The sequence below is a fragment of the Enterobacter cloacae complex sp. P13B genome (genome assembly GCF_014895915.1).
Classification (GTDB): Bacteria; Pseudomonadota; Gammaproteobacteria; order Enterobacterales; family Enterobacteriaceae; genus Enterobacter; species Enterobacter bugandensis.
Genome location: NZ_JADBQN010000058.1, coordinates 1 through 57,671, shown reverse-complemented (window position 1 = coordinate 57,671; position 57,671 = coordinate 1). Strand labels below are relative to the sequence as shown.

Annotated in this window: 46 protein-coding genes (1 of these 46 running past the window's edge); 32 read left to right on the top strand and 14 right to left on the bottom strand. The window is 58.2% G+C overall.

Annotated features, from left to right (window positions below; translation table 11 throughout):
- The 11 genes from nuoC to nuoN all read left to right on the top strand — a co-directional run.
- On the top strand, positions 1 to 1,231 hold the 3' portion of the coding sequence (gene nuoC, locus IM273_RS21105) for an NADH-quinone oxidoreductase subunit C/D (protein WP_193050964.1). Its footprint begins 572 nt before the window's first position; only the last 1,231 of its 1,803 coding nucleotides appear in the window; the start codon falls outside the window, past its left edge; it ends in the stop codon at positions 1,229 to 1,231.
- A gap of 2 nt (positions 1,232 to 1,233) precedes the next feature.
- Positions 1,234 to 1,734, top strand: coding sequence for an NADH-quinone oxidoreductase subunit NuoE (nuoE, locus tag IM273_RS21100; protein ID WP_006176513.1), 501 nt, complete (start codon positions 1,234 to 1,236; stop codon positions 1,732 to 1,734).
- Entirely contained in the window at positions 1,731 to 3,068 is a 1,338-nt protein-coding gene (gene nuoF, locus IM273_RS21095) for an NADH-quinone oxidoreductase subunit NuoF (protein ID WP_006811381.1), read from the top strand. Before nuoE ends, nuoF begins: the two co-directional genes overlap by 4 nt.
- Before the next feature lie 55 nt (positions 3,069 to 3,123).
- Positions 3,124 to 5,847 carry an NADH-quinone oxidoreductase subunit NuoG gene (gene nuoG, locus IM273_RS21090; RefSeq protein ID WP_193050962.1) on the top strand — a complete coding sequence of 908 codons (2,724 nt, stop codon included), beginning with the start codon at positions 3,124 to 3,126 and terminating at the stop codon, positions 5,845 to 5,847.
- Positions 5,844 to 6,821 (top strand): NADH-quinone oxidoreductase subunit NuoH, encoded by a 978-nt coding sequence (nuoH, locus tag IM273_RS21085; RefSeq protein ID WP_008500211.1) that lies wholly within the window; start codon positions 5,844 to 5,846, stop codon positions 6,819 to 6,821. The genes nuoG and nuoH overlap by 4 nt, the downstream gene beginning before the upstream one ends.
- A 13-nt stretch (positions 6,822 to 6,834) precedes the next feature.
- Positions 6,835 to 7,377: an NADH-quinone oxidoreductase subunit NuoI gene (nuoI, locus tag IM273_RS21080; protein WP_003861491.1), complete on the top strand. Its 543-nt coding sequence runs from the start codon at positions 6,835 to 6,837 to the stop codon at positions 7,375 to 7,377.
- Between the two features lie 10 nt (positions 7,378 to 7,387).
- Positions 7,388 to 7,942 (top strand): NADH-quinone oxidoreductase subunit J, encoded by a 555-nt coding sequence (nuoJ, locus tag IM273_RS21075; RefSeq protein WP_008500212.1) that lies wholly within the window; start codon positions 7,388 to 7,390, stop codon positions 7,940 to 7,942.
- The gene (nuoK, locus tag IM273_RS21070; RefSeq protein WP_003861496.1) at positions 7,939 to 8,241 is read left to right on the top strand and encodes an NADH-quinone oxidoreductase subunit NuoK; all 303 of its coding nucleotides are present in this window, start codon (positions 7,939 to 7,941) and stop codon (positions 8,239 to 8,241) included. The genes nuoJ and nuoK overlap by 4 nt, the downstream gene beginning before the upstream one ends.
- Positions 8,238 to 10,079, top strand: coding sequence for an NADH-quinone oxidoreductase subunit L (gene nuoL, locus IM273_RS21065; protein ID WP_193050960.1), 1,842 nt, complete (start codon positions 8,238 to 8,240; stop codon positions 10,077 to 10,079). Before nuoK ends, nuoL begins: the two co-directional genes overlap by 4 nt.
- Positions 10,080 to 10,155: 76 nt before the next feature.
- Complete coding sequence (nuoM, locus tag IM273_RS21060; RefSeq protein ID WP_008500214.1) at positions 10,156 to 11,685, top strand: NADH-quinone oxidoreductase subunit M; 1,530 nt, start codon at positions 10,156 to 10,158, stop codon at positions 11,683 to 11,685.
- A 6-nt stretch (positions 11,686 to 11,691) separates the two neighbouring features.
- Positions 11,692 to 13,149, top strand: coding sequence for an NADH-quinone oxidoreductase subunit NuoN (nuoN, locus tag IM273_RS21055; RefSeq protein ID WP_193050959.1), 1,458 nt, complete (start codon positions 11,692 to 11,694; stop codon positions 13,147 to 13,149).
- Between the two features lie 91 nt (positions 13,150 to 13,240).
- On the opposite strand, the gene IM273_RS21050 is transcribed toward nuoN, so the two are convergent.
- Entirely contained in the window at positions 13,241 to 14,245 is a 1,005-nt protein-coding gene (locus IM273_RS21050) for a chemotaxis protein (protein ID WP_028013927.1), read from the bottom strand.
- A 64-nt stretch (positions 14,246 to 14,309) separates the two neighbouring features.
- A complete protein-coding gene (gene rbn, locus IM273_RS21045) occupies positions 14,310 to 15,227 on the bottom strand; it encodes a ribonuclease BN (RefSeq protein ID WP_028013926.1) in 918 nt (305 codons plus the stop codon).
- Positions 15,228 to 15,298: 71 nt separating this feature from the next.
- Between rbn and IM273_RS21040 the strand changes: the two genes are divergently transcribed.
- From IM273_RS21040 to menE, 8 genes are all read left to right on the top strand, one after another.
- Positions 15,299 to 15,760, top strand: a complete 462-nt coding sequence (locus IM273_RS21040) for a GNAT family N-acetyltransferase (RefSeq protein ID WP_045629890.1) — start codon at positions 15,299 to 15,301, stop codon at positions 15,758 to 15,760.
- A 53-nt stretch (positions 15,761 to 15,813) separates the two neighbouring features.
- The gene (gene elaB / locus IM273_RS21035; protein WP_028013924.1) at positions 15,814 to 16,119 is read left to right on the top strand and encodes a stress response protein ElaB; all 306 of its coding nucleotides are present in this window, start codon (positions 15,814 to 15,816) and stop codon (positions 16,117 to 16,119) included.
- An 85-nt stretch (positions 16,120 to 16,204) separates the two neighbouring features.
- Complete coding sequence (gene menF, locus IM273_RS21030) at positions 16,205 to 17,500, top strand: isochorismate synthase MenF (protein ID WP_045259697.1); 1,296 nt, start codon at positions 16,205 to 16,207, stop codon at positions 17,498 to 17,500.
- Positions 17,501 to 17,588: 88 nt separating this feature from the next.
- A complete protein-coding gene (gene menD, locus IM273_RS21025) occupies positions 17,589 to 19,259 on the top strand; it encodes a 2-succinyl-5-enolpyruvyl-6-hydroxy-3-cyclohexene-1-carboxylic-acid synthase (RefSeq protein ID WP_136343571.1) in 1,671 nt (556 codons plus the stop codon).
- Positions 19,256 to 20,032: a 2-succinyl-6-hydroxy-2,4-cyclohexadiene-1-carboxylate synthase gene (menH, locus tag IM273_RS21020; protein ID WP_193050958.1), complete on the top strand. Its 777-nt coding sequence runs from the start codon at positions 19,256 to 19,258 to the stop codon at positions 20,030 to 20,032. Before menD ends, menH begins: the two co-directional genes overlap by 4 nt.
- Positions 20,029 to 20,886 (top strand): 1,4-dihydroxy-2-naphthoyl-CoA synthase, encoded by an 858-nt coding sequence (gene menB / locus IM273_RS21015; RefSeq protein ID WP_193050957.1) that lies wholly within the window; start codon positions 20,029 to 20,031, stop codon positions 20,884 to 20,886. Before menH ends, menB begins: the two co-directional genes overlap by 4 nt.
- Positions 20,886 to 21,851, top strand: coding sequence for an o-succinylbenzoate synthase (gene menC, locus IM273_RS21010; protein WP_193050956.1), 966 nt, complete (start codon positions 20,886 to 20,888; stop codon positions 21,849 to 21,851). The genes menB and menC overlap by 1 nt, the downstream gene beginning before the upstream one ends.
- Positions 21,848 to 23,209, top strand: a complete 1,362-nt coding sequence (gene menE, locus IM273_RS21005) for an o-succinylbenzoate--CoA ligase (RefSeq protein ID WP_193050955.1) — start codon at positions 21,848 to 21,850, stop codon at positions 23,207 to 23,209. The genes menC and menE overlap by 4 nt, the downstream gene beginning before the upstream one ends.
- Here the strand turns inward: menE and IM273_RS21000 are convergent, their stop codons facing one another.
- From IM273_RS21000 to IM273_RS20990, 3 genes are read right to left on the bottom strand one after another with little or no spacing between them, the layout of a single operon-like run.
- Positions 23,210 to 24,724, bottom strand: a complete 1,515-nt coding sequence (locus IM273_RS21000; RefSeq protein WP_041908947.1) for a tripartite tricarboxylate transporter permease — start codon at positions 24,722 to 24,724, stop codon at positions 23,210 to 23,212.
- Positions 24,725 to 24,735: 11 nt separating this feature from the next.
- Complete coding sequence (locus IM273_RS20995) at positions 24,736 to 25,167, bottom strand: tripartite tricarboxylate transporter TctB family protein (RefSeq protein WP_014884622.1); 432 nt, start codon at positions 25,165 to 25,167, stop codon at positions 24,736 to 24,738.
- Positions 25,168 to 25,178: 11 nt separating this feature from the next.
- A complete protein-coding gene (locus IM273_RS20990; protein WP_028013916.1) occupies positions 25,179 to 26,159 on the bottom strand; it encodes a tripartite tricarboxylate transporter substrate binding protein in 981 nt (326 codons plus the stop codon).
- Between the two features lie 137 nt (positions 26,160 to 26,296).
- On the opposite strand from IM273_RS20990, the gene tctD reads away from it, so the two are divergent.
- The 4 genes from tctD (at position 26,297) to IM273_RS20970 (ending at position 30,328) form a co-directional block, all read left to right on the top strand.
- Positions 26,297 to 26,971 carry a transcriptional regulator TctD gene (gene tctD, locus IM273_RS20985; RefSeq protein WP_028013915.1) on the top strand — a complete coding sequence of 225 codons (675 nt, stop codon included), beginning with the start codon at positions 26,297 to 26,299 and terminating at the stop codon, positions 26,969 to 26,971.
- Positions 26,958 to 28,367 carry a sensor histidine kinase gene (locus IM273_RS20980; protein WP_059355181.1) on the top strand — a complete coding sequence of 470 codons (1,410 nt, stop codon included), beginning with the start codon at positions 26,958 to 26,960 and terminating at the stop codon, positions 28,365 to 28,367. Before tctD ends, IM273_RS20980 begins: the two co-directional genes overlap by 14 nt.
- A gap of 128 nt (positions 28,368 to 28,495) precedes the next feature.
- A complete protein-coding gene (locus IM273_RS20975; protein WP_028013913.1) occupies positions 28,496 to 29,035 on the top strand; it encodes a YfaZ family outer membrane protein in 540 nt (179 codons plus the stop codon).
- Positions 29,036 to 29,128: 93 nt separating this feature from the next.
- A complete protein-coding gene (locus IM273_RS20970; RefSeq protein WP_045259706.1) occupies positions 29,129 to 30,328 on the top strand; it encodes a nicotinamide mononucleotide deamidase-related protein YfaY in 1,200 nt (399 codons plus the stop codon).
- A gap of 33 nt (positions 30,329 to 30,361) precedes the next feature.
- On the opposite strand, the gene glpC is transcribed toward IM273_RS20970, so the two are convergent.
- The 3 genes from glpC to glpA are packed head-to-tail and all read right to left on the bottom strand — an operon-like array spanning position 30,362 to position 34,384.
- Positions 30,362 to 31,552, bottom strand: a complete 1,191-nt coding sequence (gene glpC, locus IM273_RS20965) for an anaerobic glycerol-3-phosphate dehydrogenase subunit GlpC (protein WP_193050954.1) — start codon at positions 31,550 to 31,552, stop codon at positions 30,362 to 30,364.
- The gene (gene glpB / locus IM273_RS20960; RefSeq protein WP_193050952.1) at positions 31,549 to 32,766 is read right to left on the bottom strand and encodes a glycerol-3-phosphate dehydrogenase subunit GlpB; all 1,218 of its coding nucleotides are present in this window, start codon (positions 32,764 to 32,766) and stop codon (positions 31,549 to 31,551) included. Before glpB ends, glpC begins: the two co-directional genes overlap by 4 nt.
- Positions 32,756 to 34,384, bottom strand: coding sequence for an anaerobic glycerol-3-phosphate dehydrogenase subunit A (glpA, locus tag IM273_RS20955; protein ID WP_028013909.1), 1,629 nt, complete (start codon positions 34,382 to 34,384; stop codon positions 32,756 to 32,758). Before glpA ends, glpB begins: the two co-directional genes overlap by 11 nt.
- A gap of 250 nt (positions 34,385 to 34,634) precedes the next feature.
- Here glpA and glpT point away from each other — a divergent pair, with 250 nt between their 5' ends.
- On the top strand, positions 34,635 to 35,987 hold the full coding sequence (gene glpT, locus IM273_RS20950) for a glycerol-3-phosphate transporter (protein ID WP_028013908.1): 1,353 nt from the start codon (positions 34,635 to 34,637) through the stop codon (positions 35,985 to 35,987).
- Positions 35,988 to 35,998: 11 nt separating this feature from the next.
- Complete coding sequence (glpQ, locus tag IM273_RS20945) at positions 35,999 to 37,051, top strand: glycerophosphodiester phosphodiesterase (RefSeq protein WP_193050951.1); 1,053 nt, start codon at positions 35,999 to 36,001, stop codon at positions 37,049 to 37,051.
- 24 nt (positions 37,052 to 37,075) lie between these two features.
- Here the strand turns inward: glpQ and yfaE are convergent, their stop codons facing one another.
- From yfaE to ubiG, 4 genes are all read right to left on the bottom strand, one after another.
- A complete protein-coding gene (yfaE, locus tag IM273_RS20940; RefSeq protein WP_010433414.1) occupies positions 37,076 to 37,330 on the bottom strand; it encodes a class I ribonucleotide reductase maintenance protein YfaE in 255 nt (84 codons plus the stop codon).
- The gene (gene nrdB / locus IM273_RS20935) at positions 37,330 to 38,460 is read right to left on the bottom strand and encodes a class Ia ribonucleoside-diphosphate reductase subunit beta (RefSeq protein WP_041908962.1); all 1,131 of its coding nucleotides are present in this window, start codon (positions 38,458 to 38,460) and stop codon (positions 37,330 to 37,332) included. The genes yfaE and nrdB overlap by 1 nt, the downstream gene beginning before the upstream one ends.
- Positions 38,461 to 38,509: 49 nt before the next feature.
- A complete protein-coding gene (gene nrdA / locus IM273_RS20930) occupies positions 38,510 to 40,795 on the bottom strand; it encodes a class 1a ribonucleoside-diphosphate reductase subunit alpha (RefSeq protein ID WP_193050950.1) in 2,286 nt (761 codons plus the stop codon).
- Between the two features lie 347 nt (positions 40,796 to 41,142).
- Positions 41,143 to 41,871 (bottom strand): bifunctional 2-polyprenyl-6-hydroxyphenol methylase/3-demethylubiquinol 3-O-methyltransferase UbiG, encoded by a 729-nt coding sequence (gene ubiG / locus IM273_RS20925; RefSeq protein ID WP_020690665.1) that lies wholly within the window; start codon positions 41,869 to 41,871, stop codon positions 41,143 to 41,145.
- Between the two features lie 146 nt (positions 41,872 to 42,017).
- Between ubiG and gyrA the strand changes: the two genes are divergently transcribed.
- Both gyrA and rcsC read left to right on the top strand, forming a co-directional pair.
- Positions 42,018 to 44,654, top strand: a complete 2,637-nt coding sequence (gene gyrA / locus IM273_RS20920) for a DNA topoisomerase (ATP-hydrolyzing) subunit A (protein WP_028013903.1) — start codon at positions 42,018 to 42,020, stop codon at positions 44,652 to 44,654.
- A gap of 134 nt (positions 44,655 to 44,788) precedes the next feature.
- Entirely contained in the window at positions 44,789 to 47,635 is a 2,847-nt protein-coding gene (gene rcsC / locus IM273_RS20915) for a two-component system sensor histidine kinase RcsC (protein ID WP_047367976.1), read from the top strand.
- A 111-nt stretch (positions 47,636 to 47,746) separates the two neighbouring features.
- On the opposite strand, the gene rcsB is transcribed toward rcsC, so the two are convergent.
- Positions 47,747 to 48,397: a response regulator transcription factor RcsB gene (gene rcsB / locus IM273_RS20910; RefSeq protein WP_006176468.1), complete on the bottom strand. Its 651-nt coding sequence runs from the start codon at positions 48,395 to 48,397 to the stop codon at positions 47,747 to 47,749.
- Positions 48,398 to 48,413: 16 nt separating this feature from the next.
- Entirely contained in the window at positions 48,414 to 51,086 is a 2,673-nt protein-coding gene (gene rcsD / locus IM273_RS20905; RefSeq protein ID WP_028013900.1) for a phosphotransferase RcsD, read from the bottom strand.
- Positions 51,087 to 51,829: 743 nt separating this feature from the next.
- Here rcsD and IM273_RS20900 point away from each other — a divergent pair.
- From IM273_RS20900 to IM273_RS20880, 5 genes are all read left to right on the top strand, one after another.
- The gene (locus IM273_RS20900) at positions 51,830 to 52,942 is read left to right on the top strand and encodes a porin OmpC (RefSeq protein WP_028013899.1); all 1,113 of its coding nucleotides are present in this window, start codon (positions 51,830 to 51,832) and stop codon (positions 52,940 to 52,942) included.
- 114 nt (positions 52,943 to 53,056) lie between these two features.
- Positions 53,057 to 54,112 carry an FAD:protein FMN transferase ApbE gene (gene apbE / locus IM273_RS20895; RefSeq protein WP_045629880.1) on the top strand — a complete coding sequence of 352 codons (1,056 nt, stop codon included), beginning with the start codon at positions 53,057 to 53,059 and terminating at the stop codon, positions 54,110 to 54,112.
- Between the two features lie 72 nt (positions 54,113 to 54,184).
- Complete coding sequence (gene ada, locus IM273_RS20890) at positions 54,185 to 55,243, top strand: bifunctional DNA-binding transcriptional regulator/O6-methylguanine-DNA methyltransferase Ada (RefSeq protein ID WP_193051920.1); 1,059 nt, start codon at positions 54,185 to 54,187, stop codon at positions 55,241 to 55,243.
- Positions 55,243 to 55,899: a DNA oxidative demethylase AlkB gene (alkB, locus tag IM273_RS20885; protein WP_193051918.1), complete on the top strand. Its 657-nt coding sequence runs from the start codon at positions 55,243 to 55,245 to the stop codon at positions 55,897 to 55,899. Before ada ends, alkB begins: the two co-directional genes overlap by 1 nt.
- Before the next feature lie 69 nt (positions 55,900 to 55,968).
- Positions 55,969 to 57,612 (top strand): multidrug ABC transporter permease/ATP-binding protein, encoded by a 1,644-nt coding sequence (locus IM273_RS20880; RefSeq protein ID WP_193051919.1) that lies wholly within the window; start codon positions 55,969 to 55,971, stop codon positions 57,610 to 57,612.
- Positions 57,613 to 57,671 lie beyond the last annotated feature (59 nt).

Sequence of the window (57,671 nt, the reverse complement as noted above, 5' to 3'; positions counted from 1 at the left end):
TCTGGAGATGGAAGCGCTGACCTTCAAGCCGGAAGACTGGGGCATGAAGCGCGGTACTGAAAACGAGGACTTCATGTTCCTCAACCTCGGTCCGAACCACCCGTCTGCGCACGGTGCATTCCGTATAATTCTTCAGCTTGACGGCGAAGAGATTGTCGACTGCGTCCCTGACATCGGCTACCACCACCGCGGTGCTGAGAAGATGGGCGAGCGTCAGTCCTGGCACAGCTACATTCCGTATACCGACCGTATCGAGTACCTCGGCGGCTGCGTAAACGAAATGCCTTACGTGCTGGCCGTTGAGAAACTGGCAGGTATCACCGTCCCGGATCGCGTTAACGTGATTCGCGTTATGCTGTCTGAACTGTTCCGCATCAACAGCCACCTGCTGTACATCTCCACGTTCATTCAGGACGTGGGCGCGATGACCCCGGTCTTCTTCGCCTTCACCGATCGTCAGAAAATCTACGATCTGGTGGAAGCGATTACCGGCTTCCGTATGCACCCGGCCTGGTTCCGTATCGGCGGTGTGGCACACGATCTGCCGCGCGGCTGGGACCGTCTGCTGCGTGAATTCCTCGACTGGATGCCGAAACGTCTGGCGTCTTACGAGAAAGCCGCGCTGCGCAACACCATCCTGAAAGGCCGTTCCCAGGGCGTTGCTGCCTATGGCGCGAAAGAAGCGCTGGAGTGGGGGACTACAGGTGCTGGCCTGCGTGCGACCGGTATTGATTTCGACGTGCGTAAAGCCCGTCCTTACTCTGGCTACGAAAACTTCGACTTTGAAGTCCCGGTGGGCGGCGGCGTGTCCGACTGCTACACCCGCGTGATGCTGAAAGTGGAAGAGCTGCGCCAGAGTCTGCGCATCCTTGAGCAGTGCCTCAACAACATGCCGGAAGGCCCGTTCAAGGCGGATCACCCGCTGACCACGCCGCCGCCGAAAGAGCGCACGCTGCAGCATATCGAAACCCTGATCACCCACTTCCTGCAGGTTTCCTGGGGCCCGGTCATGCCGGCGCAAGAATCCTTCCAGATGATTGAAGCGACCAAGGGTATTAACAGTTACTACCTGACCAGCGACGGCAGCACCATGAGCTACCGTACCCGCGTGCGTACGCCGAGCTTTGCGCACCTGCAGCAGATCCCGTCCGCCATCCGCGGCAGTCTGGTCTCCGACCTGATTGTGTATCTGGGTAGTATCGATTTTGTTATGTCAGATGTGGACCGCTAATTATGCACGAGAATCAACAACCACAAACCGAGGCTTTTGAGCTGAGTGAAGCAGAGCGTGCCGCCATTGAGCACGAGATGCACCACTACGAAGACCCGCGTGCGGCGTCCATTGAAGCGCTGAAAATCGTACAGAAACAGCGTGGTTGGGTGCCGGATGGGGCGATCTATGAGATCGCGAAAGTGCTGGGTATTCCGGCAAGCGACGTAGAAGGCGTAGCCACGTTCTACAGCCAGATCTTCCGTCAGCCGGTTGGCCGCCATGTGATCCGCTACTGTGACAGCGTGGTCTGCCACATCACCGGTTACCAGGGCATTCAGGCTGCGATTGAGAAGAAGCTCAATATCAAGCCGGGCCAGACCACGTTCGATGGACGCTTTACTCTGCTGCCAACCTGCTGCCTGGGTAACTGCGACAAGGGGCCGACCATGATGATTGATGAGGATACTCACAGCCATCTGACGCCGGAAGCGATTCCTGACCTGCTGGAGCAGTACAAATGAAAACTGTAATTCGTACTGCTGAGACGCATCCGCTGACCTGGCGTCTGCGCGATGACAAACAGCCGGTATGGCTCGACGAATACCAGAGCAAAAACGGCTATGCCGGTGCGCGTAAAGCCCTCGGCGGCATGGCGCCGGACGACATCGTTAATGCGGTGAAAGATTCCGGCCTGAAAGGCCGAGGCGGTGCGGGCTTCTCCACTGGTCTGAAGTGGAGCCTGATGCCGAAAGACGAATCCATGAACATCCGTTACCTGCTGTGTAACGCCGATGAAATGGAGCCAGGCACCTATAAAGACCGCCTGCTGATGGAGCAGCTGCCGCACCTGCTGGTGGAAGGCATGCTGATCTCCGCGTTTGCGCTGAAAGCGTACCGTGGCTACATCTTCCTGCGCGGTGAGTACATCGAAGCGGCAGAAAACCTGCGTCGCGCGATTGCCGAAGCCACCGAAGCCGGCCTTCTGGGTAAAAACATCCTGGGTACCGGGTTTGACTTCGAACTGTTCGTGCACACCGGTGCCGGGCGTTACATCTGCGGTGAAGAAACTGCGCTGATTAACTCCCTGGAAGGCCGCCGTGCGAACCCGCGTTCCAAGCCACCGTTCCCGGCAAGCTCCGGCGTTTGGGGTAAACCGACCTGCGTAAACAACGTCGAAACCCTGTGTAACGTCCCGGCTATCCTCGCCAACGGCGTGGAGTGGTATCAGGGCATCTCCTCAAGCAAAGATGCCGGTACCAAGCTGATGGGCTTCTCCGGGCGCGTGAAGAACCCTGGCGTCTGGGAACTGCCGTTCGGTACCACCGCACGCGAAATTCTTGAAGACTACGCCGGCGGCATGCGCGATGGCCTGAAATTTAAAGCCTGGCAGCCGGGTGGGGCAGGGACAGACTTCCTGACCGAAGCCCACCTTGACCTGCCGATGGAATTCGAAAGCATTGGGAAAGCAGGCAGCCGTCTGGGTACGGCGCTGGCGATGGCCGTCGACCACGAGATCGGCATGGTCTCGCTGGTACGTAACCTGGAAGAGTTCTTTGCTCGCGAGTCCTGCGGCTGGTGTACACCGTGCCGTGACGGTCTGCCGTGGAGCGTGAAGATCCTTCGTGCAATTGAGCGCGGCGAAGGCCAGCCGGGCGATATCGAGACGCTTGAGCAACTGTGTCGATTCTTAGGGCCAGGTAAAACCTTCTGCGCCCACGCACCGGGTGCCGTCGAGCCGCTGCAGAGCGCGATTAAATATTTCCGCGACGAATTCGAAGCAGGCATCAAGCAGCCGTTCAGCAATACCCATTCGATCAATGGTATTCAGCCGAACCTGCTGAAAGCGCGCTGGTAACGACAAGAATTTTGATTAACGCTCGGTTTCGACCGAGCCAACTGGAAGCATGCTAATGGCTACGATTCATGTAGACGGCAAAGAATACGAAGTCAACGGGGCGGACAACCTGCTGGAAGCTTGTCTGTCTCTTGGCCTCGATATTCCGTACTTTTGCTGGCATCCGGCGCTGGGCAGCGTCGGTGCTTGCCGCCAGTGTGCGGTGAAGCAATATCAAAACGCGGAAGACACGCGTGGTCGCCTGGTGATGTCCTGTATGACGCCAGCCACCGAAGGCACCTTTATTTCGATTGATGACGAAGAAGCCAAACAGTTCCGTGAAAGCGTGGTGGAGTGGTTGATGACCAACCACCCGCACGACTGTCCGGTTTGTGAAGAGGGCGGTAACTGCCACCTTCAGGATATGACCGTGATGACCGGTCACAGCTTCCGTCGCTATCGCTTTACCAAGCGTACCCACCGTAACCAGGATCTGGGGCCGTTCATCTCTCACGAAATGAACCGCTGCATCGCCTGCTACCGCTGCGTGCGTTACTACAAAGACTACGCGGACGGTCAGGATCTGGGCGTCTATGGCGCGCACGACAACGTCTACTTCGGTCGTCCGGAAGACGGCGTGCTGGAGAGCGAATTCTCCGGTAACCTGGTAGAAATCTGCCCGACCGGCGTATTCACGGATAAAACCCACTCCGAGCGTTACAACCGTAAATGGGACATGCAGTTTGCACCAAGCATCTGCCAGCAGTGTTCCCTCGGCTGTAACACCAGCCCGGGTGAGCGCTACGGCGAACTGCGTCGTATCGAAAACCGTTACAACGGTACCGTTAACCACTACTTCCTGTGCGACCGCGGTCGTTTCGGCTATGGCTATGTGAACCTGAAAGACCGTCCGCGTCAGCCGGTTCAGCGCCGTGGCGACGACGTCATTACCCTGAACGCTGAACAGGCGATGCAGGGCGCGGCAGATATTCTGCGCCAGTCGAAGAAAGTGATCGGTATCGGCTCCCCGCGCGCCAGCATCGAAAGCAACTTCGCGCTGCGCGAGCTGGTCGGGGCGGAAAACTTCTATACCGGCATCGCCCAGGGCGAGCAGGAACGTCTTCAGCTGGTACTGAAAGTGCTGCGTGAAGGCGGTATCCATACCCCTGCGCTGCGCGAAATTGAATCCTATGATGCGGTCCTGGTGCTGGGTGAAGACCTGACGCAGACCGGCGCCCGCGCGGCTCTGGCGGTTCGTCAGGCGGTGAAGGGTAAAGCACGTGAAATGGCAGCGGCGCAGAAAGTGGCTGACTGGCAGATTGCGGCGATCCTCAACATCGGCCAGCGCGCTAAGCACCCTCTGTTTGTAACCAACGTCGACAATACCCGTCTGGATGATATCGCGGCGTGGACCTACTGCGCCCCGGTTGAAGATCAGGCGCGCCTCGGCTTTGCCATTGCCCACGCGCTGGACAACAGCTCACCGGCCGTTGAGCTGGATCGCGACCTGCAAAACAAGGTCGACGTGATTGTTCAGGCCCTCGCAGGTGCGAAGAAACCGCTGATTATCTCCGGAACCAACGCCGGTAGCGCTGAAATCATTCAGGCCGCCGCGAACGTTGCCAAAGCCCTGAAAGGCCGCGGTGCAGACGTTGGCGTGACCATGATTGCCCGTGCGGTAAACAGCATCGGTCTGGGCATGATTGGCGGCGGCTCGCTGGAAGAAGCGTTAAGCGAACTGGAATCCGGTGCCGCTGACGCCGTTGTGGTGCTGGAAAACGATCTGCACCGCCACGCGTCTGCCGCTCGCGTTGACGCCGCGCTCTCCAAAGCGCCGCTGGTGATGGTGATTGACCATCAGCGCACCGCGATCATGGACAAAGCGCATCTGGTGCTCTCTGCGGCAAGCTTCGCAGAAAGCGACGGTACCGTTATCAACAACGAAGGCCGCGCGCAGCGTTTCTTCCAGGTTTACGACCCGGCGTACTACGACAGCAACACCGTGATGCTGGAAAGCTGGCGCTGGCTGCACTCCCTGCACAGCACCGTGCAGAGCCGTGAAGTGGACTGGACGCAGCTCGACCACGTTATCGACGCGGTGGTGGAAAAACTGCCTCAGCTGGCAGGCATTAAAGATGCCGCGCCTGAAGCAAGCTTCCGCATTCGCGGCCAGAAGCTGGCGCGTGAACCGCACCGCTACAGCGGCCGTACCGCTATGCGCGCCAACATCAGCGTGCACGAACCGCGTCAGCCGCAGGATAAAGACACCATGTTTGCCTTCTCGATGGAAGGGAACAACCAGCCGTCTGCGCCGCGTTCGCAAATCCCGTTCGCATGGGCTCCGGGCTGGAACTCCCCGCAGGCGTGGAACAAGTTCCAGGCTGAAGTGGGCGGCTCCCTGCGCCACGGCGATCCGGGCGTGCGTCTGATTGAAGCTTCCGAAACCGGTCTGGACTTCTTCACCACCGTCCCGGCGAGCTTCCAGGCTCAGGATGGTCTGTGGCGTATTGCCCCGTACTACCATCTGTTCGGTAGCGACGAGCTGTCCCAGCGTTCACCGGTCTTCCAGACCCGCATGCCGCAGCCGTACATCAAGCTTAATCCGGCGGATGCCGCGAAGCTTGGCGTTAACGCGGGCGCGAACATCGCCTTTAGCTATGACGGCCAGACCATCAGCCTGCCGCTGATTATTTCTGAAAATCTGACAGCAGGGCAGGTCGGTCTGCCGATGGGTATGCCAGGCATCGCGCCGGTCCTGGCGGGTGCGCGTCTTGATAATCTGCAGGAGGCAAAAGCATGAGTTGGTTAACGCCGGATCTTATCGACATCCTGCTGAGCATTCTGAAAGCGATTGTGATCCTGCTGGTGGTGGTCACCTGCGGCGCGTTCATGAGCTTTGGTGAACGTCGTCTGCTCGGTCTGTTCCAGAACCGTTACGGACCGAACCGCGTGGGCTGGGGTGGTTCACTCCAGCTTGTCGCGGACATGATCAAGATGTTCTTTAAAGAGGACTGGATCCCGCGCTTCTCGGATCGCGTGATCTTTACTCTGGCACCGATGATCGCCTTCACCTCGCTGCTGCTGGCGTTTGCTATCGTTCCGGTCAGCCCGACCTGGGTGGTTGCTGACCTGAACATCGGCATTCTGTTCTTCCTGATGATGGCAGGTCTCGCGGTTTACGCGGTCCTGTTCGCAGGCTGGTCCAGTAACAACAAATACTCGCTGCTGGGTGCGATGCGTGCGTCTGCGCAGACCCTGAGCTACGAAGTGTTCCTGGGGCTCTCCCTGATGGGCGTGGTGGCGCAGGCCGGTTCATTCAACATGACCGACATCGTCAACAACCAGGCCGACATCTGGAACGTGATTCCGCAGTTCTTTGGGTTTATTACCTTTGCCATCGCGGGCGTGGCGGTGTGTCACCGTCACCCGTTTGACCAGCCGGAAGCCGAACAGGAACTGGCCGACGGTTACCACATTGAATATTCCGGTATGAAATTCGGTCTGTTCTTCGTGGGCGAGTACATCGGTATCGTCACCATTTCCGCGTTGATGGTAACGCTGTTCTTCGGTGGCTGGCATGGCCCGTTCTTACCGCCGTTCATCTGGTTCGCGCTGAAAACCGCGTTCTTCATGATGATGTTCATTTTGATTCGCGCAGCGTTACCGCGTCCGCGTTATGACCAGGTAATGTCCTTCGGCTGGAAAGTGTGCCTGCCGCTGACGCTCGTCAACTTGTTGGTAACGGCCGCTGTCATTCTCTGGCAGCAGCCATAAGGGGCTATAGACCATGACCTTAAAAGAATTACTGGTAGGTTTCGGTACCCAGGTACGCAGTATCTGGATGATCGGCCTGCACGCGTTTGCTAAACGCGAAACCCGGATGTACCCGGAAGAGCCGGTATATCTGCCGCCGCGCTACCGTGGCCGTATCGTGCTGACGCGCGACCCGGACGGTTCCGAGCGCTGCGTTGCCTGTAACCTATGTGCGGTAGCGTGTCCGGTAGGCTGTATCTCTCTGCAGAAAGCCGAGACGGTAGACGGCCGCTGGTACCCTGAGTTCTTCCGCATCAACTTCTCACGTTGCATCTTCTGCGGTCTGTGTGAAGAAGCGTGCCCAACCACGGCGATTCAGCTGACTCCAGACTTCGAGCTGGGTGAGTACAAGCGTCAGGACCTGGTGTACGAGAAAGAGGATCTGCTGATTTCCGGTCCGGGCAAATACCCGGAATATAACTTCTACCGGATGGCGGGTATGGCAATCGACGGCAAAGATAAGGGCGAAGCAGAGAACGAAGCTAAGCCTATCGACGTCAAGAGCCTGTTACCGTAAGGAGAGGGCAATGGAATTCGCTTTTTATATCTGTGGCCTTATCGCCATCCTGGCTACGCTGCGAGTGATCACGCACACCAATCCGGTGCATGCGCTGCTGTACTTAATCATCTCGCTGCTGGCCATTTCCGGGGTGTTCTTCGCGCTGGGCGCGCACTTCGCCGGTGCGCTGGAAATCATCGTTTACGCCGGGGCCATCATGGTGCTGTTCGTGTTCGTCGTGATGATGCTGAACCTGGGCGGCTCTGAAATTGAGCAGGAACGTCAGTGGTTAAAACCGCAGGTGTGGATTGGCCCGGCCATTCTGTCGGCCATCATGCTGGTGGTGATCGTTTACGCCATTCTGGGCGTTAACGATCAGGGCATCGACGGGACGCCGATTGGCGCGAAAGAGGTGGGTATCACGCTCTTTGGCCCATACGTTCTGGCGGTGGAGCTGGCCTCAATGCTGCTGCTGGCAGGTCTGGTGGTGGCTTTCCACGTTGGCCGCGAAGAGCGTGCTGGCGAGGTGCTGAGCAACCGCACTGACGACCGCGCGAAAAGAAAAACGGAGGAGCGCGCATGATCCCCTTAACACATGGACTGATCCTCGCTGCGATTTTATTCGTTCTGGGTCTGACCGGTCTGGTTATCCGCCGCAATCTGCTGTTTATGCTGATCGGGCTGGAAATCATGATTAACGCCTCCGCGCTGGCCTTCGTGGTCGCCGGAAGCTACTGGGGCCAGACCGATGGTCAGGTGATGTACATTCTCGCCATCAGCCTCGCGGCTGCCGAAGCGAGTATTGGCCTGGCGCTGTTGCTGCAGCTCCATCGTCGCCGCCAGAATCTGAACATCGATTCAGTAAGTGAGTTGCGTGGATGAACATGCTTGCCTTAACCATTATTTTTCCGCTGATTGGCTTCGTGCTGCTGGCGTTTTCTCGCGGCCGCTGGTCTGAGAATCTGTCCGCGACCGTTGGCATGGGCTCTGTCGGCCTGGCCGCGCTGGTCACAGCGTATGCGGGTATCGACTTCTTTAACAACGGACGCCAGCCTTTCAGCGTGCCGCTGTGGACCTGGATGTCGGTCGGTGATTTCAACATCGGTTTCAACCTGGTGCTGGACGGCCTCTCGCTGACCATGCTCTCCGTGGTCACCGGCGTCGGTTTCCTGATCCACATGTTTGCCTCCTGGTACATGCGCGGTGAAGAGGGTTACTCCCGCTTCTTCGCCTACACCAACCTGTTTATTGCCAGCATGGTCGTTCTGGTGCTGGCCGATAACCTGCTGCTGATGTATCTGGGCTGGGAAGGCGTGGGCCTGTGCTCTTACCTGCTGATCGGTTTCTACTATACCGATCCGAAGAATGGCGCAGCGGCCATGAAAGCGTTCGTCGTGACCCGCGTGGGTGACGTCTTCCTCGCGTTCGCGCTGTTCATTCTCTACAACGAACTGGGCACGCTGAACTTCCGCGAGATGGTGGAACTGGCGCCAGCACACTTCGAGGCAGGCAATAACATGCTGTGGTGGGCAACGCTGATGCTGCTGGGCGGTGCCGTGGGTAAATCCGCACAGCTGCCGCTGCAGACATGGCTGGCCGACGCGATGGCGGGTCCAACCCCTGTCTCCGCGCTGATCCACGCCGCGACCATGGTCACCGCCGGTGTTTACCTGATTGCGCGTACCCATGGCCTGTTCCTGATGACTCCGGAAATTCTGCATCTGGTGGGTATCGTCGGTGCGGTCACGCTGGTGCTGGCAGGCTTTGCCGCGCTGGTTCAGACCGACATCAAGCGCGTTCTCGCGTACTCCACCATGAGCCAGATTGGCTACATGTTCCTGGCGCTGGGAGTTCAGGCGTGGGACGCGGCCATTTTCCACCTGATGACGCACGCGTTCTTCAAAGCGCTGCTGTTCCTCTCATCCGGTTCGGTGATTCTGGCCTGCCATCACGAGCAGAACATCTTCAAGATGGGCGGACTGCGTAAGTCCATCCCGCTGGTCTACGTCTGCTTCCTGGTGGGCGGCGCGGCGCTGGCGGCACTGCCGCTGATCACCGCGGGCTTCTTCAGTAAGGACGAAATCCTTGCGGGTGCCATGGCGAATGGTCATATCAATCTGATGGTTGCGGGTCTGGTCGGTGCGTTCATGACCTCCCTGTATACCTTCCGTATGATTTTCATCGTATTCCACGGTAAAGAACAAATTCACGCTCACGCAGGGAAGGGGATTACCCACCACCTGCCGCTGATTGTGCTGCTGGTACTCTCCACCTTCGTTGGCGCGATGATTGTGCCTCCGCTGCAGGGCGTACTGCCGGCGACAACCGAGCTTGAGCACGGTCGTGTTCTGACGCTTGAAATCACCTCCGGTGTGGTCGCTATCGCGGGTATCCTGATTGCGGCATGGCTGTGGCTGGGCAAACGTACGCTGGTCACTGCCGTGGCCAACAGTGCGCCGGGCCGCCTGCTGGGCACCTGGTGGTACAACGCGTGGGGCTTTGACTGGCTGTACGACATGATCTTCGTTAAGCCGTTCCTGGGCATCGCGTGGCTGCTGAAGCGCGACCCGCTGAACAGCCTGATGAACATCCCGGCGATCCTCTCCCGCTTTGCAGGTAAAGGCCTGCTGTACAGCGAGAACGGTTACCTGCGCTGGTATGTGGCGTCCATGAGCATCGGTGCGGTTGTGGTGCTGGCGCTGCTGATGGTATTGCGTTGATCGTTAAGTGAATTTTATTCGAATTCGTTGAAAATCAGGCCCCTGCTGGGGGCCTTAAAAAGGAATGTAAATCGCCATGTTACTACCCTGGCTAATATTAATTCCCTTCATCGGCGGCTTCCTGTGCTGGCAGACTGAACGCTTTGGCGTGAAGATGCCGCGCTGGATCGCGCTGATCACCATGGGATTGACGCTCGCGCTTGGCCTGCAACTGTGGTTGCAGGGCGGTTACTCACTAACCCAGTCTGCGGGCATTCCGCAGTGGCAGTCTGAGTTCATCCTGCCGTGGATCCCACGTTTCGGCATTACGATCCACCTGGCGATTGACGGTCTGTCGCTGCTGATGGTGGTGCTGACCGGTCTGCTCGGCGTTCTGGCGGTACTCTGCTCCTGGCGTGAAATCGAAAAATACCAGGGCTTCTTCCACCTGAACCTGATGTGGATCCTGGGCGGCGTAATCGGCGTGTTCCTTGCCATCGACATGTTCCTGTTCTTCTTCTTCTGGGAGATGATGCTGGTGCCGATGTACTTCCTGATCGCGCTGTGGGGCCACAAGGCGTCCGACGGTAAAACGCGTATCACGGCGGCAACCAAGTTCTTCATCTATACCCAGGCGAGCGGTCTGGTAATGCTGATTGCCATTCTGGCGCTGGTGTTCGTTCATCACAACGCAACCGGCACCTGGACCTTCAACTATGAAGACCTGCTGAAGACGCCAATGTCACACGGCGTTGAATACCTGCTGATGCTGGGCTTCTTCATTGCCTTCGCGGTGAAAATGCCGGTGGTTCCTCTGCACGGCTGGCTGCCAGACGCGCACTCCCAGGCACCAACGGCGGGTTCCGTTGACCTGGCGGGCATCCTGCTGAAAACGGCGGCCTACGGTCTGCTGCGTTTCGCACTGCCGCTGTTCCCGAATGCCTCCGCGGAGTTCGCACCGATTGCCATGTGGCTGGGTGTGATCGGTATCTTCTACGGTGCCTGGATGGCCTTCACGCAATACGACATCAAGCGTCTGATTGCTTATACCTCCGTTTCCCACATGGGCTTCGTGCTGATTGCTATCTACACCGGCAGCCAGCTGGCGTACCAGGGCGCGGTGATCCAGATGATTGCGCACGGTCTGTCCGCAGCCGGTCTCTTCATTCTGTGCGGTCAGCTGTATGAACGTCTGCACACCCGCGACATGCGTATGATGGGCGGCCTGTGGAGCAAAATTAAATGGCTGCCAGCGCTGTCCATGTTCTTCGCGGTGGCTACCCTGGGGATGCCGGGTACCGGTAACTTCGTCGGCGAATTCATGATTCTGTTCGGCAGCTTCAAAGTGGTACCGGTGATTACCGTGATCTCCACCTTTGGTCTGGTGTTCGCTTCCGTTTACTCGCTGGCGATGCTGCACCGCGCTTACTTCGGTAAAGCGAAGAGCGAAATTGCTGCACAAGAACTGCCGGGGATGTCGCTGCGTGAGCTGTTCATCATCCTGCTGCTGGTCGTACTGCTGGTGCTGTTGGGCTTCTTCCCGCAGCCGATTCTGGATACCTCGCACAGCGCGATGGGCAATATCCAGCAGTGGTTTGTTAATTCTGTTTCTACTACAAGGCCGTAATTCGCCATGACAATAACTCCACAACAACTGATCGCGCTGCTACCGCTGCTGATCGTCGGATTGACGGTGGTGGTTGTGATGCTCTCCATTGCGTGGCGACGCAATCACTTCCTGAATGCCACGCTGTCGGTCATCGGCCTGAATGCCGCGTTAGTCTCACTCTGGTTTGTTGGCCAGGGCGGGGCGATGGACGTCACCCCGCTGATGCGCGTTGACGGTTACGCCATGCTCTACACCGGGATGGTGCTGCTGGCGAGCCTGGCAACCTGTACCTTTGCTTACCCGTGGCTTGAAGGCTACAACGACAACAAAGAAGAGTTTTACCTGCTGGTACTGATTGCCGCGCTGGGCGGCATTCTGCTGGCGAATGCCAACCATCTGGCCGCGCTGTTCCTCGGTATTGAGCTGATCTCTCTGCCGCTGTTCGGCCTGATTGGTTACGCCTTCCGTCAGAAGCGCTCTCTGGAAGCGAGCATCAAGTACACCATTCTGTCTGCTGCCGCGTCGTCCTTCCTGCTGTTTGGTATTGCGTTGCTGTACGCTCAGTCCGGTAACCTCTCCTTCATGGCGCTCGGCAAGAGCCTCGGCGACGGCATGCTCCATGAGCCGCTGCTGCTGGCGGGTCTGGGCATGATGATCGTTGGCCTCGGCTTCAAGCTCTCTCTGGTTCCGTTCCACCTGTGGACGCCAGACGTATACCAGGGTGCGCCTGCTCCGGTGTCGACCTTCCTGGCGACGGCGAGCAAAATCGCTATCTTCGGTGTGGTCATGCGTCTGTTCCTGTACGCGCCGGTGGGTGATAGTGAAGCCGTTCGCGTGGTGCTGGGCATCATCGCGTTCGTCTCCATCATCTTCGGTAACCTGATGGCGCTGAGCCAGACCAACATCAAGCGTCTGCTGGGCTACTCGTCCATCTCTCATCTGGGCTACCTGCTGGTGGCGCTGATTGCGCTGCAGAGCGGTGAGATGTCGATGGAAGCCGTGGGCGTGTATCTGGCCGGTTACCTGTTCAGCAGCCTCGGCGCCTTCGGCGTGGTAAGCCTGATGTCCAGCCCGTACCGTGGTCCGGATGCCGATTCACTGTTCTCCTACCGTGGTCTGTTCTGGCACCGTCCAATTCTATCCGCGGTAATGACCGTGATGATGCTCTCTCTGGCGGGTATCCCGATGACGCTGGGCTTTATCGGTAAGTTCTACGTGCTGGCCGTCGGTGTGCAGGCGCACCTGTGGTGGCTGACTGCCGGTGTCGTTATCGGCTCCGCGATTGGCCTCTACTACTACCTGCGTGTGGCCGTGAGCCTGTACCTGAGCGCGCCTCAGCAGCTCAACCGCGATGCTCCAGGCAACTGGCAGTACAGCGCCGGTGGTATCGTGGTGCTTATCTCCGCGCTGCTGGTGCTGATCTTCGGTATCTATCCGCAGCCGCTGATTGATATCGTGCAGCGAGCGATGCCATTAATGTAAAAACAAAAAACCCGCCTCGGCGGGTTTTTTATGGTTTGCGCCCTCTCCCTGTGGAAGAGGGATGGGGTGAGGGCACCAGCCCGCACAGAACCTAAGCCAGCTGCTTCCTGCTTATAAGCGGCCCGCCAATCTTCTTCATCGAACGATCCAGCACTTCCTCAATCACCGACGACAGCTCGTTCAGCTCAAACTTCGCCACGTACCCGTCCGCCTTCACCTTGCGAATATGATCTTCGTTGGCGTTGCCGGAAAGGGAGGAGTGGATCACTACCGGAATATCCTTCAGAACCGGGTCGGTTTTGATTTTGCGCGTCAGCGTAAATCCGTCCATCTCCGGCATTTCGAGGTCGGTCAGCACCAGAGCGATCTTATCGGTGATGGGAACGCCTTCAGCCTGCGCCTGCGCGGCCAGAACCCCAATTTTTTCCCACGCGTCTTTGCCGGTGATGTGCAGCTGCGCTGGGATCTCCATCGCCTGCAGACCTTTCTCCAGCATCGAACGCGCCACTTTGGAATCTTCCGCCACAATCGCGACTGCGCCCGGCTTGATGTTGAACTTGGTGGTTTTCAGATTGGTGGCGTGCAGATCGTGGTTGGCCGGGGTGATGTCATACAGGATCTGCTCAACGTCCAGTACCATCGCCAGATCGTTGGTATCCGTTTTCTCATCCAGGCAGGCAATGCTGGTGATATAGCGGCCGCTGACGGCCGTTTCCGCCGCGTGCACCTGCTTCCAGTCCAGACGCATGATGTTTTCAACCGACTCCACGGCAAAGGCCTGCACGCTGCGGGCATATTCGGTGATAAGCAGGATGTTCAGCCCGGTGGTAGGCTTACAGCCCGCCACGGCGGCCAGATCGATCACCGGGATCACCTGATCGCGAATATTCACCATCCCCATCAGCGGTGATTTCATCCCGGCGGGTTTTGTGAATTCCGGCATCGGCACAATTTCACGCAGCTTAAAGACGTTAATGCCAAACAGCTCGGATTTATTTTCGTTCAGAGAGGTGCCAAGACGGAACAGCAACAGTTCAAAACGGTTCGACAGGGTGAGATTCGCCCTGTCATCAATATCTTTCTGGAAATTATCCATTCTACCCTCGAGAGAAATGCTGACCTTTTAATCGTTATCGGCATTCTGAGAGAAAAATGAAGGGCTAAACGCTGACCTTAGCGAAATCTTCGGCCAGCTCGCACGCCGGGAACACCGCCAGGCACTCTGCCAGCAGGCTTGCACACCCCCGCGCGTCGTAGCGGGAACTGACGTGAGTGACGATCAGCCTCCCGACGCCTGCGTCGCGGGCAAGCTGCGCCGCCTGACGCGTTGAGCTATGGCCGCGGCCGTTGGCTTTCTCTTCCATCGCCGTTTCCAGCGTGGCTTCGTGCACCATCACGTCAACGCCCCGGGCAAGCTGAAGGGCGGCAGGGCACGGGGCCGTGTCGCCAAAGATAGCCAGCTTCTTGCCCGGCTCGGGCGCGGCGAGATAATCCTGACCGTTGATGACACGACCGTCCTCCAGCGTGACGGTCTCGCCGTGCTTCAGGCGCTGGAACAGCGGTCCGGGTTTTACGCCCGCGGCCATCAGCGCGGCGGCGTCCAGCGCGCCGGGTTTGTCATGCGCTTCAATGCGATAGCCATAGCACTCAACGGGATGATTCAGCGGCTGCGCGCTCACCTTATAATCACCGTCATCGAAAACCAGGCCTTCGCTAATCTCAACGATCTCCAGCGGATAATCCGTCCACGATCCGCTCAGGCGCAGCGCGGTTTCAACAAATTCACGCACACCCGCAGGACCGTAAATCGTCAGCGGATTGGCGTTGCCGGCCATGGAGCGGCTGCACAGCAGGCCCGGCAGGCCAAACAGATGGTCGCCGTGCAGGTGAGTAATAAAAATTTTATCCAGCTTGCCGGGGTGATACGCGGTGTGCAGCAGCTGATGCTGCGTCCCTTCACCGCAGTCAAACAGCCACAGCCCGCCGCGGGTGGGGTGCTTAAGATCCAGCAGAATTGCCGTCACGTTTCGTGAGCGGGTTGGCACGCCAGCGGACGTACCCAGAAAAATCAGTTCCATAACGCAATCAGCCCTTTGCCGAACGGGGAGGGGTTTAGTATAACGTGATGAACCCCAGGAAGGAGAAAGAGATGATCCAGTGGCAAGATTTACATCATAGTGAGCTCACCGTTCATTCGCTCTACGCGCTGCTTAAACTGCGCTGCGAAGTGTTTGTGGTTGAACAGACGTGCCCGTATCAGGACATCGACGGCGATGACCTCGTTGGCGAAAACCGCCATATCCTCGGCTGGAAGGATAACGAGCTGGTGGCGTATGCGAGGATTCTGAAAAGCGAGGACGATGTCGAGCCCGTGGTGATAGGCCGCGTCATTATCAGCGGTAACGCTCGGGGTGAGAAACTGGGCTATCAGCTGATGGAAAAAACGCTGGAGTCATGCCAGAAACAGTGGCCGGACAAGGCGTTATACCTGGGCGCACAGGCGCACCTGCAATCCTTCTATGGTCATTTCGGTTTTATGCCGGTCACCGACATCTACGATGAAGACGGTATTCCGCACATCGGCATGGCGCGGGAAGCGAAACAGGCGTAATGGCGCGTCGTTGTCTATAGTTAGCGGACTGGTGTACTAACATGGAGAAAAATATGTCATTTCAATCCTGGGATACCCGTATCGACGACGACCTGACCTTACTGAGCGAAACGCTGGAAGAGGTGTTACGTTCCTCGGGCGACCCTGCCGATCAGAAATATATCGAGCTGAAAGCCCGTGCCGAGCAGGCGCTCCACGACGTTAAAAACCGCGTCAGCCATGCGTCTGATACTTACTACTACCGCGCCAAAAAAGCGGTTTATCGTGCCGATGATTACGTCCATGAAAAACCGTGGCAGGGCATTGGGGTGGGCGCAGCCGTAGGGCTGGTGCTGGGTCTGCTGCTGGCCCGTCGTTAAGCCGTTTAACCACTCCCTATACGTGGGTACTGATATTTCTTATGGTACCCAGTATAATATGAGGTTTTAACAGGGAGAGGTTCGCGTGAATTCGATTTTCCTCGCGCTGGAACAATTGCGTAGCCATCTTTCGCAAGCGTTACCTGCCACATCCGGCCTGCGTCATTTCGACGTCTCTTTCCCGTTAAACGATGCCTTCGATCCCCTTGCCTGGCTGGGCGAGCAGCAGTGCTATCCCCAGTTTTACTGGCAACAGCGTAACGGCGATGAAGAGCTGGCCGCGCTGGGAGCGGTGGTCCAATTCTCCTCTCTGGCGTTAGCCTCGCAGTTTTTAAGTGCGCAACACGCCCCTGAAGATACCCGAATCTGCGGCCTGAACGCGTTTAACCCGGAGCAGGGCAGCCTCTTTTTACCGCGTCTGCTGTGGCGACGTACCGCTGGCAACGCCACGTTGCGTCTGCAGCTGTGGAGCGACAGCTCGCTTGAGGACGATGCCGACACCGCGCGGGCGTTCTTACAGCAACTGCTTCCCGCCAGACCGATCCGTCCGCTCTCCGTGCAGGTTGAGCGCGAAACCCATCACCCGGAAAAACCGCAATGGCTTAGCCTTATCGGCAAAGCGACAGAGACGATTGCACGCGGTGATTTCGAAAAGGTCGTTCTCGCCCGAGCAACCGACCTGCAGTGTAAACAGCGCGTTAACCCCGTCGCGCTGATGGCCGCCAGCCGCGCCCTGAATTTAAACTGCTATCATTTCTGCATGATATTCGACGCCAGCAACGCGTTTCTCGGCTCCACGCCCGAGCGTCTCTGGCGGCGGCGCGGCAAGCTGCTGCGCACCGAAGCGCTGGCGGGCACCGTCGCCAGCCATACTGACGATAAACAGGCGCAGCGTCTGGGCGAGTGGCTGCTGAATGACGATAAAAACCAGCGCGAAAATATGCTGGTGGTGGAAGATATCTGCCAGCGTCTTCAACACCATACGCAGACGCTGGAGGTGTTGCCGGCTCAGGTCGTCCGCCTGCGCAAAGTGCAGCACTTACGCCGCTGTATCTGGACCGAGCTCAAGCAGGCCGACGATGAGCTGTGCCTGCACGTGCTACAGCCGACGGCGGCGGTTGCCGGGCTTCCGCGACAGCCAGCGCGCGAGTTTATTCAGCACGTTGAACCCTTTAACCGTGAGTGGTACGCCGGTTCGGCCGGGTATTTATCTCCCGAACAAAGCGAATTCTGCGTGGCGCTGCGCTCGGCGCGCGTACAGGAAGACGCTCTGCGGCTTTACGCCGGAGCGGGCATTGTCAGCGGCTCTGACCCGGAGCAGGAGTGGCAGGAGATCGAAAACAAAGCCGCCGGATTGCGCTCTCTGCTCCTAAGGGATTAATACTGATTCGCGCAATCCCGATTCATATCAAAATTCCAATTTTTTCTATTATTTATACTGTGTCGCATTCTTGATACCGGACAATCTCATGTCAGTAAGTTCTTTTAACCGACGCTGGGCGGCGGTGATCCTTGAAGCCCTGACGCGCCATGGCGTCAGGCACGTGTGTATTGCACCGGGTTCTCGCTCAACGCCGCTGACGCTGGCGGCGGCTGAAAACCGGGCGTTTGTTCACCACACCCACTTTGACGAGCGAGGTCTGGGACATCTCGCGCTCGGGCTGGCGAAGGTCAGCAAAGAACCCGTGGCGGTGATTGTCACTTCCGGTACCGCCGTGGCGAACCTCTATCCGGCCCTGATTGAAGCCGGGTTAACCGGTGAAAAACTGATCCTGCTTACGGCCGACCGTCCGCCTGAGCTAATCGACTGCGGCGCCAATCAGGCTATTCGCCAGCCCGGACTTTTTTCTACGCACCCTTCGCAGACGGTTTCGTTACCGCGTCCCACCCAGGATATTCCTGCAAGCTGGCTGGTCTCCACCGTCGATCACGCCATGGCGACATTGCGCAGCGGGGCGCTGCATATCAACTGCCCGTTTGCCGAGCCGCTGTACGGCGAGCTGGACGATACCGGCCTTGACTGGCAGCGGTCGCTCGGCGAATGGTGGCAGAGCGAAAAGCCGTGGCTGCGCGAGCAGACGCATCTTGAGAGCGCGAAACAGCGCGACTGGTTCTTCTGGCGGCAGAAGCGAGGTGTGGTCATCGCCGGGCGCATGAGCGCCGCCGAAGGCAGGCTGGTCGCCGAATGGGCGCAAACCCTCGGCTGGCCGCTGATTGGCGACGTGCTTTCCCAGACTGGCCAGCCGCTGCCGTGCGCCGATCTCTGGCTGGGTAACGCGAAAGCGGTTACTGAGCTTTCGCAGGCGCAGATTGTGGTCCAGATTGGCGCAAGCCTGACCGGAAAACGTCTGCTGCAGTGGCAGGCGACCTGCACGCCGGAAGAGTACTGGGTGGTGGACGCGCTGGAAGGGCGGCTCGACCCGGCGCACCATCGCGGCCGTCGTCTGGTGAGCAAAATTGATAGCTGGCTGGAACTGCACCCGGCGGAAAAACGTCAGCCCTGGGCGGTGGCGATCCCTGAGTTGTCGCGTCAGGCGTGGGAAATCACCAAAGCGCGCTGTGAGACATTCAGCGAGGCCGGGCTGGCGCACCGTATTCGCCAATACCTGCCGGAACAGGGGCAGCTGTTTGTCGGCAACAGCCTGGTCGTGCGGCTGATCGATGCCTTTTCGCAGCTGCCGGTGGGCTACCCGGTGTACAGCAACCGCGGTGCCAGCGGCATCGACGGGCTGATCTCGACGGCGGCGGGGGTGCAGCGCGCCAGCGCGAAATCGACGCTGGCGATCGTGGGCGATCTCTCCGCGCTCTACGATCTCAACGCGCTGGCGCTACTGCGTCAGGCGTCCGCGCCGTTTGTGCTGATTGTGGTCAACAACAACGGCGGGCAGATTTTCTCCCTGTTGCCAACGCCCCAGAGCGAGCGCGAGCGCTTCTACCTGATGCCGCAGAACGTGCAGTTTGAACACGCCGCGGCGATGTTCAGCCTGAAATACCATCGCCCGGAAAGCTGGGAACAGCTGGAAGCGGCGTTAAGCACCGCCTGGAAGCAGCCGGGCGCGACGCTGATTGAGCTGGTGGTGAACGAGGCCGATGGCGCGCAGACCCTGCAAAGCCTACTGGCGCAGGTGAGCCAGCTGTGATCCTCTCGGGCGTGCAGCAGGCCGGAAAACCGGGCTATCCCTGGCTGGTCTTTTTGCACGGTTTTTCCGGCGACTGCCGCGAGTGGCAGGCTGTCGGGAAGCAACTCGGCGAGTATTCCCGGCTCTATCTTGACCTGCCGGGCCACGGTGAGTCCGGAGATATTGCCGTGACGGGGTTCGACGAGATGAGCACGTTGCTTACTCGAACCCTGCTTAGTTACAACATACTGAACTTTTGGCTGGTGGGGTACTCCCTCGGCGGCCGCATTGCGATGTTTCATGCCTGCCAGCAGCCAAAGGGGCTGCTGGGGGTGATCGTTGAAGGTGGACATCCGGGCCTGCAGGATGAGGATGAGCGTCACGCGCGGTGGATATCCGACCGCCGCTGGGCGACGCGTTTTCGCACCGAACCGCTGGAAAAGGTCTTAACCGACTGGTATCAACAGCCGGTATTCGCTTCCCTCACTGACCACCAGCGCAAGGCGCTTATCGCCCTGCGCAGCCAGAACAACGGCGCGACGCTGGCGAAGATGCTCGAAGCAACGTCGCTGGCCGTGCAGCCCGATTTGCGTGCCGCGATTAGCATATGCAATTTCCCTTTTGACTATCTCTACGGTGAACGTGACCAGAAGTTCGCGGCCCTGGCCGCTGAACTGGACGCCGTTCGCCATGCGATTCCAAACGCCGGACACAACGCCCACCGGGAAAACCCCGACGCGGTTGCCGCGAGTCTGGCTCAGATACTGCGTCTTCGAATAAAGGACACTCTATGATCTATCCTGATGAACACATGCTTTATGCGCCGGTTGAATGGCAGGACTGCTCCGAAGGCTACACCGACATTCGTTACCACAAATCCGCCGACGGCATTGCCAAAATCACCATCAACCGTCCGCAGGTGCGTAACGCCTTCCGTCCGCTGACCGTCAAAGAGATGATTCAGGCCCTGGCGGATGCGCGCTACGACGACAGTATCGGCGTGATCGTGCTGACCGGTGAAGGCGAGAAGGCCTTCTGCTCCGGTGGCGATCAGAAGGTGCGCGGCGACTACGGCGGATACCAGGACGATGCGGGCACGCACCACCTGAACGTCCTCGATTTCCAGCGCCAGATCCGCACCTGCCCGAAACCGGTGGTGGCGATGGTGGCGGGCTATTCCATCGGCGGCGGCCACGTGCTGCACATGATGTGCGACCTGACCATCGCTGCTGAAAACGCCATCTTCGGCCAGACCGGCCCGAAAGTGGGCTCCTTCGACGGCGGCTGGGGTGCCTCTTACATGGCGCGCATCGTCGGGCAGAAAAAAGCCCGCGAAATCTGGTTCCTGTGCCGCCAGTACAACGTACAGGAAGCGCTGGATATGGGCCTGGTGAATACCGTGGTGCCGCTTGCCGATCTCGAAAAAGAGACCGTGCGCTGGTGCCGAGAGATGCTGCAAAACAGCCCGATGGCGCTGCGTTGCCTGAAAGCGGCACTTAATGCCGACTGTGACGGTCAGGCGGGTCTGCAGGAGCTGGCGGGTAACGCCACCATGCTGTTCTACATGACCGAAGAGGGTCAGGAAGGGCGCAACGCGTTTAACGAAAAACGCCAGCCAGACTTCAGCAAATACAAACGGAACCCGTAATGCGTCGCGCGCAGGTTTACCGCTGGCAGATACCGATGGACGCGGGCGTGGTGCTGCGTGAACGGCGTTTAAAAACCCGTGACGGCTTCTTCGTGCATTTGCAGCAGGGCGAGCGGGAAGGCTGGGGCGAGATTTCGCCTCTGCCGGGCTTTAGCCTGGAGTCGCTGGATGAGGCGCAGTCTGCATTGCTGACGTGGGTAAAGGCGTGGCGTGAGGGCGCAAACCCGGCATTACCGGACACGCGTTCCGCCGCCTTTGGCATCAGTTGCGCGCTGGCGGAGCTGGACGGTAGCCTGCCGGAAGAGGCTAACTATCGCGCGGCACCGCTCTGCACGGGCGACCCGGACGAGCTGTTCGCGCTGCTCGCCGCCATGCCGGGCGAGAAAGTGGCGAAAATCAAAGTCGGTCTCTACGAAGCGGTGCGTGACGGCATGGTCGCCAATCTGCTGCTGGAAGCAATCCCCGATCTGCACCTGCGTCTGGATGCCAACCGCGCGTGGACGCCGCTTAAGGCACAGCAGTTCGCCAGGTACGTCAACCCGGCGTACCGCAGCCGCATTGCCTTCCTCGAAGAACCGTGCAAAACCCGCGATGACTCGCGCGCCTTTGCCCGCGAAACGGGGATCGCCATCGCCTGGGATGAAAGCCTGCGCGAGGACGATTTTGAATTTGTCGCCGAGCCCGGCGTCAGCGCGGTGGTGATTAAGCCGACGCTAACCGGCAGCCTGACGAAGGTGCGCGAGCAGATCTCGGCGGCGCACGCGCTGGGGCTGACGGCGGTGATCAGCTCGTCGATAGAGTCCAGCCTGGGGCTGACCCAGCTGGCGCGCATTGCCGCCTGGTTAACGCCGGACACGGTTCCCGGCCTCGACACGCTGAACCTGATGCAGGCTCAGCTTCTCCGCGAGTGGCCTGCCAGCACGCTGCCGTGCCTCGACGCAGAGGCGCTGGAGCCGTTGCTATGAGTTTTACCGACTGGCCCTGGCGTCACTGGCGCGCGCTTTTTGCCGATAAACCGGCCCTGAGACTGAATGATGAAGCGCTTACCTGGCAGCAGTTGTGCGCGCGCGTCGAGCGCCTTGCGGCAGGGTTTCACCAGCAGGGTGTGGCGGAGGGCGACGGCGTACTGCTGCTGGCCTATAACCACCCGCAAACGCTGCTGGCATGGCTGGCGCTGCTTCAGTGCGGGGCACGTATTCTTCCCGTTAATCCGCAGCTGCCGCGCCCGCTGCTCGACGTGCTGATCCCGCAGATGACGCTGCGCTTTGCGCTGGTGCTGGACGGCAGCTACGACGGCCTTCATGGCCTGAGCATGTGCGAGCCAGCGGATGCGTACTGCGCTGCGTGGCAGCCGGCGCGGCTGACCACCATGACGCTCACCTCCGGCTCCACCGGGCTGCCGAAGGCGGCGGTGCATACCTGCGCCGCCCATCTTGCCAGCGCCCGCGGCGTGCTGTCGCTGATGCCCTACGGGGATAATGACGACTGGCTGCTTTCGCTGCCGCTGTTTCACGTTTCCGGCCAGGGGATTTTTTGGCGCTGGCTGCAGGCCGGTGCGCGCTTAACCGTGCGCGAGAAGCAGCCGCTGGAGCAGGCGCTACGCGGCTGCACCCACGCCTCGCTGGTGCCGACCCAGCTCTGGCGTCTCCTGAATAGCGAAAGCCGCATCGCACTGAAAGCGGTGCTGCTCGGCGGGGCGGCCATTCCCGTGACGCTGACGCAAAAGGCCCGGGAACAGGGCGTTCGAACGTACTGCGGCTACGGCCTCACCGAGTTTGCCTCTACCGTCTGCGCAAAAGAGGCTGACGGCGATCCGGACGTGGGCCGTGCACTGCCGGGCAGAGAGGTGCAGGTCGTTAACGGTGAAGTCTGGATCAAAGCGCAGAGCATGGCTTCCGGCTACTGGCGGGACGGCGCGCTGATACCGCTGATCAACGCGCAGGGCTGGTTTGCCACTCGCGATCGTGGGGAATGGCATGGCGACCGTCTGACGATTTTAGGCCGCATGGACAATCTCTTTTTCAGCGGTGGAGAGGGGATCCAGCCGGAATCGCTGGAGCGCGTTATCGCCGCGCATCCGCAGATTAACCAGGTGTTTATCGTCCCGCTGGATGACGCCGAGTTTGGACAGCGTCCGGTGGCGGTGGTGGAGTGCGAGCCGGGAACGGATATCACCCGTTTCCCGACCTGGGTACAGGGCAGGCTGGCGCGCTTTGAGCAGCCCGTTCACTGGCTGGTGCTGCCGGCTGAGCTAAAAAATGGCGGGATTAAGATCTCCCGCCAGGCGTTAAAGCAGTGGGTCAATGCCCAGCTGTCCGTATAGTTAGCCGATATCCGGCTCCGGTTTGCGCTGGCGACGACGCAGCAGGCGCAACACCGGCGGCACCACAATCACCATGACCGCGAGCGCTAACAGAACCTTCGCGACGCTGCTGTCCCACAGTATCGACACATTACCGTTGCTGATGGAAAGGGCGCGGCGCAGGTTCTGCTCCAGCATCTCACCCAGCACAAAGCCCAAAATCAGCGGAGACATTGGGAAGTGCATTTTTCGCAAGATGTAGCCGAACACGCCGAGGACCACCATCAGCACGAGGTCAAACGTGGTGCTGTGCACCGCGTAAACCCCCACCGCAGAGACGGCGGCAATGGCGGGCACCAGGAACCACAGCGGAATCGTCAGCATGCGGGTGAACAGCCCAATCAGCGGGATATTCATCACCAGTAGCATGACGTTGGCGATCAGCAGCGCGGCAATCAGCCCCCAGACAATATCAGGCTGCTCGGTAAACATCGCCGGGCCGGGCGTGATGTTATAGAGCGTCAGCGCGCCCATCATCACCGCCGTGGTGCCGGATCCCGGCACGCCCAGGGTCAGCATCGGGATAAACGAGCCGCAGGCCGAGGCGTTATTGGCCGCCTCAGGCGCGGCGACGCCGCGAATATCGCCTTTACCAAAGCTGTCGCTATTGCCGCTGAGCTTCTTCTCGGTCATGTAGGTGATGGCGCTGGCGATAGTGGCCCCGGCGCCCGGCAGGATGCCGACGAAGAAGCCAATCACCGACGAGCGCAGCGTGGCGCCGATGCACTGCGCGCCCTCTTTAGCGCTAAAGAGCATCCGGCCGGTTTTGCGCACCAGCGTCTGCCCGCTGCTGGTATGCTCCAGCATCAGTAAGATCTCAGAGACAGAGAACAGGCCGATCACGACGACAATGAACTGCACGCCATCGGACAGGTGAACGCTGTCGAAGGTAAAGCGATAGACCCCGGTGTTGGCATCCACGCCGACGGTGGCTAACCCTAAGCCAATCAGCGCGGATAAAAACGACTTCAGCGGATTTTGCGCCATCATGCTGCCGAGGCAGGCAATGGCGAACACCATCAGGGCAAAATATTCTGCCGGACCAAACGCCAGCGACCACTGGGCTAGCGCAGGAGCGAACAGAATGATGCCGCCAATGGCAATCAGTGAGCCAAAGAATGAACTGACCGCAGAGATGGAGAGCGCCACGCCGCCGCGTCCCTGCCGCGCCATTGGGTAGCCGTCCAGCGCGGTCATGATCGCCGCCGCATCCCCCGGCACGTTAAGCAGGATCGACGAAATGCGTCCGCCATATTCACAGCCGATGTAGACCGTTGCCAGCAGGATCAGCGCCGATTCCGCAGGCAGATGCAGGGCAAACGCCAGCGGGAGTAAAATCGCCACGCCGTTGATCGGCCCAAGGCCCGGCAGCAGGCCGACAATCGTGCCCACGAAACAGCCGATCAGGGCGATCACCAGGTTTTCCGGGGTCATCGCCACGGCGAACCCCTGCGAGAGGTAAATCCAGGTATCCATAGCGTGCTCCGTTAATTAAGCCAGGCGCCGAGCGGTAACGTCACGTCCAGCAGGCGGTCAAAGGCGTACCACAGTAAAATCCCCATCACCACGCCTGAGATCCCCGCCGCGGGGAGGGTGGCGTTAAACAGCATGCCGATGACCATCGTCAGAATGGCGGTCGCCACCGGGAAGCCGAGCCACTCAAAGCCCCAGGCATACATCAGCAGGACAATCACCATCACCAGCAGACGCTGCAGAATGCGACGCGGCGGCCACTCGACGGTATCCGGGTGGCGAAGCAGCAGCGCCACCGAGCAGAGCAGCATCAGGCCGACGATGCCCATCGGGAAGGGGCGGGGTCCCACGGGTTCATAGCTGTATTCGCTGTGGATCTGCCAGGCGACAAACATCCCGCCAACGCAGAGCAGCAGCCATATCCCGGCAAAAATACGATCGCTCATAGCGCCTCCGGTTATTTCGCCAGGCCAAAGGCTTTCGCCTGTTCGCGGTAGCCATTCACCTGTTTTTTGACGTACTCATCCAGTGGCTTACCGGTCAGGTTAAACTCAAACAGTCCGCGCAGATCGCGCTGTTTCTTAAACTCTTCGGTCTGCTGGAGCTTGTTGAACGCGTCGACCCACCACTGGTACTCGGCGTCGGTCACTTTTGGCCCGACGAAGAAGCCGCGGATGATCGGCCAGACCAGGTTATAACCCTGTTCTTTGGCGGTCGGGACGTTCGCCAGCTGGCCCGGCAGACGGTTTTCCGAGAAGACCGCCAGCACGCGGATTTTATCCCCGCTCAGGTACGGCACCATCTCGCTGAGATCGCCGGAAACGGCCTGAACGTGGTTGCCCATCAGCGCCGTGACCGGTTCGCCGCCGCCCTCAAAGGCCACGTAGCGCATCTTGTGCGGGTCAACCTTCGCCTGCTGGGCGAGAAGGGCCGCTTTCATCCAGTCCTGGCTGCCGATAGACGCCCCTGCGCCAATCACCACGCTGTTCGGATCTTTTTCCATAGCGGTCAGCAGATCTTTCAGGGATTTCCACGGGGAATCGGCACGCACGGCAATCATTCCGTAGTCGGTGCCGACGGTCGCCAGCCAGCGCACGTCGTCCACACCGTAGCGGCCAAACTTGCCCTGCGACAGGTTCAGCAGCGAGCCGCCGGAGAAGGCCACCACCGTTCCCGCTTCCGCCGGACGTTGCGCGACAATCGCGTTATAGGCCACCGCGCCCACGCCGCCTGGCATGTAGGTGACGCGCATCGGTTTCTCAATGGCCTTCGTCTCCAGCAGGCTGACCTGAATAAGCTTGCAGGTGAGATCGAAACCGCCGCCCGGTTTGGCCGGGGCGATACATTCGGTACGGGACGGAGCGTCCTGGGCCTGAACGACAGAGGTACTCAACAGCAACACGCTTGCAGCAAGGGTAGAAAGTAATTGTTTTTTCATCGTTTATCCTCACGCCGGGGGTACGGGTCTTTTTTTCTGATTATGTGAACCACCTTGTAGCGGTTCCGTTGCGTGATTGTTAAAACAATAACCTTTCATTTCCCTTTCAACGGGACACCAACTTTACAGGATGTGACATGCGTCTCTTACTCGCAGAAGATAATCGTGAGCTGGCTCACTGGCTGGAGAAAGCGCTGGTGCAGGAAGGCTTTGCCGTGGACTGCGTCTCCGACGGACGTGCCGCCGACCATCTGCTGCAGGGTGAAAACTACGCGGTCGCTATTCTGGACATCGGCATGCCCGGTTTTGACGGCCTGGAAGTGGTCCACCGCCTCAGAAAACGGGGGCAGACGCTGCCGGTGCTGTTTCTTACCGCCCGCAGCAACGTGGCGGATCGGGTGAAGGGACTGAACGCCGGGGCAGATGACTATCTGCCAAAACCTTTTGAGCTGGAGGAGCTTGACGCGCGTCTGCGCGCCCTGTTGCGCCGAAGCGAGGGTCGAACGCAGGAGCGCCAACGCCTTGGGGAGCTGGAGTATGACGACGAGGGCTTTTTCCTGCTGCGCGATGAACCGCTTTCCCTGACGCCGCGGGAGCTCTCTCTGCTGAAAGTGCTGATGCACCGCCGGACCCGTCCGGTTTCACGACAGCAGCTTTTCGACCAGGTGTTCAGCCTGAACGACGACGTCAGCCCTGAAAGCATCGATCTCTATATTCACCGGCTGCGTAAGAAGCTGACCGGCAGCGGCGTGCGGATAACCACCCTTCGGGGGCTTGGGTACGTGCTGGAGTGCGGCGATGAGGTGGGTTAAGCCGCAGTCGCTCTATCTGCAGCTGTTGCTTTTCCTGGGGCTGCCGCTGCTGCTGCTGTGGGGATTGTCGGCCTTTAACAGCTACGTTAGCGCACTGCAGGCGGCCACGCAGGCCTACGATCGCACGCTGTTATCCTCTGCCCGCACCATCTCCGAGCGGCTGGAGGTGCGCAACGGCAGGCTGGCGGTGGACGTGCCCTGGGTGGTGCTCGACAGCTTTGAGCTCAATATGAACGACCGGCTCTACTATAAGGTGGTCGACCCCGACGGCCGGGTGATCTCCGGCTATGACGATCTGCCGAAGATGCCGCCTGCGACGTCGCGCACCACGCTCTATCCGGCGCTGGCCTGGTTTTACCACACCGAATATCGCGGCCAGGCGATTCGGGTGGCGCGCCTGCTGCAGCCCGTCAATGAAGATAATGTTTTTGGCATGGCGGAGATTTACGTCGCCGAGACGCTCCAGTCCCGCCGCTATCTCGCCAGCCAGTTGCTCTTTTCATCCTGGGTTTCACAGGGGCTGCTGGTGCTGCTGACGCTGGTGCTGACCGCATGGCTGCTGCGCCGCGTGCTGCGCCCAATGCGCCAGCTTTCGTCACTGATGGTGCGGCGCGAGCCGGGCCTGCTCGCACCGCTGCCGGAGCTGCTGCCCTGGTCGGAGACCCGGCTGCTGATAGTCGCCTTTAACCGCTATATCGACCGGCTGCGCGGCGTGCTTTCGCGTCAGGAACGCTTTAACGCGGATGCGTCGCACCAGCTCAAAACGCCGCTGGCGGTGCTTAAAACCCAGGTCTCCGTCGCCCTCGCGCGTCAGGATCCCGCCCTGTGGCAGGAGAGCCTGCGGGCAATGAATGCCACCCTGGACGACACTATCGTGCTCACCGAGCGGCTGCTGCAGCTTTCAGCGGTGAAGGGAAAAGAGCAGGGGGATCGTCATTTTACGCCAGTGGATCTGGTTCAGGTGGTGCAGAACTGCTGCTTTTCCCGGCTGGCGCAGGCGCGGAGCAAGGCGATTGATTTAGGATATGACGGTGTACAGCAGCCGGTCACGATCGAAGGCGATGACGTTCTGCTGGGCGAGCTGTGCGCCAACCTGCTGGAGAACGCGATTAAATATACGCCTGCAGGCGGGACCGTGACCGTATTCCTGCGCGTGGATGGCGGCGCCGTTGAGCTGAGCGTTGAGGACAGCGGCCCCGGCATTGAAGAGGATCAGATCTACCAGGCGATGCAGCCTTTCCACCGTCTGGACAACGTCGGGAACGCCGCCGGTTCCGGGATCGGGCTGGCGCTGGCGGGGGATATCGCCCGGCTGCACCGCAGCCATTTGCAGCTGACTCGCAGCGAAACGCTGGGTGGCCTTTGCGTCAAAATGCGCTTTCTGCTGCTTACGTAAAAAAGCCGGGGGTTTCAAATCGTTACAATCTTCCTGTCCGCCGCACGCAGAGTGCTTGATCCCCCGCAGACTCAGGTTAAAATCTCGCGGTTTTGGGGACTTCTCTATAATTATGCAGGATCGCGATAATGAAAAAAGTGGCATTACTGGGCCTCGGCCTGATGGTTGTATCTGCGGCGGCTAACGCCATTAGCATTAATGGTTCGGCGGGTCAGGACTATACCCACCTCGGTTTTGGCATGGGTACTGACACCTCCGGTCTGGCAATGACCGGCGGCTGGACGCACAACGATGACGACGGCGACGCGGCAAGCCTCGGCCTCGGTCTGAATATTCCTCTTGGCCCATTCCTGGCCACCGTTGGCGGTAAAGGTATCTACACCAACCCGAACGACGGTGATGAAGGGTACGCAGCGGCAGTGGGCGGTGGCCTGCAGTGGAAAATTGGCGACAGCTTCGGCCTGTTTGGCGAGTACTACTACTCTCCGGATTCCCTCTCCAGCGGCATCGACAGCTATGAAGAAGCCAACGCCGGCGCGCGCTGGACCATCATGCGTCCGATTACCATCGAAGCGGGCTACCGTTATCTGAACCTGGCCGGTAAAGACGGCAACCGCGATAACGCGCTGGCTGACGGCCCGTACGTGGGCGTGAGCGCAGGCTTCTAATCGTTCCGGCGCGGCGTTCCGTCGCGCCAGTTTCTCTCATCTCCACCCCGCGTTTGCGCTATAGTGTTTTGACCAAATAAGCGGGAGAACACAATGATTAACGTGGAGATGTTATCCACCGGCGACGAAGTGCTGCACGGACAGATTATTGATACCAATGCTGCCTGGCTTGCCGATCTTTTCTTTGAGCAAGGATTACCGTTAACGCGCCGCAATACGGTAGGAGACAACCTTGAGTCCCTGGTCAGCATTTTGCGCGAGCGTAGCGAACAGTGCGACGTGCTGATCGTGAATGGCGGGCTCGGCCCCACCGGTGACGATCTCAGCGCGCTGGCCGCCGCGACCGCAAAAGGCGAAGGGCTGGTGCTGCACGAGGCGTGGCTTTCGCAGATGGAACGCTTTTTCTCCGAACGTGGTCGCGTCATGGCCCCCAGCAACCGCAAGCAGGCTGAAATTCCCGCCAGCGCCGAGCTGGTTGATAACCCGGTCGGTACCGCATGCGGGTTTGCCATGCAGATGAACCGCTGCCTGATGTTCTTCACGCCGGGCGTGCCCTCCGAATTTAAGGTAATGGTCGAGCAGCAGATCCTGCCGCGCCTTCGCCAGCGTTTTACTCTGCCTGAACCTCCGCTGTGCCTGCGCCTGACCACCTTTGGCCGCTCGGAAAGCGATCTGGCCCAGAGCCTTGACCACCTCCCGCTGCCGCCGGGCGTCTCCATGGGCTATCGCTCCTCTATGCCGATCATTGAACTCAAATTAACAGGACCGGCCACGCAGAAAGAGGCGATGCTGGCCCTGTGGCCTGAGGTGCAGCGCGTGGCGGGCGAAAGCCTGATTTTTGAAGGGACGGAAGGGTTGCCTGAGCAGATTGCAAAACATCTGCAGACTCGCCAGCTCAGCGTGACCTTAAGCGAGCAGTTCACCGGTGGCCTGCTGGCGCTGCAATTGTCGCGCGTCAACGCGCCGCTGCTCGCCAGCGAAGTGGTGCCGTTTCAGCAGGAGACCCTGGCGCAAACCGCCCGCTGGGCTTCCGAAAGAAGGGTGAAGCATTTTGCCGGTCTGGCGCTGTTTGTCGGCGGGCTGGATGAGGATTACCTCAACTTCGCGCTGGCGACGCCGGAAGGCACTTGGGCGCTGCGGGTAAAAATGAGCATCACCCGCCACAGCCTGGCGGTGCGTCAGGAGGTGTGCGCCATGATGGCGCTGAATATGCTGCGCCGCTGGCTCAACGGCAAAGAGGTCGCCAGCGAGCACGGCTGGATTAACGTTGTCGAGTCGCTGTTCGTTGAGTAATGCCTGTGCCGGGGCCTTTCGCCCCGGCAACGTTCAGCCCAGCGCTTTCGCCAGCAGGGTAATCGGATGTTCGCAGCGCTTGCTGGTGGACATCTCAATCTGCCATTTACAGGTTTCGCAGTCCGTCACCACGATATCCGCGCCGCTCTCTTCAATCTGGCGGAACAGCGGGGCGCCAATTGCCTGCGAGGTTTCGTAGTTTTCACGCTTAAAGCCGTAGGTGCCTGCGATGCCGCAGCAGCGCGAATCCAGCACCGTCAGCTCCAGCCCCGGAATTAACCGCAGCAGCTCCAGCGTATAGAGCGACCAGCCCATTTTCTCCATATGACACGGGGTGTGATAGACCACCTTCAGCGGCAATGTTCCCAGCGGCAACGTCTGCCCGCTGTCCAGCTTGCGCCAGAGGAAGCGCGTCGCCAGCTCGATGTGCTCGCGCAGTCCGGCGTTATCCACGTCCAGCAGGTGCGGATACTCATCGCGCAGGGTGAAGGTGCAGGTGGACGACGTCGCCAGCACCGGCATGCCTTTATCGACAATCGCTTCGCGCAGGGAGGTGACGTTGCTTTTGGCCTGCCTGCGCGCTTTATCGGTAAACCCGTTGGCAATCAGCGGCACGCCGCAGCACTTCTCTTTGCTAAGCAGCTGTACGCCTGTTCCCATGGCGTTCAGCACCTTCAGCAGGTCTTTTCCCAGCTGCGGATGGTTGTAGTTCACATAGCAGCCGTGGAAAAAGGCTACCCGATCGTCGTACTGCGCCTGCTGCTCCGCGACGGTTTTATACCAGCGACGGAAGGTGCCGTGAGAATATTTTGGCAGGCTGCGGTGATGGTCTATTTTAAGCGTGGCATCCAGCAGCTGACGCACCGGCTTGAGTGAGGTTGCGGCATTCACCAGCGGGGCAAACGGCGTGGAGACGTTGCCCATCAGATCGGTATGGCTCAGGATCGCATCGCGCAGTGACGGCTTTTGCGTGCTATAGCGCGCCCGGGCGCGCTGGATGATGTCGCCGATTTTCACGTCCGACGGGCAGGCGACCTCGCAGCGCTTGCAGTTGATGCAGTATTTCAGCGCCTCGTCGTAAAGCCTGCCATCCTTCAGGCGCAGGCGCTCGCCGTCCGGCCCGGCCTGCTTTGGCCCAGGGTAGCGCGGGTTTACGCCGCTGACCGGGCAGACGGTGGTACAGACCGTGCATTTAATGCAGCTTTCGAAACGGGTGTCGTTCATTGTTCAGCCTCCACGCGCTGGATAATCTGCTCGGCTACATACAGCGCCGTGACGGCGCAAACCCCGCCGCCGCATCCCTGGGGGATCGGATCGTATCCGCCCAGCAGCGAGCCGATGGCAAAAAGATTATCGACGGGCATACCGGAAAGCTGCGGATGTAGCCGGTTATCGACAATTACGCCAAACTGCTGCCAGGGCTGCGGCGTGAAGAAATCACACTGATACCAGTCCGTGCGGGAAGCGGTTTGCCGCACATCCAGCCCCATAATCGCTTCCCGGATGCCCTCCCGGCTGCTCAGCAGCCCGTTGCTGAAGAAGCTTCCGCTCGCCAGCACCGTATAGCGGGCGCGAAGCGGAATATCCTCGTGGTTGCGCGTCCAGATTTCGCTCACCGCGCCGTCGGTCAGGGTGATTTTTTTCACCTCGTCACCCGCCATCCACACGCCGCCCTGCGCAACAAACTGGCGCTGAAGCTGGGTGTGCAGACGAATGCCGGGTACGGAAGGGGGAAGCGTCGGCAGTAAACCGAGCGTGCAGGGCAGACGATCCGAGAGCCAGCGCCAGAGCCGGTTGTCGTTTAAACCAAAGCAGGCGGGCATTAACAGGGCATCGCAGGTTTCACCGAGCGGCCTGAGCGCGTCATACAGCAGCGGCCATTTGTCCTCGTTATCCAGAAAACGGGCGATATTCACCGCGCGAAACTCGCTCGGGTTATCGCGCAGGATATCCAGCTCGGGCAGCTCTATTTCTGCCGTGTCGGCGTTGATGCCCTGGCGACAGAGCGAGGCCGCCGCGAGATGGGGTTGAAAATCCAGAAAGCCGCTAATACCCACCACCCGCACTCGTCCCGCGCTGACGGGGGCCACGGGGACTTCCTCCGGGCTGAGCCACGCGGAGCGCAGGGTGCCGAGCGGCGTGATGCGCTGGTGATTTTGCCTGGCGCTTCCCTTCAGACGCGCTCCGCAGCCCGCCAGCAGCGCTTCGGCTTCCAGCGCAAAGCGGTCAATATGCTGCGCGCCAACCAGGTGATAGGGGTGCTCCGGCGGCAGCCTGTCGCGGTACGCTTCGTCCACCAGATCCAGCGATCCCGACGAGAAGTGCAGGGCGCTCTGGCCGCGGGTGATAATGGCGCAGCGCAGCCCCTGCTTCGTGAGTTTGATGCCGCAGAGCAAGCCTGCCAGCCCGCCGCCGACGATTACGGTATCAAATTTCATCGTGTTGCTCCTTCTCCAGGCCGCAAAGCCCCTGATAGACCCAGCGGGTAAATTCGCTTTCGCGCAGGGCATCACCCCAGGCGACAGGCTGAATGCCTTTCCAGCGCTCGTTCAAAAACGCGCTGAGCTGATCGAGCGACTGGGTGGCGGTGGTGGTATGAAAACGCTGCAGCAGCCCGGCGGCACGACAGGCGCACAGCTCGCCCTGACAGGTCCCCATTCCGACGCGGGTGCGGCGGCGGAGATCCAACAGGCTGTTGACCGTCAGGTTCTCTACCGCGTACTGCACTTCGCCTGCGGTCACGGCTTCGCACTCGCACACCAGGCTGCGGCTCAGTCGTCCTTCACCGAGCCACTGCGGGGTTCTGTCGCCGTGGCGGTAGATGGCCGAACCGCGCAGCGGCGCGGGCAGGGAGATGATTTTTTGCAGCGTTTTTTCGGTAGACTGGCGCGATCCCGGCAGCGGCTGTTCTGCGGTAACGCACGGTTCGGTATTTCCGAGCTTGCGGCAGACGGCATCGGTCGCCCACTCGGCCATCAGCCGGTAGGTCATCAGCTTGCCGCCGGTAATGGTGATAAACCCGTCCATGCCGTCGCGCTCGGCGTGATCGAGCAGCACGATGCCCCGGCTGACGTTACGTCCGCTCGGATCGTTATCGCTGGCGACAAGGGGACGCACGCCCGCGTAGGCGCGCAGAATACGCGTCTGCGCCATCACCGGCGCCAGCTTTTCCCCTTCGCGTAGCAGAATATCTACTTCTTCGGCGGTGACCCGGTTGACGTCAATGTCGCTGTAGTCAACGTGCGTTGACGTCGTACCGATGAGCGAAATGGTGTCGCCCGGCACCAGAATGTCGGCGTCAGACGGTTTGCGGCAGCGGTTGATGACGTGGTTATTGATGCGGTGGTCAAGGATCAGCAGCGAACCTTTGGCCGGGAACATGCGGATGGATAAATCGGCGTATTCCGCGATGCGCTGGCCCCAGATCCCCGCCGCGTTGACCACCACGGCGGCGTGCAGCTCGCTGTGCTCGTTGTACTGCGTATCAAACACCCGCACGCCGCAGATGCGATGACCCTCGCGGATAAGCCCGGTCACTTCATGTCCGGTCAGAATGCGCGCGCCATGCTCGCGGGCGTCCAGCATGTTGGCGGCGGTCAGGCGGAACGGATCGACGGTGCCGTCAGGCACCTTCACCGCGCCGATCAGCGTCGGGTTCACCGACGGCTCCAGCCGCCGGGCCAGCGCCGGATCCATGGCCTCCGCCTGAATGCCCGCTGCAGTACAGGCGGTTATAAAGGTTGACTGAAAGGCAAGGTCATCTTCGGGAAGGGTAATAAAGAGGCCGTCGGTTGGCTCTATGCAGTGTCGGGCGATACGCTTGAGGATCTGGTTTTCAGCGATACATTCGCGCGCGGATTCACCGTCGGTGACCGCATACCGCGCGCCGCTGTGCAGCAGGCCGTGGTTACGCCCCGTCGCGCCGGTGGCGATATCGTGGCGCTCCAGAAGCGTGACGCTTAAGCCGCGAAGGGCGCAGTCGCGTGCGATGCCGGCGCCGGTTGCGCCACCGCCAATGATAATCACATCGCTGTAGCGTGGATCGTGAATTGTCATTGCCTTTCCTCTATGTTCGTTTTTTAGCATTTAGCCACATAGATCGTGTGGTTTGTTTGATTTCGAACATAAACGCGCGAAATTCGAAACTGAAACGTGATTTCATGCGCTTTTTTGCGCATTCTGTCATATTTCTGTAACAATCTGTGCGTTGATTCACAGTAACAAACCGCATGTTTTTTTAACATCCCCGCCTCTGTAACCGGGCGCGAGATGCCTGGTCATTTTTTGAAAGGCCACGGAGGCTGTTATGCTCAGTATCTTCAAACCTGCGCCGCATCGGGCGCGACTGCCAGAGGCAGAGATCGATCCTCTCTACCGCCGTCTGCGTTGGCAAATCTTCCTCGGGATCTTCTTCGGGTATGCGGCGTACTATCTTGTACGTAAAAACTTTGCGCTCGCCATGCCGTATCTGGTGGAGCAGGGCTTCTCTCGCGGCGACCTGGGCTTCGCGCTGTCGGGGATCTCCATCGCCTACGGTTTTTCTAAATTCATCATGGGTTCCGTGTCGGACCGTTCGAATCCGCGCGTGTTCCTGCCCGCCGGTCTGATCCTCGCGGCAGCGGTCATGCTGTTCATGGGCTTTGTGCCGTGGGCGACGTCCAGCATTGCCATCATGTTCGTGCTGCTGTTCCTCTGCGGCTGGTTCCAGGGGATGGGGTGGCCGCCGTGCGGACGTACCATGGTGCACTGGTGGTCGCAGAAGGAGCGTGGCGGCATTGTGTCGGTGTGGAACTGCGCGCATAACGTCGGGGGCGGGCTTCCACCTCTGCTGTTCCTGCTGGGGATGGCCTGGTTCAACGACTGGCACGCGGCGCTCTACATGCCTGCCTTTGGTGCTATTCTGGTGGCGATTATTGCCTTCGCCCTGATGCGCGACACGCCGCAGTCCTGCGGGCTGCCGCCAATCGAAGAGTACAAAAACGACTATCCGGATGACTACAGCGAGAAGCACGAAGAAGAGCTGACCGCGAAACAGATCTTCATGAAGTACGTGCTGCCGAACAAGCTGCTGTGGTACATCGCGGTGGCGAACGTGTTCGTATATCTGCTGCGCTACGGCATCCTCGACTGGTCCCCGACCTACCTGAAAGAGGTGAAGCACTTCGCGCTGGATAAATCCTCCTGGGCGTACTTCCTGTATGAATATGCCGGGATCCCGGGCACGCTGATTTGCGGCTGGATGTCGGACAAAGTGTTTAAAGGCAACCGCGGCGCAACGGGCGTGTTCTTTATGACCCTGGTGACCATCGCGACTGTCGTTTACTGGCTTAACCCGCCGGGTAACCCATCAGTAGACATGGCCTGTATGATCGTTATCGGCTTCCTGATTTACGGCCCGGTGATGCTGATCGGTCTGCACGCGCTTGAGCTGGCGCCGAAAAAAGCGGCGGGCACGGCGGCAGGCTTTACCGGTCTGTTTGGCTACCTCGGCGGTTCCGTCGCGGCGAGCGCTATCGTGGGCTACACCGTTGACTTCTTCGGCTGGGACGGCGGCTTTATGGTGATGATTGGCGGTAGCGTGCTGGCGGTTCTGCTGCTGGTTGTTGTGATGATCGGCGAGAAACGTCACCACGCGGAAGTGCTGGCGCGTCGTCAATAAGGAGCATTGCGATGAAATTAACTCCATTAACCACCGGCCTGCTGCTGGCAGGCCTGATGACTGGCTCTGCCCTGGCGGCGGATAAAATCGTTATCGCCCACCGCGGTGCCAGCGGCTATCTGCCGGAGCATACGCTGCCGGCGAAAGCGATGGCCTATGCCCAGGGGGCGGATTACCTGGAGCAGGATCTGGTGATGACGAAGGACGACCAGCTGGTCGTCCTGCATGACCACTATCTTGACCGCGTGACGGACGTGGCAGAGCGTTTCCCGGACCGCGCGCGCAAAGATGGTCGTTACTACGCCATCGACTTTACCCTGGATGAAATTCGCTCTCTGAAGTTTACCGAAGGCTTTGAGATTGAAAACGGCAAGAAGGTGCAGGTCTACCCGGGACGCTTCCCGATGGGCAAATCTGACTTCCGGATCCATACCTTCCAGGAAGAGATTGAGTTTGTTCAGGGGCTGAACCACTCGACCGGTAAAAACATCGGTATCTACCCGGAAATCAAAGCGCCGTGGTTCCACCATCAGGAAGGGAAGGACATTGCCGCGAAGACGCTGGAGGTGCTGAAACAGTACGGCTATACCAGCAAGAAGGACAAAGTTTACCTGCAGTGTTTTGACGCCGCCGAGCTGAAGCGCATCAAAACCGAGCTGGAGCCGAAGATGGGGATGGATCTCAATCTGGTGCAGCTGATTTCCTACACCGACTGGAATGAAACCCAGGAGAAGCAGCCGGACGGGAAGTGGGTGAACTACAGCTACGACTGGATGTTCAAGCCGGGCGCGATGAAGCAGATTGCGCAGTACGCTGACGGCATCGGGCCGGATTATCACATGCTGGTGGCGGAAGGCTCAACGCCTGGCCACGTGAAGCTGACGGCGATGGTGAAAGAGGCGCACGCCAGCAAGATGCAGGTGCATCCGTACACGGTGCGTGCCGATCAGCTGCCGCCATATGCCACCGATGTGAATCAGCTTTACGAGGTGTTGTATAAGCAGGCGGACGTGGACGGGCTGTTTACGGATTTCCCGGATAAAGCGGTGACGTTCTTAAAATAGAAAAAAGGGCCGTAAGGCCCTCTTTTACATCTCGATCTCAATATCGCCTTTTGCCCGGCAGCAGCAGGGCAAAATTTCCCCTTCACTGATAAAGGCCAGCGGTTCGGTCAGCCAGTCCACCTGGCCTGCAACCAGACGGCAGCGGCAGGAGCCGCAATAGCCTTCACGACACTGGTACTCTACCTCCACCTGATGCGCTTCAAGCGCCACCAGCAGGGAAGGGTGTTCTTCCTGGCACAGCACTTCGGTGCCAGAAAGGCTCAGCGTTACGCGCGTCATCAGAGCTGGAAGTCGCTCAGGTCGTCGGTGTTGACTTCAGAATCAATCTGACCGACCAGATAAGAGCTCACTTCCACTTCCTGCGGCGCAACCTGCACGTTATCGGATACCAGCCAGGTGTTGATCCACGGAATCGGGTTAGAGCGCGTCTGGAACGGCAGGTCCAGACCAACCGCCTGCATGCGGATGTTGGTGATGTACTCCACGTACTGGCACAGAATATCTTTGTTCAGGCCAATCATGGAGCCGTCGCGGAACAGGTAGTCTGCCCACTCTTTCTCCTGCTGCGCCGCCAGCACGAACAGGTCGTAGCACTCCTGCTTGCACTCTTCAGCGATTTCCGCCATCTCCGGGTCGTCCGTACCGCTGCGCAGCAGGTTCAGCATGTGCTGGGTGCCGGTCAGGTGCAGGGCTTCGTCACGAGCGATCAGACGGATGATTTTGGCGTTGCCTTCCATCAGCTTGCGCTCGGCAAAGGCGAAGGAGCAGGCGAAGCTCACGTAGAAGCGGATCGCTTCCAGCGCGTTAACGCTCATCAGGCAGAGGTACAGCTGCTTTTTCAGCGCGCGCAGGTTCACGGTAACGGTTTTGCCGTTCACGCTGTGGGTGCCTTCGCCCAGCAGATGCCAGTAGCTGGTCATCTCGATCAGCTCGTCGTAGTAGTGCGCAATGCCTTCCGCGCGCTTCTGGATCTGCTCGTTAGTGACGATATCGTCAAACACCACCGCCGGATCGTTCACGATGTTGCGGATGATGTGGGTATAAGAGCGGGAGTGGATCGTCTCGGAGAACGCCCAGGTTTCCACCCACGTTTCCAGCTCAGGAATCGAGATCAGCGGCAACAGCGCCACGTTCGGGCTACGGCCCTGAATGGAGTCCAGCAGCGTCTGGTACTTCAGATTGCTGATGAAGATATGCTTTTCGTGATCCGGCAGCGACTGGTAATCAATACGGTCGCGGGAAACGTCAACTTCTTCCGGACGCCAGAAGAAGGAGAGTTGCTTTTCAATCAGCTTTTCGAAGATGTCATATTTTTGCTGATCGTAGCGTGCCACGTTGACCGGCTGGCCGAAGAACATTGGCTCTTTGAGCTGGTCGTTTTTCGTCTGTGAAAAGGTGGTATATGCCATGAGTGTGTCCTGTCTTACGAAATAAAGGCGGGGATATCCCCGCCCTTCATTAGATCTTACATGCGCCGCTTTCGCAGCCATCGTCCTGAATTGACGGTACCAGGTCGTCCTGCGCGTCTTCTGCACCGTCACGGGTGTTGTGATAGTACAGCGTTTTCACGCCAAATTTGTAGGCGGTCAGCAGGTCTTTCAACAGCTGCTGCATTGGTACCTTGCCGGACGGGAAGCGCGTCGGGTCGTAGTTAGTATTGGCAGAGATCGACTGGTCGATAAACTTCTGCATGATACCCACCAGCTGCAGGTAGCCGTCGTTGTTTGGCATCTCCCACAGCAGCTCGTAGTTGTTGCCCAGCGTTTCGTAATCCGGCACCACCTGACGCAGCACGCCGTCTTTCGACGCTTTAATGCTGACGTGGCCGCGCGGTGGCTCAATACCGTTGGTGGCGTTGGAGATCTGCGAAGAGGTCTCGGACGGCATCAGGGCAGAGAGCGTGGAGTTACGCAGGCCGTGCGTTTTGATGGACTCGCGCAGGCCTTCCCAGTCCAGGTGCAGCGGCTCGCTGACGATCGCATCCAGGTCTTTCTTATAGGTGTCGATCGGCAGAATGCCTTTTGCGTAGGTGGTTTCGTTGAACCACGGGCACGCGCCTTGCTCTTTCGCCAGCTCGTTAGAGGCTTTCATCAGGTAGTACTGAATCGCTTCGAACGTCTGGTGCGTCAGGTTGTTAGCGCTGCCGTCGGAGTAACGCTTGCCGTTTTTCGCCAGCCAGTAGGCGAAGTTGATCACGCCGATACCCAGGGTACGACGGCCCATTGCGCCGCGTTTAGCGGCCGGGATTGGGTAATCCTGGTAGTCCAGCAGGGCATCCAGCGCACGTACCGCCAGCACGGCCAGCTCTTCCAGCTCTTCCAAGCTCTTAATCGCACCCAGGTTGAACGCGGAGAGCGTACACAGGGCGATTTCGCCGTTTTCGTCGTTCACGTCTTCCAGCGGTTTGGTCGGCAGGGCGATCTCCAGGCACAGGTTAGACTGGCGCACTGGCGCAACCGCCGGATCAAACGGGCTGTGGGTGTTGCAGTGGTCAACGTTCTGGATGTAGATACGGCCGGTAGAGGCGCGCTCCTGCATCATCAGGGAGAACAGGTCTACCGCCTTCAGGCGCTGTTTACGGATGCTGTCGTCTTTTTCATATTTGGTGTACAGACGCTCGAACTCGTCCTGATCGGCGAAGAACGCGTCATACAGGCCCGGGACGTCGGACGGGCTGAACAGGGTGATGTCTTCCCCTTTCAGCAGACGGGTGTACATCAGCTTGTTGATCTGCACGCCGTAGTCCATGTGACGCACGCGGTTGCCTTCCACGCCGCGGTTGTTTTTCAGTACCAGCAGGCTTTCCACTTCCAGGTGCCACATTGGGTAGAACAGGGTCGCTGCGCCGCCGCGCACGCCGCCCTGCGAGCAGGATTTTACCGCCGTCTGGAAGTGCTTATAGAACGGGATACAGCCGGTGTGGAACGCTTCACCGCCGCGAATCGGGCTGCCCAGCGCGCGGATGCGACCGGCGTTGATGCCGATACCGGCACGCTGGGAGACGTATTTCACGATGGCGCTGGAGGTGGCGTTGATGGAATCCAGGCTGTCACCACACTCGATCAGTACGCAGGAGCTGAACTGACGGGTAGGGGTGCGCACGCCAGACATGATCGGCGTTGGCAGAGAAATTTTGAACGTCGATACCGCATCGTAGAAACGCTTCACGTAGTCCAGACGGGTGTCGCGCGGGTAGTTTGAGAACAGGCAGGCGGCCACCAGAATATAGAGGAACTGGGCGCTTTCGTAGATCTCACCGGTCACACGGTTCTGAACCAGGTATTTGCCCTCGAGCTGCTTCACCGCCGCGTAGGAGAAGTTCATGTCGCGCCAGTGATCGATAAACCCGTTCATCTGCTCGAACTCTTCTTCCGTATAGTCTTCCAGCAGATGCGTGTCGTATTTGCCCAGTTCAACCATTTTCACCACGTGATCGTAAAGCTTCGGCGGCTCGAACTGGCCGTAGGCTTTCTTACGCAGGTGGAAAATCGCCAGACGCGCAGCGAGGTACTGATAATCCGGTGCGTCGCGGGAGATCAGATCCGCCGCTGCTTTGATAATGGTTTCGTGGATATCAGACGTTTTGATGCCGTCGTAGAACTGAATGTGAGAACGCAGTTCAACCTGGGATATAGATACGTTATTCAGTCCTTCTGCTGCCCAGTCGAGAACTCGATGGATTTTGTCCAGATTGATACGCTCGGTAGTACCGTCGCGCTTTGTCACCAGCAGACTCTGATTCATGTGGGTTTTACCTGTCCGTGAAATAAAAAATATCCCCCGTTTATCCACAGATCCGTCTTGTGACTAACTCTGTGGATAAATACTACATATAGGGGGTTTGCGATAAGAAAAACGCTATATGGTGAGTATTCTAGTATCGAATCTTTTCAGCACAAGGGTTGATTTTGAGGTTAAATTGAGGTTGTGAAAGGGTAAAAAAGCGTAAGTCCTCGTACCGTAAGGCCTGGAAGAGATGTCAATAATTTAGAAAAAAAATTCAAAATTTGATCGAGTGCTGATTTCTTCAACGGGAGGTCAGAATTGCGCAACATGATGTCGCGCAATCATTATAAGAATAACGGATGACGTTAGTCGTTTTTGGCGGTTGTATGCAACATATAGTTAACATCCACGCCCGGGGCAAGTTTGAATTTGTCCGTTAGCGGGTTGTAGTGCAGGCCCGTGATGTGCTGCTCCTTAAGCCACGTCTGGTCAACCCAGCCCAGCAGTTCGGCAGGCTTGATAAACTTCTTCACGTCGTGCGTCCCTTTCGGCACCATGCGCAGCACATATTCTGCGCCGACCACGGCCATCAGCCAGGCTTTACCGTTGCGGTTAATTGTCGAGAAGAAGACCTGGCCGCCCGGCTTCACCAGTTTTGCACAGGCGTTTACCACGGACTGCGGATCCGGAACGTGCTCCAGCATCTCCATGCAGGTCACCACGTCGTACTGGTGAGCATGTTTTGCCGCGTGCTCTTCCACGGTTTCCTGCACATATTCCACCTGTATACCGGACTCCAGCGCATGAAGACGGGCAACCTGTAGAGGCTCGAAGCCCATGTCCAGGCCGGTGACGGTGGCCCCTTCGCGCGCCATGCTCTCCGCCAGGATGCCGCCGCCGCAGCCGACGTCGAGCACTTTCTTACCGAACAGACCGCCGGAACGCTCCGCGATATAGCCCAGACGCAGCGGGTTAATGCGATGCAGCGGTTTGAACTCACCTTCGAGATCCCACCAGCGGGACGCCACCGCTTCAAATTTGGCAATCTCTTCGTGGTCAACGTTGTGTGCCACCGGGGATTTTTCGGCATTCATGGGCGCTTTTACTCCTTATTTAGCAAGACAAATGAGTATATCAGGCAATCCCTGTGAATAAAGCGTATAGGTTTACCTGTATCACCGCGGCTGTGTTATAATTTGCGACCTTTGAATCCGGGATACAGTAGAGGGATAGCGGTTAGATGAGCGACCTTGCGAGAGAAATTACACCGGTTAACATCGAGGAAGAGCTGAAAAGCTCCTATCTGGACTATGCGATGTCGGTCATTGTTGGCCGTGCGCTGCCGGACGTCCGCGATGGCCTGAAGCCGGTACACCGTCGCGTACTATACGCCATGAACGTATTGGGCAATGACTGGAATAAAGCCTACAAAAAATCTGCCCGTGTCGTTGGTGACGTAATCGGTAAATACCATCCCCATGGTGATTCCGCGGTGTACGACACCATTGTCCGTATGGCGCAGCCGTTCTCGCTGCGTTACATGCTGGTAGATGGTCAGGGTAACTTTGGTTCTATCGACGGCGACTCCGCCGCGGCAATGCGTTATACGGAAATCCGTCTGGCGAAGATTGCCCATGAGCTGATGGCCGACCTGGAAAAAGAGACGGTTGATTTCGTTGATAACTACGACGGCACGGAAAAAATTCCTGACGTTATGCCAACGAAGATCCCTAACCTGCTGGTGAACGGCTCGTCCGGTATTGCCGTGGGTATGGCGACCAACATTCCGCCGCACAACATCACGGAAGTGATCAACGGCTGCCTGGCCTATATCGACGATGAAGACATCAGCATTGAAGGGCTGATGGAACACATCCCGGGCCCGGACTTCCCGACGGCGGCGATCATCAACGGTCGTCGCGGCATTGAAGAAGCGTACCGCACCGGTCGCGGCAAGATTTACATCCGTGCCCGCGCCGAAGTAGAAGCGGACGCCAAAACCGGCCGTGAAACTATCATTGTTCACGAGATCCCGTATCAGGTGAACAAAGCGCGTCTGATTGAAAAAATCGCCGAGCTGGTAAAAGAGAAACGCGTTGAAGGCATCAGCGCGCTGCGTGACGAGTCTGACAAAGACGGTATGCGCATCGTGATTGAAATCAAGCGCGACGCGGTGGGTGAGGTTGTGCTGAACAACCTGTACTCCCAGACTCAGCTTCAGGTCTCCTTCGGTATCAACATGGTTGCGCTGCACCATGGTCAGCCGAAGATCATGAACCTGAAAGAGATCCTGAGCGCGTTCGTGCGTCACCGCCGCGAAGTGGTGACCCGTCGTACCATCTTCGAACTGCGCAAAGCGCGCGATCGCGCTCATATCCTTGAAGCACTGGCCGTTGCGCTGGCGAACATCGACCCGATCATCGAGCTGATCCGCCGTGCGCCGACGCCGGCAGAAGCGAAAGCGTCGCTGGTTGCGCGTCCGTGGGATCTGGGCAATGTGGCGGCGATGCTGGAACGTGCGGGCGACGACGCCGCGCGTCCTGAGTGGCTCGAGCCTGAATTCGGCGTGCGTGACGGTCAGTACTACCTGACTGAACAGCAGGCCCAGGCGATTCTGGATCTGCGTCTGCAGAAGCTGACCGGCCTTGAGCATGAAAAACTGCTCGACGAGTACAAAGAGCTGCTGGAGCAAATTGCTGAGCTGCTGCACATCCTGGGTAGCGCCGAGCGCCTGATGGAAGTGATCCGCGAAGAGCTGGAACTGGTCCGCGATCAGTTCGGCGACGAGCGCCGCACCGAAATCACGGCCAACAGCTCTGATATCAACATTGAAGATCTGATCAACCGCGAAGACGTGGTAGTGACCCTGTCTCACCAGGGCTACGTGAAGTATCAGCCGTTGACCGACTACGAAGCACAGCGTCGTGGCGGTAAAGGTAAATCTGCGGCGCGTATTAAAGAAGAAGACTTCATTGACCGTCTGCTGGTGGCTAACACCCACGATACGATCCTCTGCTTCTCCAGCCGTGGCCGTCTGTACTGGATGAAGGTCTATCAGCTGCCGGAAGCGAGCCGTGGCGCGCGCGGTCGTCCAATCGTCAACCTGCTGCCGCTGGAAGCGAACGAACGTATCACCGCCATCCTGCCGGTACGCGAGTACGAAGAGGGCGTGAACGTCTTTATGGCGACCGCCAGCGGTACCGTGAAGAAAACCGCGCTGACCGAGTTCAGCCGTCCGCGTTCTGCCGGTATTATTGCGGTAAACCTGAACGAAGGCGACGAGCTGATCGGTGTGGATCTGACCTCCGGTTCTGATGAAGTGATGCTGTTCTCTGCGGCCGGTAAAGTGGTGCGCTTCAAAGAGAACGCCGTGCGCGCAATGGGTCGTACGGCGACCGGCGTGCGCGGTATTAAGCTGGCGGGTGAAGACTCTGTTGTTTCCCTGATCGTTCCACGTGGCGAAGGCGCAATCCTGACCGTCACCCAGAACGGCTACGGTAAACGTACGGCGGAAAGCGAATACCCGACCAAGTCACGCGGCACGCAGGGCGTTATATCCATCAAGGTTACCGAGCGCAACGGGTCCGTTGTGGGCGCGGTGCAGGTGGACGATGCCGACCAGATCATGATGATCACCGATGCCGGTACGCTGGTGCGTACGCGCGTATCCGAGATCAGCGTGGTGGGCCGTAACACCCAGGGCGTTATCCTCATCCGTACGGCGGAAGATGAAAATGTGGTCGGTCTGCAGCGCGTTGCTGAGCCGGTGGACGACGAAGAGCTCGATTCCATCGACGGCAGCGTCGCGGAAGGTGATGATGAAATCGCACCGGAAGCAGAGAGCGACGACGACGCAGCGGATGACGCTGACGAGTAATCTCTTCTGACGCATAAAGGGCCGGATTCCGGCCCTTTTCTTTTGCAGATGCAGATACGTGAACGTTGCGACAAGCCGCGTTTACCGCTACCTTAACCACATTCTTTTGACCCCGACGGCGGAGCCTCGCCCCTTTGAAATACCTCGTCTCCTTTCGTACCACGCTGAAAGTTTCTCGCTATCTGTTCCGGGCGCTGGCGCTCCTGCTTTGGCTGCTGGTGGCCTTGCTGTCGGTGTTTTACATCGTCAATGCGCTGAACCAGAAAGAAGCGGAGATCCGCCAGGAGTTTAATTTAAGCTCCGATCAGGCCCAGCGCTACATTCAGCGAACGTCTGACGTGATGAAGGAGCTGAAGTATATTGCCGAAAATCGGCTGACGGCAGAAAACGGTATTCTTGCCCTGCGCGGGCGCAATGACAAAACCGAAGTGCCGGACTTCCAGCCGCTGTTCCCGGACTCGGATTGCTCCACCATGAGCAGCACCTGGCGCGGGTCGCTGGAATCTCTCGCCTGGTTTATGCGCTACTGGCGCGACAACTTCTCCGCCGCCTACGACCTTAACCGCGTATTCCTGATTGGCAGTGAAAACCTCTGCATGGCTGACTTTGGCCTGCGCGATGTGCCCGTCGAGCGCGATGATGCGCTGAAAAGCCTGCACGAGCGTATTGTGAAATATCGCAATGCGCCGCAGGACGAGCGCGGGAACAACATTTTCTGGATTAGCCAGGGGCCGCGCATGGGCGTGGGCTATTTCTACGCGCTGACGCCGGTCTACCTGGGTAATCGTCTGCAGGCGCTGCTGGGGATTGAACAGACCATCCGCATGGAAAACTTCTTCACGCCGGGCAGCCTGCCGATGGGCGTGACCATTCTGGATGAAAACGGGCATCAGCTGATCTCACTCGCCGGGCCGGATAAAAGTTTGAACGTCGATCCGCACTGGATGCAGGAACGCTCATGGTTTGGCTACACCTCCGGCTTCCGCGAGCTGGTGCTGAAAAAAAGCCTGCCGCCATCGTCGCTGAGCATTGTTTACTCGCTGCCGGTGGATATGGTCCTTGAGCGGATACGCATTCTTATTATGAATGCGATCCTGCTGAACCTGCTGGTGGGCGGGGCGCTGTTTACGCTGGCGCGCATGTATGAGCGGAGAATCTTTATTCCCGCCGAAAGTGACGCCCAGCGTCTGGAGGAGCACGAGCAGTTCAACCGCAAGATTGTCGCCTCGGCTCCGGTGGGGATCTGCATTCTTCGTACCCAGGACGGGACCAACATCCTGAGTAACGAGCTGGCGCACAACTACCTGAACATGCTGACGCACGAGGACCGGCAAAGGCTGACGCAAATCATCTGCGGCCAGCAGGTGAACTTTGTCGACGTGCTCACCAGCACCCACACTAACCTGCAGATCAGCTTTGTTCATTCCCGCTATCGCAATGAAAACGTAGCGATTTGCGTGCTGGTGGATGTCTCCGCGCGCGTGAAGATGGAAGAGTCGCTGCAGGAGATGGCGCAGGCCGCGGAGCAGGCCAGCCAGTCGAAATCCATGTTCCTGGCTACCGTCAGTCACGAGCTACGTACGCCGCTGTACGGGATTATCGGTAACCTCGATCTGCTGCAGACGAAGGAATTGCCGAAAGGCGTCGACCGGCTGGTAACGGCGATGAACAACTCCTCCAGCCTGCTGCTGAAGATCATCAGCGATATTCTCGACTTCTCTAAAATTGAGTCTGAGCAGCTGAAAATTGAGCCGCGCGAGTTTTCGCCGCGTGAGGTCATGAACCACATCAGCGCCAACTATCTGCCGCTGGTGGTGCGTAAACAGCTGGGGCTCTACTGCTTCATCGAACCGGATGTGCCGCTGACGCTGCACGGCGACCCGATGCGCCTGCAGCAGGTCATCTCTAACCTGCTCAGCAATGCCATCAAATTCACCGATATCGGCTGCATTGTGCTACACGTCTGCCGGGCGGGAGATTACCTCAGCATCCGCGTGCGCGACACGGGGGTGGGCATACCGGCCAAGGAGGTGGTACGTCTGTTCGATCCGTTCTTCCAGGTCGGCACCGGCGTGCAGCGTAACTTCCAGGGCACCGGTCTGGGGCTAGCGATTTGCGAGAAGCTCGTCAGCATGATGGACGGCGACATTTCCGTGGATACCGAGCCCGGCATGGGCAGCCAGTTCACCATCCGCATTCCGCTCTATTCCGCGCAGTATCCGGCAAAAGCCACGGTTGACGGGCTGAACGATAAGCGCTGCTGGCTGGCGGTCAATAATGCCTCGCTGAATGACTATCTGACGGCGCTGCTCGCCCATAGCGGCGTGAGGGTCTGCCGCTATGAAGGCCAGACGCCGGACGTGGACGATGTGCTCATCGCCGACGAGATGCCGGAACAGCCGTGGCAGGGGAGAGGAACGGTGCTCTTCTGCCGTCGCCACATTGGCATACCGGTTGAACGTGCGCCGGGGGAATGGGTGCACAGCGTCGCAACGCCGCATGAGCTGTTGAGCCTGCTGGCCCGTATCTATAAAGTCGAGCTGGAAGAGAACGACGGTGCAGTCGCGCTGCCGTCACCGGAAGGTCTGGCGTCAGTGAATGACGATATGATGATTCTGGTGGTGGATGACCATCCGATTAACCGCCGCCTGCTGGCTGACCAGCTCGGATCGCTGGGCTATCAGTGCAAAACCGCCAATGACGGCGTGGATGCGCTGAATGTGCTGAGTAAAAATCATATTGATATCGTGCTGAGCGACGTCAACATGCCTAACATGGACGGCTACCGTCTGACGCAGCGCATCCGACAGCTTGGCCTGACGCTGCCTGTCGTGGGCGTGACGGCGAACGCGCTGGCGGAAGAGAAGCAGCGCTGTCTGGAGTCGGGCATGGACAGCTGCCTGTCGAAACCGGTGACGCTGGACGTGCTCAAACAAACGCTGTCTGTTTATGCGGATCGCGTGAGAAAAACCAGAATATAAAAAAGGCCCGTAAGGGCCTTTTTTATTTGCCCGGCGGCGCTGTGCTTGCGCGGGCCTACGGGTTCTGTAGGCCGGGTAAGCGTGAGCGCCATCCGGCATTTACAGTGGGGATCAATCCTTATCCGATGCGCTCAGCGTAACGGAGGAGAGATAGTTCAGCAGGGCAATATCGTTGTCCACGCCCAGCTTCATCATTGCTGATTTTTTCTGGCTGCTGATGGTTTTAATGCTGCGGTTCAGCTTCTTGGCAATCTCGGTCACCAGGAAACCTTCGGCGAACAGGCGCAGAACTTCGCTCTCTTTCGGCGACAGGCGTTTGTCACCGTAGCCACCCGCGCTGATTTTTTCCAGCAGACGAGAGACGCTCTCAGGCGTGAACTTCTTGCCTTTCTGCAGCGCAGCCAGCGCTTTTGGCAGATCGGTCGGGGCGCCTTGCTTCAGCACAATCCCTTCGATGTCCAGATCCAGCACGGCGCTCAGAATCGCCGGGTTGTTGTTCATGGTCAGAACAATAATCGAGATGTCCGGGAAGTGACGTTTAATATATTTGATGAGCGTGATCCCATCACCGTATTTGTCTCCAGGCATAGAGAGATCGGTAATGAGCACGTGCGCATCAAGCTTTGGGAGGTTATTGATCAGTGCTGTAGAGTCTTCAAATTCACCGACTACATTCACCCACTCGATCTGTTCAAGTGATTTGCGAATACCGAACAGTACAATCGGATGGTCATCGGCAATAATTACGTTCATATTGTTCATGTATAAGGCTACCTTGCTACAGCAAGCTTTTGACGTAGGCGTCAATGTCGCTGATGTATTTTTCAATGCCAGAGGCATCTTTCTCACGAATTAGATGTTCCAGCGTTTCACATAACTGCTTGCCGGGAACCAGATTAAGCATGGCAAACACCCCTTTAAGCCGGTGTGCTGTCTGTGCCAGCGCTGCAAAATCATTCGCAGCGGACTCAGTATACAACCGCTTCACATCATCTGGTACTGTATCAACAAAGAGGGAATAGTATCCGCTGGCGTGAAGCTCGGCATTTTCATTACCGCCTAACGGGGATTCCGTTATCTCTTCCTGCGCTAGTTGCTCTTCTATTAGTTGTAGTACAGCTTCCTGCATCGCATTGCTTATATTAAAGTTGACGCGCAGCTGGCCAGGGCCGATTTTCCGCACGCGTGACTCATCATCGCTTAAAAGCAAGCCCGAGGCAGTAAGATTAGACGGATTATCAGTTAAAAACAGATCAAATTCTTGACTTGCCAGCCTTTCATCCGGCGTGATGCAGGCCGCGCCCCAGTTTTCGAGCTGACGAACCACAATATTGCGGATCTCGTTTGAGGTCACATCCACCATCACCACAACGTCATCCAGCAGGCGTTCTTCATCTTCTTCCTGTGGATTGGCAGCCATTTTCACGTGCAGAGAGTAACGGGTGCCGAGCGATTCACGGGCCTTGATATTCAGATGGCCGCCGAGCTTACGCGCCAGCTGATCGCACAGCCAGAAGGTCAGGGCGTTAGCCTTGCCGTAATGATCGCTTTGCGTGTCATTCAGGAACGGGAAGTGCAGATTATCAATTTCACTCGCCGTCACGCCTTCCCCGGTGTCCAGAATGCGGAACGTCAGGCGATCTTCCGCCGACTCGTCGGTGCTCACTTCAAGGGTGATCTTGCCGATTTGCGTGGTGGTCACGGCGTACTGAATAATCATCAGCAGAATACGACGCAGCGCCTCGCGGTCGCCGTGACGTTCGTCATTGGCGGGTAAATGGTTGTTGATTAGCAGTTGCAGCCCTTTGCGCTTAATTACGGGCAGGACTTCCGGAACCACTTCATCGATCAGATCCTGAATGGAGAAGAGAGAAGGGGTGCCTTTCCAGAAATCATTCTCCAGCATATTTGCCAGCTGGATCTCATCCACCATGCGGACCAGCGAGTCGGCCTGGCAGGCGAGCTGGTGGCTTTCAGACGTGTTTAACGCTGCCGCCTGGGTCGCCAGCGTTTTTAACGGCTGCTTGAAGGCATCGCCAATATTCTGCATGAATGCCGCGCGCCCCTGCTGGTTCTTCTCATACAGCCTTTGCGCCTGCTTGAGCTTTTTATTCACCAGCACTTCGCGATCCTGATCGCGAATGATGAAGATTTGCGTACGCGGTGCCACCTGGCTGCGGAACTGACGGATCTCGTACAGTTCATTGTTAATCGTGGCCTGAATAACCCCCTGGTGCTGATCCGCCATAGTGGTGATGTTCTGCAGGTTAAGGTGCGGCAGCAGATGGTCAGCAATTTTATTGCTCATCACCGTGCGATTCGATTCCTGATCGTGAACTAACACCCCTAGCGGCAGCACGGAGACAATCTCTTCATTGAGCGCGCGCAATACGCGCAGCTCGTTGGTATTGCCTGCAGAGACCGCAGACGCGTCGCTCTGGCGTCCCGGCTGGAAGCGGAAGGTGCTGTAGCCAAACAGGGCCAGCGCCAGCAGACCAATATTCAGCAGCAGCGGCAGCAGAATATTTTGCAGGGTATCAAGCAGTAGCGTGCCGAACGGTACCTGCCACACCAGACGCATGCCGGTTGAGTTCAGCGATGAGGCAATTTCAATTTTCGAGCCGTTAAAGGAGATGGTGACGCTCTCTGCGGCCTCTTTGTCGGACGCCGCACGCATGTTCTGGGTGCTGCTGTCCGGCTCCAGACGGAAGCTGTCGAGCGGCATATCCGGCGGGATCAAATCATTAATGGGTAAATCGAAGGCCACGACCGTCGCCAGATGACCCGGCTGGTTAAAGGTGGTACGCAGGGTAAAATAGTGACCATTCTGCCAGGCCAGCCGGCGCAGCGATGAGAAGCTCTCACGTTCATCAAGGGCGTTGGCCTGCTGCAGCATTTCTGCCCGGCGGGAGTCGACAATGCTGCCGACCGTCGTCTCTTTAAATCCGGAAGAGAGATCTTTCAACGGCAGCGTCGAGATCAGGATCATGCTGTTGTCCTGACCGTTCAGATAGTACATCGACCACGGCACCGTTTCGGCGCCCCAGAGGGTATCTAGGTAGGTCGAAATACGCTGCGTCATCTCAAGGGTCGCGCTGTCGTGAGAGCCAAAGATAAGCGCTTCAGTCTTACGCTGCGGTTTTTCGAGATAGTAGACATCCTGCTTCAGCCGCGTCTCCTGAAGTCCATCTCCGGATGAGCTGGCAGGCGCTGCCGCAATGTTGTCATAAATCTGCCAGGTGGCGTAGCGCCAGGTATCAATGCGCTTGTGTACGGCGTGGGTAATATCCACCACCTGATAGCTCTTATCCTTCAGCCAGGCGTTAACCGCGCTCTGCACCATCACGCCCATTGTGACTAACAGCACCACGATCAAAAGAAGAAAGAAACGGGTGATGCTCCCGGGCAGAAGGGAGAATTTGCTTTGGGCGGTAGTTTCAGTCTGACTCATTGATATCTTTAACCCGTGATGGTCGTGCTCTGTGGCGATAGGGCAGTATAAAGGGTAATAACTGAATTTCCAGCGCCACTGTCCTTGAACAAGCGACTTTTTCGATGGCCCGTGCGAGAGAGGAAGTACGTCTTAAATGTGTACAAGAGCATAATGCATGTACAAATAAAAAATGCATTTCGTCAGAAAATAGCACGAATTAACAAGAAATTAAGTTTTGAGCGAATTTTCCCGTTATGCACAGGGGCGAGCGTGAATTTAGTTAATAGTCGTTACAATTACGCGGCGGTAGCACAAAAAAGGAAAAGTTACGTAAAGAAGGGTAAAAAAAAACCGAATGCGACGCATCCGGTTGAATTAGGGATAAACAGACATTCAAAGCTGAATGACGGTAATAAATAAAGTTAATGATGATAGCGAGAGTTATTTTAGAGACTGGAGTCGATCTTGTTTTGTCATTCAGTGCGGTAACGTTTTTTATTTTAACTCTTTGATATGTATTGGGTCTTTTTTCGTTTTGATTATAAGTGCTAAATTTATAAGCTTTTTGTGCTTTGTAAAAGTTCCTTTTCATTTACATTTTGAAACATGTTGATGGATAAATGAAACATCTTCAAAGTTTTCGTATCATATTCGCATTGGATTATTCTGTAATTTTGCGGAGAATGAATTTGCCGACTGGTTAATGAGGGTTAACCAGTAAGCAGTGGCAATTATAAGGCATATAACAGAGGGTTAATAAAATGAAAGTTAAAGTACTGTCCCTCCTGGTACCAGCACTGCTGGTAGCAGGCGCAGCAAATGCGGCCGAAATTTATAATAAAGATGGCAACAAATTAGATCTGTACGGCAAAGTTGATGGTCTGCACTATTTCTCTGACGACAAGAGTGCTGACGGCGACCAGACCTACATGCGTCTTGGCTTCAAAGGCGAAACTCAGGTTAACGATCAGCTGACCGGTTACGGCCAGTGGGAATACCAGATCCAGGGCAACACGACTGAAAGCGACAACCAGTCCTGGACGCGTGTGGCGTTTGCTGGTCTGAAATTCGCTGAAGCGGGCTCTTTCGATTACGGTCGTAACTACGGCGTGATCTACGACGTAACTTCCTGGACTGACGTTCTGCCAGAATTTGGCGGCGATACCTACGGCTCAGACAACTTCCTGCAGTCTCGTGCTAACGGCGTGGCGACCTATCGTAACCAGGACTTCTTTGGTCTGGTGGATGGCCTGAACTTTGCGCTGCAGTATCAGGGTAAAAACGGTAGCGTAAGCGGCGAAAACGTCGGTGGACGCAGCCTGCTGAAACAGAACGGCGACGGCTACGGTGCATCCGTAACTTATAACCTGGGCGAAGGCTTCAGCGTGGGTGGTGCGATGTCCTCCTCCAAACGTACCGCTGACCAGAACGCACCGGGCGTTTACGGTAACGGCGATCACGCAGAAGTCTATTCTGGCGGCCTGAAATATGATGCCAACAACATCTACCTGGCTGCGCAGTACTCTCAGACCTACAACGCAACCCGCTTCGGTACCTCTAACGGCAGCAGCCCGACTACCGCTTACGGTTTTGCTAACAAAGCGCAGAACTTCGAAGTGGTTGCTCAGTACCAGTTCGATTTCGGCCTGCGTCCATCCGTGGCTTACCTGCAGTCCAAAGGTAAAGACATCGAAGGTTACGGCGATCAGGATCTGCTGAAATATGTTGATGTGGGTGCGACTTACTACTTCAACAAAAACATGTCCACCTACGTGGATTACAAAATCAACCTGGTTGATGAAAATGAGTTCACCCGTCAGGCCGGTATCGGCACTGATGATATCGTCGCGCTGGGTCTGGTTTACCAGTTCTAATCGCGTCATCGTGTGACTAAGGGGCCTGAAGGCCCCTTTTTTGTGCTTTTTTTTGGCCTCACAACGCAACCGTTTTGGTGTACTCTTGCCGCCCTGGCATGAGGATAATAATGAATGGACATGACTTTTTTACGCGCCAGCTTTCTGGCTATGCTTTTTTTCCTGACCGCGTGTGACGATTCCGCGCCCGTGGCGAAAACCGATGCACCCGCCGCGACGGTGCTCGAAGGCAAAACGATGGGCACCTTCTGGCGCGTCAGCGTGATGGGCCTGGATAAAACGCGCGCTGATGAACTTCGCGGTAAAATCCAGTCTCAGCTGGACGCCGACGACCAACTGCTCTCAACCTATAAAAATGACTCGGCGCTGATGCGCTTCAATCTTTCCACCAGTACCTCCCTGTGGCCGGTGAGCGAAGCGATGGCCGATATCGTCACCGAATCAATGCGCGTGGGATATAAAACCAACGGCGCGATGGATGTCACCGTCGGGCCTCTGGTCAATCTCTGGGGATTTGGCCCGAACAAACAGCCGGATACCACACCCGATCAGGCGGCTATTGATGATGCCCGCGCCCGGACAGGGCTAAAGCATCTGACGGTGATCAACCAGTACGGCCAGCAGTATCTGCAGAAAGATATCCCCGATCTGTTTGTCGATCTGTCGACGGTAGGTGAAGGTTACGCGGCGGATCACCTTGCCGCGCTGATGACGCAGGAAGGGATATCGCGCTACCTGGTCTCCGTGGGCGGCGCGTTAGTCAGCCGGGGCATGAACGCCAGCGGTAAACCGTGGCGCGTGGCGATTCAAAAACCGACCGATCGGCAAAACGCCGTACAGGCCATTGTGGATATTAACGGGCACGGCATCAGCACTTCCGGGAGCTACCGTAACTATTACGAGCTCGACGGGAAGCGTATTTCGCACGTGATCGATCCGCTGACCGGACGTCCCATCACGCATAACCTGGTCTCGGTGACCGTGATTGCGCCGACTGCGCTGGAAGCCGACGCCTGGGATACCGGATTAATGGTTCTCGGCCCGGAAAAAGCCAAAGAGGTGGTTCGTCAGGAAGGGCTGGCGGTTTATATGATCACTAAAGAGGGCGACGGGTTCAAAACCTGGAGCTCGCCGCAGTTCAACAGCTTCCTGGTGAGCGACAAAAATTAAAAAGCAAGGTTGCGGGTTTTTTATCACTGGCACTCGGGCACGCTAAAGGTATGCTTGTAAGAGGAGCTGATGATGAAAAATCCAACCTATATGAATGATGAGGATCGCTGGCAGGCCGTTCTGGCTCGCGATCCGCGCGCTGACGATCGGTTTGTCTTTGCCGTGCAGACGACGGGGATTTTCTGCCGCCCGTCATGCCGCGCCCGTCACGCGCTGCGTAAAAACGTCTGCTTTTATCCCGATGTCCAGCATGCCGTTCAGGCAGGGTTTCGCCCGTGCAAGCGCTGCATGCCGGACAAACGCGATCCGAATCAGCAAAAGCTGGCGAAAGTGGAGCACGCCTGTCGCCTTCTGGAGCAGGATCCTGCGCTGACGCTTGAAGGCCTGGCGCAGCAGGTCGCCATGAGTCCTTTCCATTTCCACCGGCTGTTTAAGTCCGTCACCGGGATGACGCCAAAAGCCTGGCAGCAGGCGGCGCGGGGGCAGCGTCTGCGCGCGGCGCTTGCGCAGGGAAACAAAATTACCGATGCCGTGCTGGCGGCAGGGTTTCCCGACAGCAGCAGCTATTACCGCAAAGCCAACGATGCGCTGGGCATGACGGCGAAGCAGTACCGCAAAGGCGAGGTGGCGGTGCGTTACGCCATCGGCGACTGTTCGCTGGGACGCTGCCTGGTTGCGGAAAGCGAGCGGGGGATTTGCGCGATACTGCTGGGCGACAACGATACCAAACTGGCAGAAGAATTTGCGACGCTGTTTCCAAACGCGGAGCCTGCCCCGCAGGAAGATGCCTTTGCCCAGCGTATCAGACAAGTCATTGCCAGTATTGATAACCACGCGGTGCCGCTGGCGCTGCCGCTGGATATACGCGGCACCGCGTTCCAGCAGCGGGTCTGGCAGGCCCTTCGTGACATCCCCTGCGGGGAAACGGCCAGCTATCAGCAGGTGGCGAAGGCGATTGGCCAGCCCAACGCGGTGCGTGCCGTCGCGGGTGCCTGTGCGGCAAACAGGCTGGCGATTGTGATCCCCTGTCACCGCGTAGTCCGCAACGACGGCGCGCTGTCGGGCTATCGCTGGGGGGCGGCGCGAAAAGCGCTATTACTGAAACGTGAGGCGAAACGCCGGGAGGGATAATGCTCGATCTTTTTGCGGATGCTGAACCGTGGCAGGAGCCGCTTGCGCCCGGGGCAGCGATCCTGCGCCGCTTTGCACTCTCCCGTGCGGCGGCATTGCTTGCCGGTATTGAAGAGGTCACGGCGGTTTCACCGTTTCGCCATATGGTGACGCCGGGCGGCTACACCATGTCGGTGGCCATGGCCAACTGCGGCGAACTGGGGTGGGCGACGAACGAACGTGGGTATGTGTATGCCCCGAACGATCCCACGACCGGCCGGCCGTGGCCTTCCGTGCCTGCGGTGTTTCAGGCGCTTTGTCACGAGGCTGCCGTTGCAGCAGATTACCCTGACTTCCGGCCGGATGCCTGCCTGATTAACCGCTACGCCATCGGCGCGAAGCTCTCGCTGCATCAGGACAAGGATGAACCCGATCTGCGCGCGCCCATCGTCTCGGTATCGTTGGGTCTGCCCGCCGTCTTCCAGTTTGGCGGATTGCGCCGCAACGATCCGCTCAGGCGCATTATGCTGGAGCACGGCGACGTGGTGGTGTGGGGCAGGGAGTCACGGCTGTACTATCACGGCATTCAGCCCCTGAAGCCCGGGGTTCATCCCCTCACTGGCGAGTTCCGCTATAATCTGACTTTCCGTCAGGCGGGTTTGAGCAAACAAAAATAAGAATTATTCTTGATGTCCGCTCAGGGCAGTTTACACTGCTGGCTGATTTTTATTGTCCGGATTGCCTGCATGCAACTACTTCTTCTTGTCTGGCGTCAGTACCGCTGGCCCTTCATTGCCGTAATGGCCTTAAGCCTCGCCAGCGCGGCGCTGGGTATTGGCCTGATCGCGTTTATAAACGTGCGGCTGATCGAAATGGTCGATACCTCACTCTCGGTTCTGCCGGAGTTTCTCGGCCTGCTGCTGCTGTTGATGGCGGTTACGCTCGGCTCTCAGCTGGCGCTGACCGCGCTTGGTCACCATTTCGTTTTCCGCCTGCGCAGCGAGTTCATCAAGCGGATCCTCGACACGCAGGTTGAGCGCGTGGAGCAGCTCGGCAGCGCCTCCTTGCTGGCGGGGCTGACCAGCGACGTGCGCGCGATTACCATCGCGTTTGTCCGCCTGCCGGAGCTGGTGCAGGGGATCATCCTTACCTTTGGCTCGGCGGCCTATCTCGCCTGGCTTTCGACCAAAATGCTGGCGGTGACCGCGGTGTGGATTGCCATCACCATCTGGGGCGGTTTCATGCTGGTGTCGCGCGTCTATAAACACATGGCGGTCCTGCGCGAAACGGAAGATAAGCTCTATAACGATTACCAGACGGTACTGGAAGGGCGCAAAGAGCTGACCCTCAACCGCGAGCGTGCCGAGCATATCTTCAATAACCTCTATGTCCCGGACGCGCGCGAATACCGGCACCACATTATTCGCGCCGATACCTTCCACCTGAGCGCGGTGAACTGGTCCAACATTATGATGCTGGGCGCCATTGGCCTGGTATTCTGGATGGCGAACAGCCTGGGCTGGGCGGACACCAACGTGGCGGCGACCTACTCGCTGACCCTGCTGTTCCTGCGTACGCCGCTGCTCTCGGCCGTCGGCGCATTGCCCACCTTGCTGAGCGCACAGGTGGCGTTTAACAAGCTTAAGAAGTTCGATCTGGCGCCATTTAAGGCTGAATTCCCGCTCCCGCAGGCCTTCCCGAACTGGCAGACCCTGGAGCTGCGCGACGTGACGTTCCGCTATCAGGACAACGCCTTCTCCGTGGGACCGGTCAACCTGACGATTCACCGCGGCGAACTGCTGTTCCTCATCGGCGGCAACGGTAGCGGAAAATCCACGCTGGCGATGTTGCTCACCGGACTTTACCAGCCGCAGTCGGGCGAGATCCTGCTGGACGGTAAGGTGCTGAGCGCGGAGAAACCCGAGGATTACCGCAAGCTTTTCTCAGCGGTATTCACCGATGTCTGGCTGTTTGACCAGCTGCTGGGGCCGGAAGGGCAGCAGGCCAATCCGGCTCTGGTTGAGAAATGGCTTGCGCAGCTGCAGATGTCGCACAAGCTGGAGCTCCAGGACGGCAAAATCCTGAACCTCAAGCTCTCTAAGGGTCAGAAGAAGCGCGTGGCGCTGCTGCTGGCGCTGGCGGAAGAGCGTGACATCATCCTGCTGGATGAATGGGCGGCGGATCAAGACCCGCACTTCCGCCGCGAGTTTTATCAGGTGCTGCTGCCGCTTATGCAGGAGATGGGCAAGACCATTTTCGCCATCAGCCACGACGATCATTACTTCATTCACGCCGACCGTCTGCTGGAGATGCGCGACGGCAGGCTGAGCGAGCTGACCGGCGACGAGCGCGATGCGGCGTCGCGTGACGCGGTGGCGCGCACGGCCTGATGCCCTCACTCTAACCCTCTCCCACGGGGCTGAGGGATTCCCAGTAATATGGTCATGCC

What these genes read in the sequence shown, in the direction of transcription:
- nuoE (WP_006176513.1), top strand. Translation starts at nt 1,234, where the DNA reads ATGCACGAGAATCAACAACCACAAACCGAGGCTTTTGAGCTGAGTGAA.
- nuoF (WP_006811381.1), top strand. Translation starts at nt 1,731, where the DNA reads ATGAAAACTGTAATTCGTACTGCTGAGACGCATCCGCTGACCTGGCGT.
- nuoG (WP_193050962.1), top strand. Translation starts at nt 3,124, where the DNA reads ATGGCTACGATTCATGTAGACGGCAAAGAATACGAAGTCAACGGGGCG.
- nuoH (WP_008500211.1), top strand. Translation starts at nt 5,844, where the DNA reads ATGAGTTGGTTAACGCCGGATCTTATCGACATCCTGCTGAGCATTCTG.
- nuoI (WP_003861491.1), top strand. Translation starts at nt 6,835, where the DNA reads ATGACCTTAAAAGAATTACTGGTAGGTTTCGGTACCCAGGTACGCAGT.
- nuoJ (WP_008500212.1), top strand. Translation starts at nt 7,388, where the DNA reads ATGGAATTCGCTTTTTATATCTGTGGCCTTATCGCCATCCTGGCTACG.
- nuoK (WP_003861496.1), top strand. Translation starts at nt 7,939, where the DNA reads ATGATCCCCTTAACACATGGACTGATCCTCGCTGCGATTTTATTCGTT.
- nuoL (WP_193050960.1), top strand. Translation starts at nt 8,238, where the DNA reads ATGAACATGCTTGCCTTAACCATTATTTTTCCGCTGATTGGCTTCGTG.
- nuoM (WP_008500214.1), top strand. Translation starts at nt 10,156, where the DNA reads ATGTTACTACCCTGGCTAATATTAATTCCCTTCATCGGCGGCTTCCTG.
- nuoN (WP_193050959.1), top strand. Translation starts at nt 11,692, where the DNA reads ATGACAATAACTCCACAACAACTGATCGCGCTGCTACCGCTGCTGATC.
- IM273_RS21050 (WP_028013927.1), bottom strand. Translation starts at nt 14,245, where the DNA reads ATGGATAATTTCCAGAAAGATATTGATGACAGGGCGAATCTCACCCTG.
- rbn (WP_028013926.1), bottom strand. Translation starts at nt 15,227, where the DNA reads ATGGAACTGATTTTTCTGGGTACGTCCGCTGGCGTGCCAACCCGCTCA.
- IM273_RS21040 (WP_045629890.1), top strand. Translation starts at nt 15,299, where the DNA reads ATGATCCAGTGGCAAGATTTACATCATAGTGAGCTCACCGTTCATTCG.
- elaB (WP_028013924.1), top strand. Translation starts at nt 15,814, where the DNA reads ATGTCATTTCAATCCTGGGATACCCGTATCGACGACGACCTGACCTTA.
- menD (WP_136343571.1), top strand. Translation starts at nt 17,589, where the DNA reads ATGTCAGTAAGTTCTTTTAACCGACGCTGGGCGGCGGTGATCCTTGAA.
- menB (WP_193050957.1), top strand. Translation starts at nt 20,029, where the DNA reads ATGATCTATCCTGATGAACACATGCTTTATGCGCCGGTTGAATGGCAG.
- menC (WP_193050956.1), top strand. Translation starts at nt 20,886, where the DNA reads ATGCGTCGCGCGCAGGTTTACCGCTGGCAGATACCGATGGACGCGGGC.
- menE (WP_193050955.1), top strand. Translation starts at nt 21,848, where the DNA reads ATGAGTTTTACCGACTGGCCCTGGCGTCACTGGCGCGCGCTTTTTGCC.
- IM273_RS21000 (WP_041908947.1), bottom strand. Translation starts at nt 24,724, where the DNA reads ATGGATACCTGGATTTACCTCTCGCAGGGGTTCGCCGTGGCGATGACC.
- IM273_RS20995 (WP_014884622.1), bottom strand. Translation starts at nt 25,167, where the DNA reads ATGAGCGATCGTATTTTTGCCGGGATATGGCTGCTGCTCTGCGTTGGC.
- IM273_RS20990 (WP_028013916.1), bottom strand. Translation starts at nt 26,159, where the DNA reads ATGAAAAAACAATTACTTTCTACCCTTGCTGCAAGCGTGTTGCTGTTG.
- tctD (WP_028013915.1), top strand. Translation starts at nt 26,297, where the DNA reads ATGCGTCTCTTACTCGCAGAAGATAATCGTGAGCTGGCTCACTGGCTG.
- IM273_RS20980 (WP_059355181.1), top strand. Translation starts at nt 26,958, where the DNA reads ATGAGGTGGGTTAAGCCGCAGTCGCTCTATCTGCAGCTGTTGCTTTTC.
- IM273_RS20975 (WP_028013913.1), top strand. Translation starts at nt 28,496, where the DNA reads ATGAAAAAAGTGGCATTACTGGGCCTCGGCCTGATGGTTGTATCTGCG.
- IM273_RS20970 (WP_045259706.1), top strand. Translation starts at nt 29,129, where the DNA reads ATGATTAACGTGGAGATGTTATCCACCGGCGACGAAGTGCTGCACGGA.
- glpC (WP_193050954.1), bottom strand. Translation starts at nt 31,552, where the DNA reads ATGAACGACACCCGTTTCGAAAGCTGCATTAAATGCACGGTCTGTACC.
- glpB (WP_193050952.1), bottom strand. Translation starts at nt 32,766, where the DNA reads ATGAAATTTGATACCGTAATCGTCGGCGGCGGGCTGGCAGGCTTGCTC.
- glpA (WP_028013909.1), bottom strand. Translation starts at nt 34,384, where the DNA reads ATGACAATTCACGATCCACGCTACAGCGATGTGATTATCATTGGCGGT.
- glpT (WP_028013908.1), top strand. Translation starts at nt 34,635, where the DNA reads ATGCTCAGTATCTTCAAACCTGCGCCGCATCGGGCGCGACTGCCAGAG.
- glpQ (WP_193050951.1), top strand. Translation starts at nt 35,999, where the DNA reads ATGAAATTAACTCCATTAACCACCGGCCTGCTGCTGGCAGGCCTGATG.
- yfaE (WP_010433414.1), bottom strand. Translation starts at nt 37,330, where the DNA reads ATGACGCGCGTAACGCTGAGCCTTTCTGGCACCGAAGTGCTGTGCCAG.
- nrdB (WP_041908962.1), bottom strand. Translation starts at nt 38,460, where the DNA reads ATGGCATATACCACCTTTTCACAGACGAAAAACGACCAGCTCAAAGAG.
- nrdA (WP_193050950.1), bottom strand. Translation starts at nt 40,795, where the DNA reads ATGAATCAGAGTCTGCTGGTGACAAAGCGCGACGGTACTACCGAGCGT.
- ubiG (WP_020690665.1), bottom strand. Translation starts at nt 41,871, where the DNA reads ATGAATGCCGAAAAATCCCCGGTGGCACACAACGTTGACCACGAAGAG.
- gyrA (WP_028013903.1), top strand. Translation starts at nt 42,018, where the DNA reads ATGAGCGACCTTGCGAGAGAAATTACACCGGTTAACATCGAGGAAGAG.
- rcsB (WP_006176468.1), bottom strand. Translation starts at nt 48,397, where the DNA reads ATGAACAATATGAACGTAATTATTGCCGATGACCATCCGATTGTACTG.
- rcsD (WP_028013900.1), bottom strand. Translation starts at nt 51,086, where the DNA reads ATGAGTCAGACTGAAACTACCGCCCAAAGCAAATTCTCCCTTCTGCCC.
- IM273_RS20900 (WP_028013899.1), top strand. Translation starts at nt 51,830, where the DNA reads ATGAAAGTTAAAGTACTGTCCCTCCTGGTACCAGCACTGCTGGTAGCA.
- apbE (WP_045629880.1), top strand. Translation starts at nt 53,057, where the DNA reads ATGGACATGACTTTTTTACGCGCCAGCTTTCTGGCTATGCTTTTTTTC.
- ada (WP_193051920.1), top strand. Translation starts at nt 54,185, where the DNA reads ATGAAAAATCCAACCTATATGAATGATGAGGATCGCTGGCAGGCCGTT.
- alkB (WP_193051918.1), top strand. Translation starts at nt 55,243, where the DNA reads ATGCTCGATCTTTTTGCGGATGCTGAACCGTGGCAGGAGCCGCTTGCG.
- IM273_RS20880 (WP_193051919.1), top strand. Translation starts at nt 55,969, where the DNA reads ATGCAACTACTTCTTCTTGTCTGGCGTCAGTACCGCTGGCCCTTCATT.